The sequence below is a fragment of the Accumulibacter sp. genome, assembly GCF_032229525.1.
In the GTDB taxonomy this organism is placed as follows: domain Bacteria; phylum Pseudomonadota; class Gammaproteobacteria; order Burkholderiales; family Rhodocyclaceae; genus Accumulibacter.
The window spans coordinates 1-43,706 of the sequence record NZ_JAVTWB010000144.1 but is presented as its reverse complement, the minus strand read 5'-3'; the positions used below and the strand labels follow the sequence as shown (position 1 = coordinate 43,706).

The following is a 43,706-nucleotide window of genomic DNA, read 5'->3' as shown; positions in this document are numbered from 1 at the left end:
CAGTTCAACCCGAAATTTCTCGGCGGTGGTATCGGGCTGCTGCTGGTCCTGGTGGTGGTCGTCTGGCTGGCCAGTGGGTTCTACATTGTGGACGCGGGCCAACGAGGCCTGGTGCTTCAGTTCGGCCGCTACAGCGAGAGTACTGATCCGGGTCTGCGCTGGCGGCTGCCGTATCCGATCCAGTCGCATGAACTGGTCAATCTTTCCGGCGTGCGCACGCTCGAGGTCGGCTATCGCGGTACCGAGAGGAACAAGGTCCTCAAGGAGTCTCTGATGCTGACCGACGATGAGAACATCATCAACATCCAGTTTGCCGTGCAATACATCCTCAAGGATCCGGTGGACTACGTGTTCGCCAACCGGAATCCGGACGAAGCGGTGATGCAGGTGGCCGAGACCGCCATTCGTCAGGTCGTCGGCAAGAACAAGATGGATTTCGTCCTCTACGAAGGTCGCGAGCAGGTCGCGGTCAATGCCTCGCAGCTGATGCAGGAGATTCTCGATCGCTACAAGACCGGCATTCTGATCTCGAAGGTGACGATGCAGAACGCGCAGCCGCCGGAGCAGGTGCAGGCCGCTTTTGATGACGCCGTCAAGGCTTCGCAAGATCGCGCGCGCCAGAAGAACGAGGGTCAAGCTTACGCCAATGACGTCATCCCGAGAGCGCGCGGTACCGCAGCGCGGCTGTTCGAGGAGGCCGAGGGTTACAAGCAGCGAGTCATTGCCAACGCCGAGGGTGATGCCAGCCGTTTCACGCAGATCAACACGGAATACGCCAAGGCGCCGGAAGTGACGCGTACTCGGATGTACCTGGACACCATGCAGCAGGTTTACTCCAATACCAGCAAGGTGATGATTGACACCAAGGGGCAAGGCAACTTGCTCTACCTGCCCCTCGACCAGCTGATCAAGGCTGCCGGAGCGGCCGTAGCGTCGCCTGGGGGCGTCGCCGGCAGCGCGGAGGCGCCGGGCGTCGTTCGTTCGTCGCCACCGATTTCCAACGAGGTGCCGCCACAAATGAGTGAGTCGCGTTCGCGCGACACCTTGCGAGAGCGTGCACGGGAGTCCCGCTGATGAGATCTGGCATGAATATTTTTGCCGCGGTGTTGGTGACCGTATTGGTGGTGCTCGGGGCGACCATTTTTACGGTTGATCAGCGCCAGCACGCCATCGTCTTCCAGCTTGGCGAAGTGCGCAGCGTGATCGAGGAGCCAGGGCTGTATTTCAAGTGGCCGATGATCCAGAACGTGCGCTATTTCGATAAGCGCATTCTCACCCTGGATAGCGCCGACCCCGAACGCTTCATTACCTCCGAGAAGACCAACGTCCTGGTAGATTCCTTTACCAAGTGGCGGATCGTCGATCCCAAGCTGTACTACATTTCAGTCGCCGGTGACGAGTCGCGTGCCAAGACGCGGCTCTCGCAGACCGTCAACGCCGGTCTACGCGAGGAGTTTGGCAAACGGACGGTGCATGACGTGGTGTCGGGCGAGCGCGATCAACTGATGGAGTTTATGCGCGAAAAGGCCGACCTCGATGCGCGCAAGATCGGCGTGCAGATCGTCGACGTTCGCGTCAAGCGCGTCGAGTTGCCGAACGACGTCAGCGAATCGGTCTATCGCCGGATGGATGCGGAACGCAAACGCGTTGCCAACGAGCTGCGTTCGCAGGGCGCTGCCGAGGCCGAGAAGATCCGTGCCGACGCCGACAAGCAACGCGAGGTAATCGTTGCCGAGGCCTATCGCGACGCACAAAAGATGAAGGGTGAGGGAGATGCCAAGGCGGCTTCAACCTACGCCCTGGCGTTCCAGAAGAATCCGGAGTTCTACGCTTTCTATCGCAGTCTGGAAGCCTATCGCAACAGCTTCAACGGCAAGAGCGACGTCATTGTCGTCGAGCCCAATTCGGATTTCTTCAAGTACATGAAGAGCGTCGGCCGAGGCGGCGACAAAGCCGCAAAATGACCGACCCGTTGTGACCGACAACCTGTTGCTGGCGTTGGCCCTGATGCTGGTGCTTGAAGGCGTGATTCCATTCATCGCGCCGAGCACCTGGCGCGAGACATTCCGTCGTTTGATCCAATTTTCCGATGGGCAGATCCGTTTCGTCGGTCTGACTTCCATGTTGATCGGTCTGGTACTGCTGATGCTTTTCAAATGAACTGGCTGCTACCCGAACATATTGCCGATGCTCTGCCGGCAGAAGCGGCCCAAATCGAGCGCTTGCGCCGTAGCTTGCTGGACCTGTTCCGCGTCCATGGCTATGAGTTGGTCATGCCGCCGTTGCTTGAGCACCTCGATTCCTTGCTTACCGGGTCGGGGCATGACCTGAAGTTGCGTACCTTCAAGCTCGTCGATCAGTTGTCCGGACGCACGCTCGGCGTACGCGCCGATATGACGCCGCAGGTCGCGCGTATCGATGCGCATCTGCTCAATCGCCAGGGCGTGACGCGACTCTGCTATTGCGACAGCGTGCTGCATACCCTGCCGGCGTCGCTGGCGGCGAGTCGCGAACCGATCCAGTTAGGCGCCGAGGTGTATGGGCATGCCGGTCCGGCGGCAGATCGCGAGGTGATCCGATTGATGGCCGACGCGCTCTCGGCTGCCGGTGTGCCGGCAGCACGTATCGATCTCGGTCATGTCGGGGTTTTTCGCGCCCTGGCGAATGCTGCCGGCCTCGATGCAGACCTCGAGGCAATGCTGCTGCAACTGCTGCAAGCGAAGGATGTCACCAGTCTGCGTGAGCGTTGCAGCGGCCTCGACGAGCCTTTTCGCTCGGCACTGCTTTGCTTGCCGGACCTCTACGGTGGCGTGGAAACGCTTGCGGCAGCTGCCAGAACCCTGCCGCAACTGCCGGCAATCAATGCCGCGCTGGATGACTTGCGCGCCTTGCAGCTGGCGCTGCCAGAGCTGCCACTGTCCTTCGATCTGGCGGACCTGCGTGGCTATCGTTATCACAATGGCGTCGTCTTCGCTGCCTATCACGGTACTTTCTCGAGCGCTGTCGCGCTTGGCGGACGCTATGACGGTGTCGGCAGGGCGTTCGGCCGCGAGCGACCGGCTACCGGCTTCTCGATGGATCTGCGCGAGCTGGCGCGGCATGCTGCACGTGACCAACCGGCGGGGGCGATTTTGGCGCCGTATTCGGCTGCCTGCGCACCGCTGGCGAAGGCGATTGCCGCGCTGCGCGAGCAGGGCGAAATCGTCGTTGAACTCCTGCCGGCCGAGACCGCAATTGATGGTCCGCGGTGCGACCGCCGCTTGGTCGAGTGCGACGGACAATGGGTAATCGAGGCAATCAACAGGGACGGATGACAGGTATGGCCAAGAACGTCGTAGTCGTGGGCAGCCAATGGGGAGACGAAGGCAAGGGCAAGATCGTCGACTGGCTCACCGATCATGCCAAGGGCGTCGTCCGTTTCCAGGGCGGCCATAATGCGGGTCACACACTGGTTGTCGGCGACAAGGTTTACAAGCTGAATCTGGTCCCTTCCGGGATCGTTCGGGAGGGTGTCGATTGCTTTATCGGCAACGGTGTGGTGCTGGATATCCATCACCTGCTCAGCGAAATGCGGGTGCTCGAGTCGGGCGGCATCGACGTGCGTTCGCGGCTCAAGATCAGTCCGGGTTGTCCAATCATCCTCGGCTACCACACGGCGCTGGATCACGCACGCGAAGCGGCGAAGTGTGCCGATCTGAAGATCGGGACCACCGGCAAGGGGATTGGCCCGGCCTACGAAGACAAGGTCGCTCGCCGCGCGTTGCGGGTCTACGATCTGTTCTATCCGGCGCGTTTTGCCGAGCGGTTGCGGGAAAATGTCGACTACCACAACTTCGTTCTCACCCGCTATCTGGGGGCTGAGGCGGTCGATTTCGAGGCCGTTCTGGCGCAGGCGATGGCCGATGCCGAAGAGATCAAGCCGTTGGTGACCGACGTTTCAGCCGCGTTGCACGCGCTCAACAAGGCCGGTCACAACCTGTTGTTCGAAGGCGCACAGGGCGCACTGCTGGATATCGATCACGGTACTTACCCTTTCGTGACCTCATCCAATTGCGTCGCCGGTCAGGCGGCGGCCGGTTCGGGTGTCGGTCCGGGGATGCTGCATTACGTTCTGGGGATCACCAAGGCGTATTGCACGCGTGTCGGCGGAGGGCCTTTCCCGAGTGAGCTGGATATCGAACAAGAAGGCCTGCCGGGCTATCAGATGTCGCAAAAAGGGCGTGAATTCGGCACCGTGACCGGTCGCAAGCGTCGCTGCGGCTGGCTCGATATCGCTGCCCTCAGGCGGTCGATCCAGATCAACGGCGTCACCGGTCTGTGCATTACCAAGCTTGACGTCCTCGATGGATTGCCAGAGCTGAAGATCTGCACCGGTTATCTGCTTGACGGCAAGACCATCGATCTGTTGCCGATGGGTGCCGACGAAGTTGCGGCTTGTGAGCCAGTGCTCGAAACGCTGCCCGGCTGGTCCGGGTCGACGGTGGGCTCCGCGACGATGGAGGCACTGCCGGCGGCGGCACGTGGCTATCTCGCGCGCATCGAAGCGCTTTGCGATGTTCCGATCGATATCGTTTCGACCGGCCCGGAGCGGGATGAGACCATTGTCCGTCGTCATCCGTTGGGGTAGGTAGTCCCGGGCGCGTCCGCTTCCCGAATTACGCTTCGTGGGCCAGGCCGGGCAAGGTCTGGCGCGGTCCTCGTTGCCTGATATGATGCCGCCAGATTTTGCCATCTCAGGAGACGTGCATGGGGATTCTCGACTGGTTCAAGAACCGGCCGGCGCAGTTCGATACCGATCGAGTGTCCGACACAATGATCCGCGGGGCGACCGAAAAGGCGATCACCTTGACCAACCCCCGGCTGAGTGTGTTGCCCTCCTGCCATGCCCGCCTGGCACCTGCCGTAGATACGACGATCAGGTATCTGCGGGCAATGGTGGAGGCGCTTCCCGCTGCCAGGAAGCTTTCGTCGACGGTCTGGTCTTCAGACCGTGCTTTGCGGGCATTTTTTGTCGCGCCGGCAGATATCCCCGCCGCCATGGGCCGCTCGGACAATCTGCGCACGCTGTTCGAAAAGGCGCCGGCGCTTGACGAGGTCTGCGTGCTCCTGGGCATGGCTTTCGCTGAACAGCAGGTCCTGGGGACCAAGCTGCATGGGACGATCGTTCGCCGCGATGTCCTGCAGACTCGCGCCAGCTTCTCGCGTCACCGGGTGGATATCTGCGGCCGGGACGAGACCGAACTGCGTCGCCTGGTGGGCGTCCAGGCCTTCGAATATCTGCTTGCCCAGGCCTTGGCCGCGATTGGCGAGGATCGGCTCGAAAGGCAGGAACTGGAAGGTGATCGCGCGCTGATCCGGGCACGCCTGCGCTTGCTTCGCCAGCAGGGACCGGGGTTGGGAGCCATGTTCAGCGCCGGGCCGGCAGCCACCTCGGAGCAAGGCGAACTGCAGGCCAAGCTGCTCGAAAACGAGCGGCAGCTGGAAGCGATCGGTGACAGCATGTCAGCCTTGGAAGTGGAACTGGCGTGCCTGAAGGAGGTGCTCGAGAATCCCGAGCGCTATTTGCGGATGGAGCAGAAACGAATGCGGCTGACCACGATCAACGTGGTGTCGGATGGGGCGAGTGATGATTCAGCCGCTGACGTCGATTTCTCCCTCGCCGAATTGACCGGCTCGCCGCCGCTGCGAAGGGCGTTCGTACTGGCGCGCTTTGCGCGAGCGGAAATGCCGGTGCCAACGATCAATTTCGACGCTGCGGCACGTTTTCTCTAGGGCCTGGAGCAGCGCTCGTGAGGAGGCAGATGTGATCGAATACGCTTTCCGGTGTAGCGGAGTCGAGTACAATCGCCATTCCACCGACCGGCGTCCACAGAGATGTCCACCATACGTTCAGGAGAAGCTGCCATGAATCGGGAAGAACTTCGTGATCAATTACTTGCGCCGGTTCTGAAGTGGACGCGGCTCGGGCGGCAGACCAACCAGTTGATGACCGCCAGCAGCGCCGTGATCAGTTACCGCAGCCGTCGCCTGCTGCGAGCGCTAGTGCGCCCGCGACAAGCAGACTGGACCGAACTGACCCTGATGACCCGGGAAAAGATGGAGGTGCCGCTCGAGTCCGCAGCGGTGATGGTCTCCATCATGGCGCCTGCGGCGCAACGATGCTGGACTCACGCCGGGCAATCGATGCTGGCGTGCACCAGCGACACCCTGTCGCTGGCTGGTAGTCGCAGCCCCGCAGAGTTCAGCGAACGGCAGGCGGCGCTGTGTACGACCCTGATCAACGCGACCGTCGGCTGGCTGCAGCTCTGGGGTACAGCCGCCGAGATCGCGGGGCAGGGGCTGGCGCCGGTTCTTCGCCAGGTGCAGTCAAACGCGGAGCGGCTTGGCAAGCGATAAGCCGGCGTGCCAGCAGGCCACGTCTTTCCCTCGGCGCCGCTCGAGCGGCGGTCCGGCGGTGGTCTGAAATGAGCCAGGCGCCCAAGCAGGCTGGGGTCGCCTTGCGCTCGCTGCCGAGACCCCTCATTTAAAGCGCTGGCGGCCTGTCGGCGCGATCGTTTGGGCGGTGTTGGCGACCGTCGACTCCTTGCTCCCGATGACCTTCCTGAACTCGGCCAGGTCTGGTCGACCGGGCGCGCTCTGGCACCCGCAAGACATTTAGAAATGCCGGGCCTGGCGCGCCTGAGGGGGGTGGCGGCGTGCTAGAATAACGGGCTTGATCAAGACGATGACATCATTCCGGAAGTCACGTCGTCAGCGGGAAAAATGATGGAAGCCTTCGCCAAAGAAACCCTGCCCATCAGTCTCGAAGACGAGATGCGTCGATCGTATCTCGATTACGCCATGAGCGTGATTGTCGGCCGCGCCTTGCCGGACGCTCGCGATGGCCTCAAACCGGTGCATCGCCGTGTCCTGTTCGCCATGCACGAGCTGTCGAACGACTGGAACAAGCCCTACAAGAAGTCGGCGCGCATCGTTGGCGATGTGATCGGTAAGTACCATCCGCATGGTGATACGGCGGTCTACGACACCATCGTGCGCATGGCGCAGAACTTCTCGCTGCGCTACATGCTGGTCGATGGTCAGGGTAACTTCGGTTCGGTTGACGGCGACAATGCCGCTGCGATGCGCTACACCGAAGTGCGCATGGCGCGCATCGGCCACGAGTTGCTGGCCGACCTCGACAAGGAGACGGTCGACTTCGGACCCAACTACGACGGGTCGGAGCAAGAGCCGCTGGTCATGCCGGCGCGGATTCCGAACCTGCTGATCAACGGTTCGTCGGGAATTGCCGTCGGGATGGCGACCAACATTCCGCCGCACAACCTTGGCGAAGTCGTGGATGCCTGCCTGGCGCTGTTGGGCAACCCGGAAACGACGATCGACGAGCTGATCGAATTGGTGCCGGGTCCCGATTTTCCAACGGCTGGGATCATCTACGGCATTGCAGGCGTTCAAGAGGGTCATCGGACCGGGCGCGGGCGGGTGGTGATGCGCGGCCGGACGCACTTCGAGGATCTCGATCGCGGTAATCGCCAGGCGATCATCATCGACGAACTGCCGTACCAGGTGAACAAGCGAACGCTGCTCGAAAAGATCGGCGAACTGGTCAACGACAAGCGCATCGAAGGTATTTCCGACCTCCGCGACGAGTCCGACAAGTCGGGCATGCGGGTGGTGATCGAGCTCAAGCGTGGCGAAGTCGCCGAGGTGGTGCTCAACTGCCTGTACAAGCAAACGCAGCTGCAGGACACCTTCGGCATGAACATGGTGGCCCTGGTCGATGGCCAGCCACGGCTGCTGAATCTGAAACAGATGCTCGAGTGTTTCCTGCGTCACCGGCGCGAAGTCCTCACCCGACGTACCGTTTTCGAATTACGCAAGGCGCGTGAACGGGCGCACATCCAGGAAGGTCTGGCGGTGGCGCTGGACAACGTTGATGAGATCATCGCCCTGATCAAGGCATCACCCACCCCGGCCGACGCGCGTCGGGGCTTGATGGCGAGGTCGTGGACCTCGCCGACGGTTGCCGAGATGCTGCAGCGGGCCAAGCTCGACGCTACCCGACCCGAAGGCCTTGATCTCGAGTACGGCTTGTCGGCGAGTGGGTATCTGCTTTCGGAGGCGCAGGCCCAGGCGATCCTGGAGCTGCGCCTGCAGCGCCTGACCGGGCTCGAGCGAGACAAGATCGTCACCGACTACGGCGAACTGCTGGCCCGTATTGCCGACCTGATGGATATCCTGGCGCGACCCGAGCGGATCACCGAGATGATTGTCGAGGAATTGACGGGCATCCGTGCCCAGTTCGGTGATCCGCGGCGCTCGGAAATCGTCATCAGTACGCAGGATCTGGGCATTGCCGATTTCATCACCCCGGTTGACATGGTGGTAACGCTCTCGCACACCGGCTACATCAAGTCGCAGCCGCTCGCCGATTATCGCGCGCAGCGACGGGGTGGGCGGGGCAAGCAGGCGGCGGCGATGAAGACCGACGATTTCGTCGATCACCTGTTCGTCGCCAATACCCACGATTTCATCCTCTGCTTCACCAATCGCGGCCGGGTCTATTGGCTCAAAGTCTATGAAGTACCGCAAGGAACGCGGACCAGCCGCGGCAAGCCGGTAGTCAACGTGTTCCCCTTCCAGGATGGCGAAAAGATCAGCGCCATCTTGCCGATCAAGGAATTCACTGACGACCGCTACATCTTCATGGGCACCGCGCAGGGCACGGTGAAAAAAACGCCCTTGTCCGATTTCTCGAACCCGCGCAAGAACGGAATCATCGCTGTCGCTCTCGACGACGACGACGTCCTGATCGGTGCCGAGATCACCAATGGCAGCCAGGACGTCATTCTCGTCTCCGACGCCGGCAAGGCCGCCTGGTTCGACGAGGAAGACGTCCGCCCGATGGGCCGCACGGCGCGCGGTGTGCGCGGCATGCGGCTGGGCGACAAACAGCAGGTGTTGTCGCTGCTGATCGCCGATAACGACCAGCAAACGGTTCTGGTGGCCACCGAGAACGGTTTCGGCAAACGAACGGCGCTGGCCGACTTCCGCCATTCCGGCCGTGGTACGCAAGGCGTCATCGCCATTGCCGCCAGCGAACGGAACGGCAAGGTGGTCGCCGCCCGCCTCGTCGGCGACGATGACGAAATCATGTTGATCACCACCGGTGGCGTGCTGATCCGCACCCGCGTGCGGGAAATCCGCGAGCTGGGCCGGGCGACCCAGGGTGTCACCTTGATTGCCCTTGATGCCGGTGAGAAGCTCGCGGGTCTGGAGAAGGTCGTCGAGTCGGAAGACGACTCCGATCTGCCCGAACTAGTCGAGCCTGGCGCAACCGACGAAGCTGGCGCAACTGACGAAGCTGGCGAAGCTGATGGACCGGCGGCTGAGCCTTCGGCAGGGGAGCCGCCTGTCGATCCGGATCAGGAGTAATACGCATGTCGGGTGTTCTGCGATGCGCCGAATTTCCGCTACCGACCCTGCTGCTGTTGCTCGGGGTGACGCCATGCGCTGATGGGCGGCCAGGCGGTAAGCGCTGCGCGCCAGTGAGCTCCCGGGCTCGGCGCTCGCAACGTCAGCTGGCGTTCGCTGGATGAATGACGACCTGCAGAGCGAACTGGCAGTCGTCCGTGAGGAGATCGACCGGCTCGATGGGCAACTGCTGGAGCTGCTGAACCAGCGTGCACGGTTCGCCCAGCAGGTCGGTGAGATCAAGGCGCGGCACGGCGAGGCGGGCTTCATCTACCGGCCGGAGCGCGAGGCGCAGGTGCTGCACCGGATCCAGGAAATGAACCCGGGGCCACTTTCTGGCGAGACCGTCACCTGGTTCTTCCGCGAAGTGATGTCGGCCTGCCTGTCGCTCGAGCAACCTCTGGGCATTGCTTTCCTCGGCCCGCTCGGAACCTTTTCGGAGAGTGCCGCAACCAAGCACTTTGGCCATGCGGCGCGCCTGATGCCGCAGCTCTCGATCGACGATGTCTTCCGCGAAGTCGAGGCTAGTCATGCCGACTACGCTGTCGTGCCGATCGAGAATTCGACCGAGGGCGCGATTGGCAGGACGCTCGACCTGCTGTTGACCACGCCGCTCAAGATCTGTGGCGAGGTCGCCCTGCGCATTCACCAGCATCTGCTGTCGAACGAGGGCTCATTGGGCGACGTGACCAGGGTCTACTCGCATGCCCAGTCGCTGGCGCAATGTCACGAGTGGCTGAACCGTTCCTTGCCGCACGCGCAGCGTATTTCGGTCGGCAGCAATGCGCAGGCGGCACAGCTTGCGGCGGACGAAGCGGGGGCGGCGGCCCTGGCCGGCCAGGCTGCCGCCGAGCGTTATCAGCTGCCACAGCTGGCGAGCAACGTCGAGGATGAGCCGAACAATACGACGCGTTTCGTCGTTCTCGGTCGCCAGGAAGCCGGGCGGTCGGGACGCGACCGGACTTCGCTGATCATGTCGGCGCACAATCAGACCGGCGCGCTCAGCCAGTTGCTGGCGCCCTTCTCCGATGCCGGGGTGTCGATGACCCGGCTCGAGTCGCGCCCGGCGCGTCACACCTTGTGGGAGTATGTTTTCTTCGTCGATCTGGACGGGCACCGCGACGACGAGTCAGTCGGCGCAGCGCTGGCCGAACTGGGCCGTCGCGCGCCTTATCTCAAGATTCTCGGTTCCTACCCGATGGCCGCCTACTGAGCGGGTTGACTTCTTTTCGAGGAACGCCGATGGCACCGCAGACGCAATCTTTGCCGTATATCCGGGCCATTTCGCCCTACCAGCCGGGCAAGCCGATTACCCAGCTGGCGCGCGAACTGGGTCTTGCCGTCGAGCAGATCGTCAAGCTGGCTTCGAACGAAAATCCGCTGGGCATGAGCCCCAAGGCGCAGGCGGCGGCGATCGAGGCCATGTCAACGCTGTCGCGTTATCCGGACGACTTCGCGCTGAAGCAGGCGCTCGCCGAGCGTAGTGGCCTGGGAATGGAGCGCATCGTGCTCGGTAACGGCTCGAATGACGTCCTCGACTTGATCGCTCGCGTCTTCCTGGCGCCCGGTCGCTCGGCAATCTTCGCGCAATACGCGTTCGCCGTTTATCCGCTGGCCACGCTGTCGACCGGCGCCGAGCCGATTGCCGTGCCGGCCAGCGACTACGGCCACGACCTCGATGCCATGCGCGCGGCGATCCGGCCCGACACCCGGCTGATCTGGATTGCCAACCCGAACAACCCGACCGGCACTTTTCTGCCGTACCCTCAGCTCAAGGCTTTTCTGCAGTCAGTGCCAGCCGATGTGGTGGTGGTGCTCGACGAAGCCTATAACGAGTACCTGCCGCCCGCCGAGCGCGTCGACACCACGGCCTGGCTGGCCGAGATGCCCAATCTGGTGATTACCCGTACGTTCTCGAAAATCTACGGTCTGGCGGGTCTGCGGATCGGCTATGGGCTGAGTTCCGCGGAGATTGCCGACCTGATGAATCGTGTTCGGCAGCCGTTCAACTGCAACAACCTGGCCCTGGCTGCAGGCACAGCTGCGCTCGACGATCACGAATTCGTCGCCAGAAGCTACGCTCTGAATCGTGCGGGCATGGAGCAGGTCGTTGCCGGAATCAAACGACTGGGCTGCAGCCATATTCCCTCGCACGGCAACTTCGTGACCTTCAGGGCTCCCGAAGCGGCGAAAGTGAACCAGAGCCTGCTCAGGAATGGGGTCATCGTGCGTCCGATCGCCGCTTACGGGATGCCGGATTGGCTGCGCGTGACGATTGGCACCGAAAGCGAAAACAAGCGTTTCCTCGCAGCCCTGGAGGTGTCGCTATGATCGTTTGCGTGGTGGAGGCCTGGTCGTGAACAACGCCACCCCGTTCGGCAAGGTTGTGGTGTTCGGCGTTGGCCTGATCGGTGGATCCTTTGCGCTGGCGCTCAAGGCCGCCGGGCAAGCCGGAGAGATCGTCGGCTTCGGGCGTACGCTGGGCTCGCTGACGCAGGCGCTCGAGTTGGGTATCGTCGATCGCGCCGGTTTCAACGCCGGCCAGGAGGTGTCGAACGCCGACCTCGTGCTGATTGCCACGCCGGTTGGGACGATCCCGGAAATCATGGCGCGCATTGCCCCTTGTCTGGGACCACAAACGGTGGTTACCGACGCCGGCAGTACCAAGGACGACGTCGTTGCCGCAGCCCGCGCCTGCTTCGGCGACCGGCTGGCGCAGTTCGTTCCCGCCCATCCGATTGCTGGCGCCGAAAATAGCGGTGCGCTGGCCGCACGGGCGGATCTCTACCAGGGGAAGCTGGTAGTGCTGACGCCTCTTCCGGAAAGCAGCGCGTCGAGTGTCGCCCGCGTACGTGCGGCGTGGGCATGCTGTGGCGGCCTGATCAAGGAGTTGGCACCGGCCGAGCATGATCGTGTTTTTGCCGCGGTCAGCCATCTGCCGCATCTGTTGTCATTTGCGCTGGTGCATGAGCTGGCACGACGCGAAAATCGCGAGCTGCTGTTCGCTTTCGCGGCCAGCGGATTTCGCGATTTCACGCGCATTGCCGCCAGTCATCCGGAGATGTGGCGTGACATCTGCCTGGCTAACCGGACCGCGCTGCTTGACGAGCTCGATTGTTACCGGGTGCAACTTGATGAACTGCGCGATGCCCTGCAGCGTGGCGACGGTGCCAGGCTGGAAGCAACTTTCGAATCGGCCCGGACCGCTCGGCGCGCGTGGGCCGAGCGCAAGGCGCGAGAGTGAGCGTGGACTACATTGATCTGCCGCAGCTGCTCGCTGCGCGGGGCACGGTGCGCTTGCCCGGCTCGAAGAGCATCTCCAACCGGGTGCTACTGCTGGCGGCGCTGGCCGAGGGGGAAACCGAAGTCCACCACCTGCTGCAGTCGGACGACACGGCGCGCATGCTCGATGCATTGAAGACGCTTGGCGTCAGTGTCGAGCCGGCGGCCGACGGCGTCGTTCGTGTGAGGGGGGTCGGCGGCGTTTTCCCGGTTCGCCGGGCCGAACTTTTTCTCGGCAACGCCGGCACTGCCTTCCGCTCGCTAACCGCAGTGCTGGCCTTGGCCGGTGGCGATTACCGACTCTCCGGCGTGCCGCGGATGCACCAACGCCCGATCGCTGATCTCGTCGACGGCTTGCGTCAGCTGGGTGCCGTGATCAGCTACCTCGATGACGATGGCTTTCCCCCGCTGGCGATTGCTCCACCGGGGCGGCGTCAGTCCGCCGTGGTCAGCTTGCGCGGCGATGTGTCGAGCCAGTTCCTGACCGGGCTGTTGATGGCCTTGCCCTTGCGCGGCGTGGAGACGACCATCGAAGTGATCGGTGAACTGATCTCCCGCCCCTACGTCGACATGACGCTGGCCACCATGGCCCGCTTTGGCGTGCAGGTGCGGCGTGATGGCGGACAGCGCTTCATCGTGCCGGCCGCCAGCATCTATCGCTCACCGGGTGCCGTAGAGGTCGAGGGAGACGCCTCGTCGGCGTCCTATTTCCTTGCCCTCGGCGCTATCGGTGGCGGCCCGGTGCGCGTCGAAGGCGTTGGCCGCGACTCGATCCAGGGCGACGTACGCTTTGCCGACGCGCTGACGCTAATGGGGGCAAGAATCACCACCGGAGCCAACTGGATAGAAGCATCGACAGCCGCCGATGGCAAGCTTCAGGGTATCGAGCTCGACTGCAATCACATCCCGGACGCGGCGATGACCCTGGCTACCACCGCCCTGTTTGCGGAAGGGCCGAGTACCTTGAGCAATATCGCCAGTTGGCGGGTCAAGGAAACCGACCGCATCGCGGCCATGGCCACGGAGTTGCGCAAGCTCGGCGCCACCGTCGTTGAGGGCGACGACTTCATCCGCGTCGTCCCGCCAGCCAAAACACAGTCTCTGCGCCCGGCGGCAATCGACACCTATGATGACCATCGCATCGCGATGTGTTTCTCGCTGGCGACTCTTGGCGCACCGCTGCGAATCAATGATCCGACGACAGTGGCCAAGACCTTCCCGGACTATTTCGAACGCTTCACGCAGCTCACCCAGGCGGTGCCCGTGATCGCCATCGATGGCACGTCGGCGTCGGGCAAGGGGACGGTCGCGTCGCGGGTCGCGGAGGCGCTTGGCTGGCATTACCTCGACTCCGGCGCGCTGTACCGCCTGACCGCCCTGGCTGCCCGCCGGGCCGGCGTCGGCTGGAACGATGAGGTGGGCGTCGCGGCGATCGCAGCCAGCCTGGACGCCAGCTTTTCTGGCAGTGCAATCAGCCTGTCGGGAGAGGATGTCGGCGACGCCATCCGCCGCGAAGAAATCTCGGCTGGCGCTTCGTTGGTCGCTGCGCTGCCCGCGGTGCGGGCAGCATTGCTGTTCCGGCAGCGCGCCTTCCGCCGGCCGCCGGGGCTGGTCGCCGACGGGCGTGACATGGGTTCGGTCGTCTTCCCCGATTCGATGACCAAAGTCTTCCTTACTGCAAGCGTGGAGATGCGCGCCGAAAGACGTCATAAGCAGTTGATCGAAAAAGGAATCGCTGCTAGTATTGCAGCCCTCTCGCTGGATCTGCGCGAACGCGACGAACGGGATAGCCAACGTAGCGTCGCCCCGATGCAGCAGAGTACGGATGCTGAATTGCTCGACACGACAAACCTGACCATTGCCACCGCGGTGGCGCAGGTACTGGACTGGGTCAACAAGGTTTCCGAAATAAGGTGAACGGCAAGTGCCGTTGGCCATGGTTGTCACCAGATCCACGCGTCGGTCCGGCGGCTCGGCGGCAGTTCCCTCAAGGTCTGCCGGTGTAGTGTCCGTGCTCCCCGCTTTGGCGAGCTGTCCGGAGTGTCCGGCTCTGGTGATTGTTTTCAACTCACCCCGCAGCTCTGCGGTTAGGTAACTCAATCCATATGTCAGACAATCCCACAATGCAAGAAAGCTTTGCCGAACTTTTCGAAGAGAGCCTTGGGCGCCAGGAAATGCGTCCAGGCGAGGTCATCACCGCGGAAGTGGTGCGCATGGACCAGAATTTTGTCGTGGTCAATGCCGGCCTCAAGTCCGAGAGCTACATCGATATTGAAGAATTCCTGAATGATCAGGGCGAACTGGAAGTCGGGGTCGGTGATTTCGTCCAGGTGGCCATCGAGCAGCTGGAAAACGGCTTCGGTGAAACCCGCCTGTCGCGCGACCGTGCCAAGCGCGTCGCCGCGTGGAACGCGCTTGAGCTGGCGCTGAACGACGGTACGCTCGTCGAGGGCACCATCACGGGCAAGGTCAAGGGCGGGCTGACGGTCATGACCAACGGCGTCCGCGCTTTCCTGCCGGGTTCGCTGGTGGATATGCGCCCGGTCAAGGACACCACGCCGTACGAAGGCAAGACCTACGAATTCAAGGTGATCAAGCTCGATCGCAAGCGTAACAACGTCGTCGTCTCGCGGCGTGCCGTGCTCGAAGCGAGCGTTGGCGAAGAGCGCGATGCGCTGCTGGCTGCCCTCAAGGAAGGTAGCATCGTCAAGGGCGTGGTCAAGAACATCACGGATTACGGCGCCTTTGTCGATCTCGGTGGCATCGATGGCTTGCTGCATATCACGGATCTGGCATGGCGCCGCGTTCGTCACCCCTCGGAAGTGCTGGCGGTCGGCGACGAATTGCAGGCGAAGATCCTCAAGTTCGACCAGGAGAAGAACCGCGTTTCGCTGGGCCTCAAGCAATTGGGCGAAGATCCGTGGGTCGGCATTTCCCGTCGCTACCCGTCGACCACCCGTCTTTTCGGCAAGGTTACCAACCTCACCGACTACGGTGCATTCGTGGAGATCGAGCAGGGCATCGAGGGTCTGGTGCACGTCTCCGAGATGGATTGGACCAACAAGAACGTTCACCCGTCCAAGGTTGTTCAACTGGGTGACGAGGTCGAAGTGATGATCCTCGAGATCGATGAGGATCGGCGCCGTATCTCCCTGGGCATGAAGCAGTGTGCTGCCAACCCGTGGGACGACTTCTCGATGAACTACAAGAAGGGTGACCGCGTTCATGGCGCGATCAAGTCGATTACCGACTTCGGCGTCTTCATCGGCCTGCCCGGCGGGATCGACGGCCTGGTTCACCTCTCTGACCTTTCGTGGTCGCTCTCCGGTGAAGAGGCAATCCGCAACTTCAAGAAAGGCGACGAGGTTGATGCGGTGGTGTTGGCCATCGATACCGACAAGGAGCGCATTTCCCTGGGTATCAAGCAGCTTGATGGTGATCCCTACACCAGCTACATCGCGACCCATGAAAAGAACAGCGTCGTTCGTGGAATCGTCAAGTCGGTCGATGCGCGCGGTGCCGTGGTGATGCTTGACGGCGACATGGAAGCTTATCTGCGCGCTTCCGAAGTATCGCGCGATCGAATCGACGATTTGACCAAGGTGTACAAAGAAGGGGACTCGCTCGAAGCGATGATCATCAACGTCGATCGCAAGACGCGTTCGATCAGCTTGTCGATCAAAGCCAAGGACCAGGCGGAGCAGCAAGAGGCGATGCAGAAGTTTTCTGCGGACAACAGTGCCAGTTCCGGAACCACGAACCTGGGCGCCTTGCTAAAGGCCAAGTTGAACAATCCCCAGTAGGGTTAGATGAATGACCAAGTCGGACCTTATCGGCCACCTGGCCGGGCGCTTCCCGCAGCTGGTTGCAAAGGACGCGGACTTGTCGGTGAAGATGATTCTCGATGCGATGTCGGAGGCCTTGGCCAAGGGCGATCGCATCGAAATCCGCGGCTTCGGGAGCTTTGCGCTGAACTACCGGCCGCCACGTGTTGGCCGGAATCCCAAGTCTGGTGACAAGGTTGACGTTCCCGAGAAATGGGTGCCGCATTTCAAGGCAGGTAAGGAATTGCGGGAGCGCGTCGACGGCTCGCTGGAATTGATCTGAGTGGTCAGGCTATGTTTTTTGCGGGCGGCAACGCGAGTTGCCGCCCGTTTCCTGTGGGAAGGTGATTGATGCGTTTGTTCTTGTGGGTTGTTCGGGGCGCCGTTTTTCTTTTTCTTTTTGCGTTTGCCATCAGGAACACCGATCCGGTCGGCGTTCACCTGTTTTTTGACAACGTCTGGCACGCACCCCTGGTGATCGTCCTGCTGGCCTGCTTCGCCGGCGGTGCGCTGCTCGCCTTGCTCTCTTTGCTGGGTACCTTGTTCGGCCAGCGTCGTGAAGTGGCCAGATTGAAGCGCGCGCTGAAGGAGGCGCAGGCGCGCATCCTCCGCAATCGAGAGCACCCGGTGTGACGCTGACCGGGAGACCATTGGCGGCTGCCCGGACGGTGCGACAAAGTTGCGCGCATGATTGAATTCGAGTACTGGCAGCTGCTGCTTTTTCCGCTGTTTTTCGGGCTGGGTTGGGCCGCGGCTCGCGTCGATATCCGGCATCTGGTCAAGGAGTCACGGACGTTGCCCCGCTCATATTTCCAGGGGCTCAACTTCTTGCTCAACGAGCAGCCCGATCGTGCGATTGAGGCTTTTGTCGAAGCCGTCAAGGTTGATCCCCAGACCGTCGAGATTCACTTCGCACTCGGTAGTCTGTTCCGTCGTCGCGGTGAAACCGAGCGCGCCATCAGGATGCACCAGAATCTCGCCGAGCGTGAGGATTTGCCGCATGATCTGAAACTTCAGGCGCTGGCAGAACTTGGCCAGGATTATCTCAAGGCCGGCTTGCTCGATGGCGCGGAGGCGGTATTCGAGAAACTGCGTGATTCGCCGGTGCGGGAAGACGCCCAACGCAAGCTGCTCGAAATCTATCAGCTTGAGAAGGACTGGGAGAAGGCAATTGCCATCGCCTCGGAGCTGCCGGACCTCGCGTCGCAAAAGGAAATCGCCGAGTACTATTGCGAGCTGGCTGCCGCCGAGATGATCCGCTCGCGTCGGGATCTGGCGGCAGATTATTTGCGGACGGCGCTTGAGCGCAATCGCAAGTGCGTGCGCGCCAGTCTTCTTCAGGGTGACCTGCAGTTCCAACAGGATCAGTTTGCTGCGGCGATCGAGTCGTGGCAGCGGATTGAACAGCAGAATCCGACCTACCTGGCACTGGTTGCGAAACGCTTGCTCGACGCTTTCCGCAAGCTCGATCGGCGCGAGGCGGGGCTGCAGCTCTTGCGTGGTTATCTCGACCATTACCCCTCACTCGATCTGCTGGACGTGGTCTTTCAACTGGTGCTCGAGAGCGATGGCCCCGAGGCCGCTTACCGGCTGGTTCGCGACGAGCTGAAACGCAATCCGACCCTGATCGGCTTCGACAAACTGCTCGAGGCGAGACTGCTGTTTGCCTCGCCTGACATTCGTCCCGACCTGGATCTGGCCAAAGGGATTGTCCAGAGCTACACCCATCGCCTCGCCCGCTATCGATGCGATAATTGTGGCTTCAAGGCGCGCCAGTTCTATTGGCGGTGCCCAGCGTGCGGCGGTTGGGAGACCTACTCGCCAAAGCGTAGCGAAGAATTCGACCTGACGCCTTAGGAGTTCCATGTTGCCGTTCACCGTGTCTGGTACCGGGCGAGCCAGCCCGGTGAGCAGCGTTTTCCTTGTCGAGGTGCTCAGCGATGGAACTCGGTAGTCTCTCGACCGCTCGGCTGCTGATCGTTGGCGACGTAATGCTTGATCGCTACTGGTTCGGGGATGTGGCCCGCATCTCGCCCGAGGCGCCGGTGCCGATAGTCAAAGTGGCGCGCTGCGAAGAGCGCCCGGGAGGAGCCGCCAATGTGGCGCGCAATGTTGCGGCCCTTGGCGCGCAGGTCGCGCTGCTTTCGGTTGTCGGGGACGACGAAGCCGGACGGCAGCTACAGCAACTGCTCCAAGCGAGCGGGATCGATGTCAGCCTGCATGTCGACGCGGCGATCAGCACGACTGTCAAGCTGCGAGTGATTGGCCGGCAGCAACAGCTCTTGCGCATCGATTTTGAAACTTCGCCCTCGCATGAGGTGTTGCGCGCCAAACTGGTCGAGTTCGAGGCGCGCTTGTCCGCTTGCGACGCCGTGATTCTCTCCGACTACGGCAAGGGGGGTTTGGCGCATATTGGCGAGATGATCCGATTGGCCCGGAACGCCGGCAAGAAAGTGCTGGTTGACCCCAAGGGCGACGATTTCTCGAAGTATTCCGGGGCGACCATCGTTACCCCGAATCGTGCCGAACTACGCGAAGTGATTGGTCGCTGGCAGGACGACGAAGGGCTTGCTCGCAAGGCGGAAGCGCTGCGCAGCGCACTCGGCCTGGAGGCTCTGCTGGTGACGCGCAGCGAAGAAGGAATGTCGCTCTTCCATGCCGCCGGGGTGGTGCACGAACAGGCCGTGGCGAGGGAGGTTTTTGATGTTTCGGGTGCTGGCGATACGGTCATCGCGACCTTGGGGGTGATGCTGGCGTGTAATGCCGGTTGGCCGGATGCGGTGCACGCGGCGAACGTCGCTGCCGGCGTCGTGGTCGGCAAGCTGGGAACCGCGGTAGTCGGTCGCGACGAGCTTGTTGCGGCACTGAAGTGAGGTAAGCCCATGTACACCATCGTTACCGGTGCTGCCGGTTTTATCGGTTCCAATCTTGTCAAGGCGTTGAACGAGCGCGGCGTGCGCAAGATCATTGCGGTCGACAATTTGACCAGAGCGGACAAGTTCAGGAACCTCGTCGATTGTGACATTGCGGATTACATCGACAAGCTGGACTTCCTGGACCGGCTGCTCGCTGGCGACTTCGATGGTGACGTCGATGCCATTCTTCACCAGGGGGCCTGCTCCGACACCATGGAGAGCGATGGCCGCTACATGATGAACAACAACTACCGCTACTCGCTGGCCTTGCTCGACTGGTGCCTTGATCAGGAAGTGCAATTCCTCTACGCATCGAGTGCGGCGACCTACGGCAGTAGCAGCGTTTTCAGCGAAGGGCGGCAGCACGAGGCCCCGTTGAACGTTTACGGCTACTCGAAATTTCTCTTCGATCAGATCGTTCGTCATCGCCTTTCGGTAGCCGGGTCGCTCAATTCGCAGGTGGTCGGCTTCCGCTATTTCAATGTCTACGGTCCGCGGGAGTCGCACAAAGCGCGCATGGCGTCGGTCGCCTTCCACCACTATCACCAGTTCCTTCAGGCTGGCAAGGTCAAGCTCTTTGAAGGCTGCGATGGCTATGGCGATGGCGGGCAGCAGCGTGATTTCGTCTATGTCGACGACGTCGCCCGGGTCAATCTCCATTTCCTCGACCATCCCGAAAAATCAGGGATCTTCAACGTCGGTACCGGACGTGCGCAGAGCTTCAATGAGCTGGCGGCGGCGAACGTCAATGCTTGTCGTGCCGTCAACGGCGAGGACGCGCTGCCGCTTGCCGAACTGGTGAAGCGGGGTTTGATCGAGTACATCCCGTTTCCGGAAGACCTCAGGGGAAAATACCAGAGCTACACCCAGGCTGATCTCGCGAAGCTGCACAAGGCCGGCTACGATCAGTCCTTCGCCAGTGTCGAGGAGGCTGTCCCGCAGTACGTCAAGTGGTTGAGCGGCAATGGATGAAACGCTCGAAGGCTACGTGGGCGGGACACCGCTGGTGCGTCTCAAGCGTCTACCGGGTGCTGCCAGCGATGCGCGTGGCAACGTCATCATGGCCAAGCTGGAGGGCAACAACCCTGCCGGTTCGGTGAAGGATCGCCCGGCGCTGTCGATGATTTCGCGTGCCGAGGCGCGTGGCGACATCAAACCTGGCGACACACTGATCGAAGCCACGTCTGGCAATACCGGCATCGCTCTGGGAATGGCCGCTGCCTTGCGCGGCTACCGGATGATTCTGGTGATGCCGGAGAACCAGAGTGTCGAACGCCGGCAGACCATGCGTGCCTTCGGTGCTGAACTGGTATTGACGCCCAGGGATGGGGGCATGGAACTGGCGCGCGACGTCGCCGAAGGCATGCGCAAGGATGGACGCGGCATCATCCTCGATCAGTTCGCCAATCCGGACAACCCCCTGGCACACTATGAAGGGACCGGGCCCGAACTCTGGCAGCAGACCGCGGGGCGAATCACCCATTTCGTCAGCAGCATGGGTACCACCGGCACGATCATGGGCGTCTCACGCTATCTCAAGGAGCAAGACCCCAGCATTTGTATCGTTGGTTGCCAGCCCGAAGACGGGTCGCAGATTCCGGGCATTCGCAAGTGGCCGGAGGCCTATCTGCCGAAGATCTTCGACCGGGCGCGGGTCGATCGTATCGAATCGGTCTCCCAGGGTGAGGCTGAAGAGATGACTCGTCGCCTGGCTCGCGAAGAGGGTATCTTCGCCGGCATTTCATCCGGGGGGTCGCTGGCGGTTGCCTTGCGGCTGGCGGGCGAGCTCGAGGGGGCGACGATCGTCACCGTCGTCTGTGATCGCGGTGACCGCTACCTGTCGACGGGTGTCTTTCCGGCTTGAGGGTGGCAGATGAAGCCGGTCCTCGCGTTTGACATTGAAACCATCCCCGACGTGGAGGGGGTGCGTCGGCTGCACGACCTTGATCCGGAGCTTTCCGACGCCGAGGTCGCCGAACTGGCTTTCCAGCAGCGGCGTGCCACCAACGGCAACGATTTCCTGCCGCACCACCTGCAGCGGGTGGTGGTCATCTCGTGCGCGCTCCGCGTCGGCAAGGATTTCCGCATCTGGTCACTGGCCGAGCCAGAGCAGGGCGAAGGTGAGATCATCCAGCGTTTCTTCGACGGCGTTGAAAAGTTCACGCCCCAGATCGTGTCCTGGAATGGTGGTGGATTCGACCTGCCTGTGCTGCACTACCGCGGGCTGATCCACGGCGCCATTGCGCCGCGCTACTGGGATCTCGGTGATGGTGACTACGCCGACAGCCGTGAGTTCAAGTGGAACAACTACATCAGCCGCTATCACACGCGCCATCTCGATCTCATGGACCTGCTGGCGATGTATCAGCCACGTGCCAGCGTGCGGCTTGACGAACTCGCCAAGCTGATCGGTTTTCCCGGCAAGCTGGGGATGGACGGCAGCAAGGTCTGGCAGGCCTGGCTGGCGGGTGGCATGGCGGATGTGCGTGACTACTGCGAAACGGATGTCCTGAATACTTATCTCGTTTCAGTCCGCTTTCGCCTGCTACGGGGCGAGCTTTCGCGCGCCGAATACGACGCCGAGATGGCCTTTGTCCGCGGCGAATTGGAGAAAATCGGCAAGCGACACTGGCAGGAGTTTCTTTCGGCCTGGCAGTAGGAGGCTTGGCGTCGGGCGAGCGCTTTTCGCTCGCTCAGGCCCCGCTGTTGTCGGCAGCTTCTTGCTGCCCCGGTTGTCAATGCGGCGAGATGAGCGCTGTCGCCTGGCGCTTCTCGCCGCCGCGAGGCCGTCGTCAGCGCCGGGGACGCCAATCATTTTCCACGTCGCCAGTGGCCGGACCTGGCCCGTCGGCCCCCGGCTGCTGGCCGCTGCTGGTGGAAGTGCCAACGGGGCTGCAGAAATCCCTTAGAATTAGACCTCTAGCGCCTGGGCTTGGTGGGTGGTTCGCAGACCAACCGTCGACAGGTTGCGAACTGGCGTCGACACTGTCAGTTTACGGATGAATGGTGTAACCCAGGAGGAGATCAGGTGGAGAAGATCTGGCTGAAGAGCTATCAGGAGGGCGTGCCCGCCGAGATCACGTTGAACGATTTCCAGTCGCTTGGCGAGCTCTTTGAGAAAAGCGTTGCGCAGTATCGCGATCGCGTCGCGTATATCAACATGGGGGTCGAACTCAAGTACGGGGAGCTTGACAAGTTGTCACGGGATTTTGCCGCGTACCTGCAAACGGTCCTCAAGCTACCGCAAGGAGCACGTGTGGCCTTGATGATGCCGAATGTTCTGCAGTATCCGGTTTGCATTTTTGGCGCCTTGCGCGCAGGTTACGTGGTGGTCAATGTCAACCCGCTGTACACGCCACGAGAGCTCGAGCATCAACTCAAGGATTCGGGCGCTGAAGTCATCGTCATCCTCGAGAATTTTGCCGTCACCCTCGAGCAGGTGCTGGCCAGGACGCCGGTCAAGCATGTGGTGTTGGCTCGTCTTGGCGACATGCTTGGCTTTCCGAAAGGCACCGTCGTCAACTTCGTCGTCAAGTACGTCAAGAAGATGATCCCCGCGTGGAGCCTGCCGCGGGCAGTCAACTTCCGGGCAGCGCTCGCCAAGGGCGCCTCAGCCGAGTTGAAGGCGGTGACCGTCGGCCAGGAAGACGTCGCGTTCCTCCAGTACACCGGTGGCACGACCGGTGTCTCGAAAGGAGCGATGTTGCTTCATCGCAACATTCTGGCGAATCTCTCACAGGCACATGCCTGGATCAAGCCGGCGCTCGGGAAAGAGCAGCACCTGATCGTCACGGCACTGCCGCTGTATCACATCTTCGCTTTGACCGCGAACTGCTTCACCTTTTTCAAGGTTGGTGCCAGTAACCTGCTGATCACCAATCCACGCGACATTCCAGGATTTGTCGTCGAGCTGAGCAAGTATCCTTTTACGGTGATAACCGGTGTCAATACCTTGTTCAATGCCATGCTCAACAATGACGCTTTTTGTAAACTCAATTTCAGCCAACTGAAAGTCACGCTCGGTGGCGGGATGGCGGTGCAGAAAGCCGTTGCGGAGCGGTGGAAAGAGGTGACGGGCAAGCCTCTGATCGAGGCTTACGGCCTTACCGAAACCTCGCCGGCAGCGACCATCAATCCGCTCGATATTCCCGAGTACAACGGCTCGATCGGCTTGCCGGTCTCTTCCACCGAAGTGGCGATCCGCGACGACTCGGGGGCCGACGTTCCTCTGGGAGAGCGTGGCGAGCTTTGCGTGCGCGGCCCGCAGGTGATGGCCGGCTACTACAATCGTCCCGAGGAGACGGCCAAGGTCATCATGGCGGATGGTTTTCTGCTCACCGGCGACGTTGCCGTGATGGACGAAAAGGGCTTCGTGCGCATCGTCGACCGCAAGAAAGACATGATTCTCGTCTCCGGTTTCAATGTCTACCCGAACGAGGTCGAGGACGTCGTCGCGCAGCATCCGGGCGTTCTGGAAGTGGCGGCGGTCGGCGTCCCGCATGACAAGTCAGGCGAAGCGGTCAAGATATTCGTCGTCAAGAAGGACCAGGCGCTCACTGCCGAGGCACTGATCGCCCATTGTCGGGAGCATCTGACTGGCTACAAGGTGCCGAGTCAGGTCGAGTTTCGAGCCGAACTGCCGAAGACCAACGTTGGCAAGATCCTGCGCCGCGAACTACGCGACGAGGCCCTGAAGAAAGGCTGATTTGTCCGGTGCCGCGCATTGAGGCGGCTGCGGGCCTGCCACTGACCAGCGTAGGCTCGGATGCTCCGAGAGGTGAGCGGGTTGTCGCACGAGCGCGTGCCACTCATCAATCCTGGCCGCGGGTGAACTGCTGCAGGACTCCGGTGGTGATCGGATGCCCGTTCCTCGAGGCGTAGAAGAGAGGGGTCTTGCCGTTATTGTCCTTGCTCTGCGGATCGGCGCCTTGCGCGATGAGATAGCGCGACAGCTTCGGCTGGCCCGTCGCCGCGGAAAGATGGAGTGGCGTTTGCCCTGCCTCAGTGGTCGCGTGAACGTCGGCGTTCCTCTCGATCAGCGCTTCCACCTCCTGCCTGCCGCCTGAAATCACCGCTGCGTGCAGTGGCGTCATGCCGATTCGGTCCTTGGCTTCGAGGTCTGCGCCGCGGCTGATGAGGAGGGCCGTTGTCTTCGGGTTGCCGTAGAAGGCAGCCATGTGCAGGGGTGTCCGTCCGAGCGCGTCGGCAGCATTGATTTCTGCTCCGGCGTCGAGCAGCGTCCTGACCTCGCCGAGATCGCCGCGGCTGGCGGCGCTTGCCAGTGGCGAGACAACGGTCGGGCTGTCCGTTGCCGCAGCCGGCGCTTGCTTTGGCGGGGCGGGATCCTTCCCCGACTGTTCGCTGCATCCGGTCAGCGCCAGCGCCAGCAAGGCAATGGCAACTATCGCGTTGCGCGGTGCGGCTGTTTTCATCTGAGAAACTCTCCTGCCAGGATGAAACTGCTGTTCACGTGCTCCCAACTCCAGTTTGATCGCCTTGGTGCCTACCTGTCGACCCCAGGATGGGTCGGACGGGACGGTGATAGGCAAGCTCATTCGGAGCTGCGTCTCGTCCCCGTCCTGCGCGGCGCGTCAGGTGAAGGAGCGACTGTCATTTCACCCTTGCTTGGCGCCTAGCGTCGCGCATATTACCATTGCTGCCAATGACCAAGTTCTCTTGCCAGCAGACCGTTGCTGATGGCGCAGCTTGCTGGGTTCGCACATTCGGCCGCTTGACGGTCTTGCTTGTTGCTTGCTGTGTCCCTGGCGGCCTGGCGCCTGCCGGCGCGCAGGCACTGGCGGAGTCAGCAACTCGGCAGGCTGTGGTCGTGCAACTTTCATCGAAGCTTCAGTTCGAGTTTGCTTCCTTCATCGCCGCACTGGAGCAGGGCTATTTCCGCGAGGCCGGGCTTGATGTGTCCCTCAAGGAGTGGTTTCCGGGCGTCAATGTCGCCAAGGAAGTGGCGGAAGGAAGGGCTGATTTTGGCACTCTCGACTCGTCACTCATCGTCGAGCGGGCGAACGGCCGGCCGGTAGTCGCCCTCGCCGCGCTGATGCAACATTCGGCGGTTGGACTGCTGCTGCGTCGGCAAGCGGAAACCCTTTCGGCAAGCGATCTTGCCGGCAAACGTGTGGGCACCAGCAAGGACACCGAAAGTGAGGTTCTTGCCTACCTGCAAGCCAGCGGTGTGTCGTCAGGCGAGTTCCGACATCTCCCTCAAATCGGTGATGCGCGTCGCGCTGTCCTCGAAGACAAGGTCGATGCGGTGGGCGTCTTCATCGGCGACGACGCAGTTCGGGAACTCGGGGGTCGTAGCGATTTCCTGCTCCTGTCACCGCGCAGCGCTGGGGTCGACTTGTATGGTACGGTGCTGTTGACCTCGGAAAGCCTGCTCGAAGCGCAGCCCGCCATGGTGCGGGCGTTTCGCTCGGCAACCCTCAAGGGGCTCGATTACGCGCTCGATCATCCGCAAGAGCTGGTCAATCTTATCCTGGCGAGATACAACACGCAGCACAAGAGCCGTGAGCAATTGCTCTTCGAGGCGAGGCAGATTGGCGAGCTGTCGCGACCGGCAAACGTGGCGCTGGGAGCAATGAGTATCGCTCGCTGGCGGCATGTGCTGGAGGTCTACAGCGCGCAGGGCAGCGTCAAGCCGGGGGCTGACTTACTGGGTTTCGTTTACGATCCCGACGCCGGCCGCCTGGGCCCTTTGTTACCCTGGATGCTCGGTGGTGCGATACTGGGACTGTTGGCGGTGGGCTGGGGGCTGCGCAGGTTTCTCGCCCGGGAAAATTGATCTTCTGGAGGAACAGACATGTTGATCCATCCTGACCGCTCCACCCTGTTGCTGATCGATCTGCAGGAGCGACTGGCACCGGCAATCCACCAGGTAGGGCAGGTGCTTGAAGCCAGCGTGTGGCTGACCAGAGTAGCGCAGCGCCTGGCCGTTCCGGTGATCTGCACCGAGCAGTATCCGCAAGGCCTGGGGCCGACTTCGCCCGCACTACGGGGCCTGCTGCCGGATGAGTGTATCGTCGAGAAGATGCATTTCTCGGCGCTTGCCGAGGGCAAGCTTTTCCGTGCGGCTGGGGGAGACCGTGCGCAGTTTGTCGTCGCCGGTACGGAAGCGCATGTCTGTGTGCAGCAGACCGTACTCGACCTGATCGCCGCCGGTCGCCGGGTTTTCGTCGTCGAGGAGGCGGTTGGGTCGCGGCGAAGTACCGACAAGGCTTTGGCACTGGAGCGAATGCGTCGTCACGGTGCCGATATCGTTTCGCGCGAGATGGTCGCTTTTGAATGGTTGCAGCAGGCGGGGACAGCGCTTTTTCGCGAGATCAGCCGCGAGTTCATCCGCTGAGGCGCGCCGGTGGCACGTGCGGACCCCTCTTCACAGCCGTGCCGTTGAGGTTTGAGAGCGGCTGCGATTTCCGCTACAATCTGGCTTTCCCGCTGCAGCCCTCCCCATGATCAAATACGTTTTCGTTACCGGCGGCGTGGTGTCATCCCTCGGCAAGGGCATCGCGGCCGCGTCCCTGGGAGCGATTCTCGAGTCACGCGGCATCCGAGTCACCAATCTCAAGCTCGACCCCTACATCAACGTCGATCCCGGAACGATGAGTCCGTTCCAGCATGGTGAGGTGTTCGTCACCGAGGATGGTGCCGAGACCGATCTCGACCTCGGGCATTACGAACGTTTCACCAACGCCAAGATGGAGCGGCGAAACAACTTCACCACCGGCCAGATCTACGAATCGGTGATCAAGAAGGAGCGGCGAGGGGAGTACCTGGGCAAGACAGTACAGGTGATTCCGCACATCACCGACGAGATCAAGGCACACATCCGGCGTGGCGCCGAGGGTGCCGAACTGGCGATCATCGAGGTTGGCGGTACGGTTGGTGATATCGAGTCGCTGCCCTTCCTCGAAGCGATCCGCCAGATGGGCCTGCAGGAAGGGCGCAACAACGCCTGCTACATGCACCTGACGCTGGTGCCCTACATCCCGACGGCGGGCGAACTGAAGACCAAGCCGACGCAGCACTCGGTCAAGGAATTGCGCGAGATTGGCATTCAGCCGGACATCCTGCTCTGTCGCACCGATCGACCGATCCCCGAGGACGACAAGCAGAAAATGGCGCTGTTCTGCAATGTCCAGCGTGAGGCGGTCATCGAGGCACGCGATGCCGACTCGATCTACAAGATCCCGGCCATGCTGCACGACCAGATGCTCGACGAGATCGTTTGCCACAAGCTCGGCATTCTCGCCAAGGCTGCCGATCTGACGGTGTGGAAGACGATCGTGCACGCCCTCGAGCACCCGGAGCGGGTGCTCAATGTTGCCTTCGTGGGCAAGTATGTCGACCTCACCGAATCGTACAAGTCGCTCACGGAAGCCATGGTGCATGCCGGCATCGCCACGCGCAGCAAAGTCAAGATCAGCTATATCGATTCCGAAGAAATCGAGCGTCAGGGCTGTGGCGCTTTGCAGGGTATGGACGCGATTCTCATCCCGGGGGGCTTCGGACGCCGCGGGACCGAAGGCAAGATTGCCGCGATTCGCCACGCGCGCGAAGGAAGGATTCCGTTTCTCGGCATCTGCCTTGGCATGCAACTCGCCGTCGTCGAGTTCGCGCGCCACGTCTCCGGCTTGAACGGCGCGCACAGCACCGAGTTCGACAAGGACTGTCCCTATCCGGTGGTGGGCCTGATCACTGAGTGGCAGGACGCCTCTGGCCGGCTCGAAAAGCGCGACGAGAACTCGGATCTTGGTGGCACGATGCGTCTTGGTGGCCAGTTGTGCAAGCTCCGCGACGGTACTCTGGCACGTTCGGTCTACGGGCAGGCGGAGATCATCGAACGCCACCGCCATCGCTACGAGGTCAACAACCTGCTGCTTGGCCAACTGGAGGAGGCCGGCCTGGTGGTCTCGGGTCGGGCACCGGTGACGGATCTGTGCGAAATCATCGAACTGCCGACTGACGGGGCGAATGCCCACCCGTGGTTCCTCGGTTGCCAGTTTCACCCCGAATTCACCTCGTCGCCGCGCAAGGGCCACCCGCTGTTCACGTCTTTTGTTCTCGCCGCCGCGGCCTACCAGGCGCGAACATGAAGCTCTGCGGCTTCGAAGCGGGCATCGACCAGCCGTTATTCCTGATCGCCGGCCCGTGCACGGCCGAATCGCTGGCGCTGTGCGTGGACATCGCCGGGCAGTTGAAAGAGACCTGTTCACGTCTTGGGCTGCCCTACATCTTCAAGGCTTCCTATGACAAGGCCAACCGTAGCTCGGGTCGCTCGGCGCGTGGGCCGGGCGTCGACGCTGGTCTGCAGATACTCTCGGAAGTGCGGCGCCAGATTGGCGTCCCGGTTCTCACTGACGTTCACCGTGAACAGGACATCAACGCCGTTGCCACGGTTGTCGACGTGCTGCAGACGCCAGCTTTCCTCTGTCGTCAGACCGACTTCATCCAGGCTGTTGCGGCGACCGGCAAGCCGGTGAATATCAAGAAGGGGCAGTTTCTCGCGCCGGGCGACATGCGCAACGTGGTCATCAAAGCAAGGGATGCCGCCGCCGGCGCCGACACGATCATGGTTTGTGAGCGTGGCGCTTCCTTTGGTTACAACAATCTGGTTTCTGACATGCGCAGCCTGGCGATCATGCGCGAGACTGCGTGCCCGGTGGTTTTCGATGCCACCCATTCGGTGCAACTGCCGGGTGGGCAGGGCATCGTTTCCGGCGGGCAGCGCGAGTTCGTCCCGGTGCTGGCACGGGCGGCGGTCGCGGTGGGGATCGCCGGCCTGTTCATGGAAACGCATCCGCATCCGGAAGCGGCATTGTCCGACGGGCCGAACAGCTGGCCGCTCGATCGGATGGAGAGTCTGCTGACGACGCTGGTGGCGCTCGATCGGGCAGTAAAAACCGGTGGCTTCGAGGAGCTTCGCTAGTGGCTGCCTACTTGTTGGTCGAAGTGAAGGTCACCGATCAGCAGGCCTACGAGATTTACAAGCAGCTGGCACAAGCAGCGATCGCGCAGTACGGCGGCCGCTATTGCGCGCGTGGCGGGCGTATCGAAGTGCTTGAAGGTGGCTGGTCCACGCCGGAGCGGTTGGTGATTGTCGAGTTCGATTCGCTGGAACAGGCAAAGAAGTTCTATCATTCCCCCGAGTACCAGGCAGCGAGAGCCTCGCGCCAGGATGCGGCAGAAATGAACATGCTGGTCGTTGAGGGATTACCAATCTAGTATTTTTGAAGACAAGGGAAAGATCATGAGCTCTGTCGTTGATGTTGTCGCCCGCGAGATTCTCGACTCGCGCGGCAACCCTACCGTCGAATGTGACGTTCTGCTCGAATCCGGCGTCATGGGGCGCGCGGCGGTTCCTTCGGGCGCCTCGACCGGATCGCGTGAAGCGATCGAACTGCGCGATGAGGATCCCACACGCTATCTGGGCAAAGGCGTCCTGCAGGCTGTCGAGAACGTGAACACCGAGATTTCGGAAGCGATCATCGGCCTCGACGCGCAGGAACAGGCGTTCATCGATCAAACACTGATCCATCTCGATGGCTCCGAGAACAAGGCGCGTCTCGGGGCCAACGCCATGCTTGCGGTGTCGATGGCGGTGGCCAAGGCGGCTGCCGAGGAATCAGGGCTGCCGCTGTACCGCTATTTTGGTGGTTCCGGGCCGATGCAGATGCCGGTGCCGATGATGAACATCATCAACGGTGGCGAACACGCCAACAACAGTCTCGATTTCCAGGAGTTCATGATTCTGCCGGTGAGTCAGAACTCGTTTCGCGAAGCGCTGCGTTGTGGTGCCGAGGTATTTCATGCACTGAAGAAGGTGTTGCATCAGAAGGGCTTTTCGACTGCCGTCGGTGACGAGGGTGGCTTTGCCCCAAACCTGGGCAGTCACGCTGAAGCACTGGACCTGATCGTCAAGTCGATCGAGAACGCTGGTTATTGTCCCGGCGATGACGTGCTGATCGGCCTCGACTGCGCTGCCTCGGAGTTTTACCGAGATGGCCGCTATCATCTGGCTGGCGAGAATCTGCAGTTGAACTCGCACGAACTGACCGATTATCTGGCCAATCTCGCCGACCGCTTTCCGATCGTCTCGATCGAGGATGGCATGGCCGAAGGCGACTGGGATGGCTGGAAAGTGCTTACCAGCCGGCTCGGTAAAGGCATCCAGATCGTCGGCGACGACGTCTTCGTGACCAATACCCGGATTTTCAAGGAAGGGATAAAGCAGGGTATTGCCAACTCGATCCTGATCAAGATCAATCAGATCGGCACGCTCTCCGAGACCTTTGCCGCCATCGAAATGGCCAAGCGAGCGGCTTACACCGCGGTCATTTCACATCGCTCCGGCGAGACCGAAGACAGCACCATCGCCGACATCGCGGTCGGCATGAACGCGCTGCAGATCAAGACCGGGTCCTTGTCGCGCTCAGACCGTATCGCCAAGTACAACCAACTGCTGCGTATCGAGGAGGACCTCGGCGACACGGCAGGCTATCCCGGGCGTGACGCCTTCTACAATCTGTCCTGATCCAGCGCTCGTCCGCATCCCTCGCCGTGCGTTGGCTTGCTGTCGCGCTAGTGGTGGTAACCGTCCTGCTGCAGCATCCGTTGTGGCTCGGCAAGGGGGGCTGGTTGCGCGTATGGGATGTCGATCGGCAGTTGCAGGAGCAGAAGGAAAACAACAAGACCCTGGAGATGCGTAATGCTGGGCTCGATGCCGAAGCGCGTGACCTGAAGCAAGGTTACGAGGCGATCGAGGAGCGTGCGCGCTTCGAGTTGGGGATGGTCAAGCGGGACGAGGTTTTCGTCCAGATTCCCGACCGGCCTCGGGTCGAGCAAGCGACCGCACCGATGGCCGAAGAAGCTGCTGGTGGGATGGTCGCCGTCCCGCCAAAGCCTGCCACGCGCTAGCCGCTACCCGCAGCCCGGCCGACCGACCGACGTACTTGCCGCATCGCCGCCGCGATTTTTGGCCCTGCGCCTATTCCAGCAGCTCGATCTGGCCCGAGACCGTCACGTTGACCTGCGTCTCACCGGCATCGATCGGCATCGGTACCGGTTCGGCCGAGGCCAGCGCCGCCGCGCGCATCAATGGTGCTGCTGGCGGTCGGCCACTGCTGTTGATGGCCAGGTGCTTGATCCGGTAAGGTTTCCCCAAGGCGTCGGCGATCACCTTGGCGCGTGCCTTGAAGGCGGCGATGGCATCGATCATGGCCTCGCTTTCGGCCTGCTTTCGTGTCTCGGGCGCCGGCAGCATCACCAGGCTGGCGACACCCATCGATTCCTGGAGCTTGCCCAGCAACTCGGAGAGCGTGGCGGTATCGCCGGACTCCAGCGTCAGCTCCGAGCGCATGCGCCAACCCTCGATCTTGCTGCCCTTCGTGTATACGGGATAGGTGTGGGTCGCACCGCTCTGGATCTTTATGCTGCGGTAAGCTTTGGCGGTCTTCAAGGCATCGGTGACCAGGCTGTTGACCCGTTTGGCCAACTCGCCCGGCGTTGCGCCGGTGGCCTCGGCGAACACCGTCGCGCGTGCCAGGTCGTTGACTGCCGGTTGGGTAGCTTCAGCGGAGAGGTCGATGGTGGTCGTGCTGATGGTTGGTGCGGCCGCTGTCGGTGTGGCGAGCAGGACGGCCAGCAGGACGGCCAGCAGGGGCGCCACGCGCAGTAGAGGCCTGAAGGAAGTCAGCATGTCTGTCTCCGGGTTTGCAGGGTTCGCAGGGAGCGAGTATCCTTCGGCGCCCTGCGCAAATGGGTTGTGCAGGTCCGGAATGGGCCCGGTGATCCTCGTGAAAGCACATTCTAGCCTGATCCTGGGTTCGCTTTCTTGTGGTCAGTTGCCGGAAGCTTGGTTAGAATCCGCTTCAGCCGTTCGCTTCCGTGCGAGCGGGACGGGTCTTTGAGGTGTCCCCATGCTGAAAGCAGGACAGGCTGCACCGATGTTCGTCCTCCCCGATGCGGACATGGAACTCATCGATATTGCCCAGTTTCAGGGCAAAAAGAATGTCATTCTCTTCTTCTATCCGAGAGATGACGCACCGTGCTGCACCTTGCAGGCGACCGATTTCTCGGATCATGAGGATCAGTTCGCGCGCCATGACTGCACGATCATCGGCATCAGCCGTGACGACTGCATCAGGCACGCCGAGTTCCGGGACAAGCATGGTATTTCCGTGTCTCTGCTTTCGGATGCCGACGGGGCGGTGTGCAAGCGGTACGGTGTCTGGCAGGCGAAAGAAGTGAATGGTGCCAAGAAGTACGGCATCGTACGCTCGACTTTTGTCATCGACAAACAAGGCGGTCTTCGTCTCGTACTTTACGGGGTGACCGCCAAAGGCCACGCGCTGGAAATGCTGCGCGCGGTGAAGGAAATCAATTCATGAACATGCAAGTTGCCAAGAATACCGTCGTCACGCTCGACTACAGCGTCGCCGATTTTGAAGGTGAGCTGGTCGATGCCGGTCAGGAGCCGCTGGTCTACCTGCACGGCGGTTACGATGACATCTTTCCATTGATCGAAGAAGCCGTGCACGGGAAAGGGATTGGCGAGTCGGTGATAGTGAAAATGCAGCCCGACGATGCCTTCGGGGAATACGATGCGGCACTGGTCCAGGTCGAACCACGGAGTCAGTTTCCGCAGGAACTGCAGGTCGGCATGCAATTTGAAGGTTTGCCGGAGGACGCTGCCGACGACGATGAAGACGAAGAGGTGCTGATCTATCGGGTGACCGAAATGGCTGATGACAAGGTGGTCCTCGATGGCAACCACCCTCTGGCGGGAATGGCGCTGGTCTTTACCTGTACGGTGACCAATGTGCGCCCCGCCACTAGCGAGGAAATCAGTCACGGACACACCCACGACGGCGACTTCGACGACGAGGACTGACCGGCGTTTGCGGTGCTTTCCGCCGGGACTTTCTGCTAACCGTGCTGGCGGCAGAGAGTCCCGGATAGTCCCCGGCAGCGGCAGTATCCGGGGCTCTCCACGAAGGCCAGAGTTGTCGCCGGCTTGACCGCGTTGGTGGCGCGCTGGAACAAGTGCGCAGGACTGAAGTGGCGCCAGGAGTATCGACCATTGCCGTGCCGCGGCAACTGCTTCGTGGCCAGCGGCGGCCGCGCGTGGCGCTGGTCGGTCGCGTGCGCACAGGCAAAAGCAGCTTGTTTCTTGCCGCATCGAGCAGCTCGCCGCAGCAGGAGAAACTGCTGCATGACGGCGAGACCTGTGAGGAATGTGTGGTCGAGGTCGGGCTGGAGCAGATCTCGCTGGTCGATCTGCCGTCGCTCGGGTCGCTGTACGCGCTCAGCCCGCGCGATCGGGTGCTGGTCAAATATCTGCTTTGGGGTAACCGCTGGCCGCCAGTGGCCGCGCACGAAACGGAACAGCCCGTGGCCATTGTGGTCCGCCCGGGTTTTTTGGCAAAAAGAGGAGAAGAACACCGCCCTTGCCGGGGTCAGCAGCATGCGTCAACGGTGCGGCGGCGGGTCCGCCTAGCGCAGAAGCTTGCCAGCGCGATTGAGGATGGTGATGTCGACGTAGCGCGAGCCAGCGTGCCGGTTTGCCGAGAAGCTGATGAAGACCTCGCCCGCGTCGTAGTTCTTCATCGTTTCCAGAGCATCGCGCAGTTTCTGGCGTGTCGGGTTCGGGCCCGCCCGGCGTAGCGCTTCGACCAGAACCTTGGCACCAAGGTAGCCTTCGACGAGGGTGTGATTGGCCGTCACGTCCTTTGGCTTGAACTTCGCGAAGTTATCCTGCATCTCGCGAATCAATGGAACCGTCCGGCTGTCCGGATCGGGAACGACCTGGGTGAGCACCAGTCCCTGTGCGTTGTCCACACCGATTCGCTGCACGATCTGCGCCCCGTCCGTCACCGAGAGAGCGACGTACTGCGCGAGATTCCCTGCTTCGCGCGACTGCTTGAGGAACTCGGCGCTGGCCGCCGTATTGGCAATCATGATCACCACGTGCGGCTTGGCGGCCGCAATGGTCTTGACGGCGGCGGCTACCTCGGTGGTGTTTTTCGCGTAGGAGCCAGTGGCGACCAGAGTGCCGCCGGCTTTTGCGATTACCTGCTCGGCGCTGCCCAGCACGTCGCGCCCGAAGGCGTCATCCTGATAGACAATCGCAAAACTGGTGTAGCCGGTGGTGGCGTACTGATCGACAATTTTCTCCACTTCTTCGGCGTAGCTGGCGCGGGTCATGAATACCAGTGGATCGTTCCGTCTCACCAGAGAAGCCGCACCGGTTCGTACGGCGAGCAGCGGAATCCCCGTTTCACTGAGGATCTTGCTTTCGACGATCGCCTCGACGTTGCCGGTACCGACAAAGGCGATGAACGCCAGCGGTTGCGAAACCTTGGCCATTTCGCGCGCCAGACGAACGGTCTCGCTGGACTTGTAACCGTCATCCTTGGAAATCAGCCGAAGCTTGGCGCCGTGGACTCCCCCCTCGGCATTGACCGCGTCGAAGTACAACTGCACTCCTGCTCGCATGTGCGTGCCGGTGGGCGCCAGCGGGCCGCTGAAAGCTGCCACCTGGCCGATGACGAGGTCGGCGGCAGTGGCCGTCAATGGCGACAGACCGACGAGAACGGTGGCCAAGGCGGCGGCCAGAAAAGAAAACGGCTTCATGGTCCACTTCTCCGGAGACGGGATTCCTTGTCCAGTCTAGGGCTTTGCACTATGCCTGTCGATGGACTTTTCCGGATCATCACCTTGAAAGGCAAAGGAAGTTGTCTGGGATGCTCGGAGATGTTCGTTCAGGCCAGATGACTGACCAAGTGGGTTGTGTTCACCGCCCGGAATTCTTCCGGTTGGCTGACTTCTCGAGGCGACGGAACCACGCCGCGTGGCTGGTACGCCATTGTCGCTGGCTGGTGACTGATTCGCGAACGTTGCCGATTGGCGGATACTGGATTGCAGCCAGCCGCTAATGAATCGATCGTGTGTTGGCGCCATAGTCCGGTTGGTCGGCGGTGGCCATGGATAGCAACGCCCGTCGGCGCAGTCTATCCTGCGGCGAGCGCGCTATGCTCCGCGCCCGCGCGCGGCGTAGTTCGCCAGCGGCCACGCCGTTGGTTGAGGCCATGATTGGCAGCGCAGTTGGCGGGACACCCGCAGCGCGTGCGGGTGATTGCGGCGGGGCGCTCGATACTTCGCGAACCGCCGCGTCCTCCATCTAATTGATCCTTCGGATAAGGACCAGTCCCTGCGTTTCAGGTCCGTTGGGTACGGCTCTGTCTCAGGAGTTCTGGAGGAGAATCTCTTCGACCGTCTGGGCCGATTTCTTGCTGGCCCGCAGAACCTTCTCCTGCAGCGCATAGAATTGCCGCATCCGCATTGCCCGCAGGGCGGCTACTTCGTCCCCCTCGGTCTCGAACAAGCGGTGGATGGCCCGGTAAATGACGGCGACAGACTTCTCTTCAATGCGCTCGATTTCGACGCACAGGTTGACAGTCTCCTGGCTGCGTTCCCTGTCCTTCAGCGAGCTGATCGCGCGCGTGAGGCGGGTGCAGGCGTCGACAGTCATCGATGCCAGTGCGTGCGACTCGCTATTCGATTCGGTGATGTTGTACATGCTGACTGCCTGAGCGACATCTTGCACGGCATTCATCACGTTATCGATGTCCAGGGTCAATGCGTAGACCTGGTCACGGTTGAGTGGCGTGACGAAGGACTTGTGCAGCATCGTCAGCAGGGCGGCCTTGATCTGGTCCGCACTCGCCTCGTTCATGTTGATTTCCTCGGTCAGTGCCGCAACGTCCTGCTTGCTGACCCCGAGACTGGTAACCAGACGCAGCATGGCGTTGGCACCGGCCAGAACGCGCTCGCTGTGTGCCGCGAGAAGCTCAAAAAATTCGGTCCGCTTGGGTAACATAGAAACTCCCTCAATGTTCGGTTGCAACTTTTGAAACGACGGGTGACGGGCCGCACTGGACGCCCCTTCGTGGGGCGTCCATTGCCGCCAACGGCTCGCACCGGACTTACAGGAACCTACTCCCGATGTACCAGAAGATCGCCGCAATCAGTCCCGCAGCGGGAATCGTCAACACCCACGCGACCAGCAGGTTGGCGGTGATTGCCCAACGCACCGCCTTGACGTCGGTCGCCGCGCCGACACCGATGATGGCGCCGGTAATGGTGTGCGTCGTCGACACCGGAATGCCGCCCAAAGTCGCCATCGCCAGGGTGAGCGCGCCCCCCATCGAAGCACACGAACCGCTGACCGCGTTGAGCTTGGTGATCTTGGTGCCCATCGTCTTGACGATCCGCCAACCGCCGAGATAGGTGCCCCAGGCGATCATGAAATAGCAGCCGTAGATCACCCAGGTCGGCAGCGTCGCCACGTCCTTGGTTGCCACTCCGGCGGTGATCATCAGCAGCCAGATGATGCCGATCGTCTTCTGCGCATCGTTACCGCCATGCGCCAGGCTATAGGCGCCGGCGGCGAACAACTGCGCTCCCTTGAACCACTTCCCGGCCTGATACGGCGACTGGTTTCGGAAGACCCAGGCCACCAGCACCATCAGCAGGCCGCCGATGATCACCCCCACCAGCGGCGAAATGATGATGAAAGCGAGGATCTTGCCGAAACCCTCCCAGACGATCGGCGCGCCAGAACCCGCCTTGGCCACCGTTGCCCCGACCAGACCACCTACCAGCGCGTGTGATGATGACGAAGGAATGCCGTAGTACCAGGTGATGATGTTCCAGGCCAGGGCACCCACCAGGGCCCCGAAAATCACGTAATAATCGACAAAGCTCGGATCGACCGTACCCTTGCCGATGGTTGCCGCCACCTTGAGTTGGAAAACCCACAGGGCGGCAAAGTTGAAGAATGCGGCAAACAACACCGCTTGTTTCGGGGTCAGGGCACCGGTCGCGACGATCGTCGAGATGGAGTTCGCGCCATCGTGAAACCCGTTCATGAAGTCGAACGCAAACGCGATTGCGATTAGCAATCCGAGCGTCCAGATACTCATATTTAGGCCTTCCATTTTGCGCGACCTCTCAGGAGTTTTCGATCAGGATCTCTTCGATCATCTTGGCCGCTTCCTGGCAAGAGTCGAGAACGGCTTCCTGAAGCGAGTAGAACTCCTTCATCTTCATCGTTTGCCAGACGTTGGCCCCTTCCTGGAACAAGGCGGTGATCGCCTTGTGCTGGACCTTGTCGGCTTTTGATTCGATGTCCTCGATCTCCTTGCACAGGTTGAGCGTTTGCGCCCCGCGATTCTTGTCGCCCAGCGCAGCCACCGCGCGGTCCAGGCGCATGCACGCGTCGGCGCTCAAGGACGCCATTTCGCGCGCTTCAACCGTCGACTGCGTGATGCTGTACATGCCGACCGCGTTGGCAACGCTCTGCAGGACATTCAGTGTGGTGTCGAGATCGGTGATCAGCGCGTGGATCTGGTCACGGTTGATCGGCGTGGTGAACGACTGGTGCAAGCGCCCGATCACCTTGGCCTTGATCTGGTCGCCCTGTTGCTCATGCTGATTGACTTCCGCCACCAGGGCTGAAAGGTCCGCACCCGCATCACCGAGACCATTGATCAAACGCAAGGTCGCGTTTGCCCCCGCGACGACCTGTTCGGAGTGTGCAGCGAGGAGTTCAAAGAATTCCCTGCGCTGCGGCATCAGACTACTAAACATACGACTACCCCCTCTTGCTATCTGCCCTTTCGAGCACCTACCGGTAAGAACCTCAACGCCGAGCGAATCCCGGCACCCTTTCAACGACCACCAAAAACAATGTAGGAGCGACGGACAGCGCTTGGTCTATCCGCTGGCGGAGGGCCGCCACCTCCTGGACGGGACGAAGCCCGGTCATTCCGTGTTCCGCTAGCGGATCTTTTTTGCTCAGACTCTTTGTGTTGTCCCTTCGAGGTAACGGCCAGCGAAGCGAGCGACGCGTGCGCCTCTTCCAGCTCCTGCTCGGTAATGACGCCGACGGCAACGCGCAGGAACTCGGGCGTGCTCGCGGCGTCGCCGGGTGCTCTAGACAGCTCACAGCGTCCCATGTATCGGATCGGCTGGGCGTTCGTCTGCCAGGCAAGGGGCAGCGCCTTTGAAAGTGACAAGGGCATCAATGTTTGCAGAAAAATAGTTTTGTAAGCGAGAGTGCAATGGAGGCGAATTATGGGCCAACAAAAGAAAACAAGCACAAAAATATTTTGTGTGCAAGCAGAAAAACTTGTTCTTCGCAAATCATTGCGGGGAGGGGTGGCCGGGGGTGTTATGGCAAGCCTGCAGGCGGTGAGCGGCGGCGCGGACGCAGCGCCGTTCACGGCACCTCTTTTTGGCGAAACCTGCCTGTCTGGTCAGGTGGCTACTGCTGCCGAAAGACCTTTCGAGCGTGCGCCGGTGGCTCTTCTCTTGCGGCCGAACCCGCGCTCGATCGCCAAGCTCCGGTCGGCATGTCGGAGGCTGACAACTGCCTTCGGGGCGGAAGCGGAGACGAGTGAGCCGGGCGCGGCTGACTGAAGCCACGGGATCGCTGCGCCGACGTTGATGTGCAACGTCTGGCCGTCAATTACGGCTACCGGGAGCGACTGCACAGCGATGCCTTCCGCCCTGGCAATGCACCCGGACTCCTGGCCGTGAGGCAGCGCTTCGACCTGGTAGCGGCTCGGATCAAGGGCTGGCGCGACCTGCTGCCCGGCGGCACCACAGAGCGGGCAGCCAGCGTGGAAAGACCGAGCATTGCTCATGGCATATTCCTCTGAATGCATCGCACTGGCGCGCGCAAAAGGTGCTTGTCAAGAGATTCGTCGAGGCGATACATTGTTGTCATGACCCAGACCGTGTTCGTTCTCCAACGCCTGGCCGCGTTCATCCACCGACGGATCGGCAAGGATGCTGCTCGCCAGCTGGCGGCACCGGCTCGATGACGCGCTGGCTGCGTCGGGCGGCGACACGCAGGCGTTCAGTGGCGATCTGCGCCGGCTAGTGAGCACCTTGCAAGGGCTCAGCGACCGCCAGGCTTTTGCTCAATGCCGGCACTGTGGCCATTTTTTCGGCGAGGACGTCGGTTACCGCTGTGGCCTGAGCAGTGAGCCGCTGGCCGTCGAGCAAACGATCAAGCTCTGCCGCGAGTGGACGGCGACGGGCGCCACCAGCTGACCGGCATGACGTCGGCAGACTCGGTCGACGCGGCAGCAGCAGCGATCAGCGCGGCTGCGCCGCTCAGCGAGTGGTCGGGGCCTGCGCGCGCGGTGCTTGCCTTGCGATCGACGCAGGCTGGCAGGCGGGCGCCGAAGTACGCCGTTCCCGCCTCATGCCGCGGTTGCCGCCGTCGCTTCTGGTGTGGCGCCCTCTGCCTGGCGTTCGTGCTTGGCGGCAACTTCGACGCTGCGGCGCAGGAAGCGGTCGCTTCGCGGGTCGACGTCGTGCTCAACGGTGAGACCTACGTGATTCATGCCAGTGCCCGATTGGCCGCCGACCAACGGCTGGCCTGGGAAACCTTGACCGACTACGAGCGGCTGCGCGACTTCGTTCCCGGAGTGACTCGCGCGCGCGTGCTGCAGCGCAGCGACACGCGGCTGATCATCGAACAGTCCGGTGTGTTTACGGTCTTGTTTGTCGAGTTGCCCGTGCAACTTCAACTGGCGGTCGAACACAGACCCTATTCGATGGTCCTCGCACGCCTGCTGCCCGATCCGGTCGGCGCTACCGAATCGACGCTGCGCAGCTTCACCGCCAGCTACCGCTTGCGCGCGTTGGTTCGGCAGCAACCGCCCGGCGTACAGCTCGACTACGACGCCAGCTTTGAGCTGGCACAGCCGCTGCCCCCCGTGCTGGGCCGGCTATTCGGCGTTGGCGCTGTTCGTCGTGCGATGCGTGAGCAGTTCGAGGCGATGCTGCGCGAAATCGAGCGCCGTCAGGCTGCGTTGACCGCCCGCGAGCTGGTCGACTGATGCGTGCCCTGGGCATCGCGCTGAGCTGCTCCATTCTGGTAGGTTGCGCCAGCCTCGACCCCTACAGCCAGCGACCGGCGCAGCAGCACCTGCACGCCGACGACGCACGCGGCGAATGCCTGCGGTTGTTTCAGGCCAGCGATGCACGGATCGATGCCGCCGCCACGCGCGATGCGCAGGCGCGGCGCGTTCCTGGCTTCCCCTACCTGCGCGTCGACCGTACCCTGGCGAGGCTTGCCGAGGCGGTCGCGGCCGAGCCGCAGCACGCCGACCAATGGACCGCCGCGCTGGCCGCGCTCGACGATGCCGGCCGACGCTTCGAGATGCGCAACGCCGGCGACGCGGTCGCCGCCGACGCGCTCGCCGCGTGCCGCCAGCAACTGCTGCTCGCCGACCGGCAACAGCTGCCGGCACTGCTTGACGCGGCGCAGGTTCCCGACGACTACTCGAATGTCGAGCGCGCCCTCGGCCTGTACCTGCTGACACGCTATGCCTTCGCCGCCGGCATTCGTGGCTGGCAACGCGACACCTTCGCCGAGTTCGCCGCTGCCAACGCCGGCGGTGCGAGCAATGCTGCACGCCGTCGCTATCTTCCCGCCACGCGAGTCGACGCTGTGCCGAGTCTGCCGCGCGCGCCACAGCTTGGCCTGCCAGAGATTTCGCCCCCGACGCTGAGCGAGCTGATCCTGCGCCATGCGCCGCGCCTGGAGATCGAGACCGTCGACGACAATGATCGCCCCGGCGCGCTGCTCTGGCAGCAGGGCGCCGGCGATCTGCGCATCGCTGTCGCGGTCGACGATCCGGTGCTCTATGTGCGCGCCGCATACACCCAGATGGGCGGGCGCTGGTTGCTGCAACTGATCTACAGCGCGTGGTTTCCCGCCCGTCCATCGGAGCGCGCTTTCGACGTCCTCGCCGGACGCCTCGACGGCCTGCTCTGGCGAGTCACCCTGGCCGAGGACGGGTCGCCGCTGGTCTATGACACCATCCACCCCTGCGGCTGCTATCACCTGTTCATTGCCACCGAGCGGGTGCGCTCCCGGCCACAACCCGAGAGCATCGACGAAGGCCTGTTCGTGCCGCAGCGCGTGCGCTCCCCGGCCGCCAACCAACGCGTCGTGTTACGACTGGCGGCCCGCACGCATTACCTCCAGGGGGTCGCCCTCGAGCCGACCGGGCGCGTCGACGGCCTGGTCATGGCGCTGCGTGACGACGACCAGTTACGTGCGCTGCCGCTGCCCGGCGGCGGCACGCGCAGCGCCTTTGATGCGGACGGGCTGATCGAAGGCAGCGAGCGGCTCGAGCGCTTCTACTTCTGGCCGATGGGTATCGCCAGCCCCGGGCAGATGCGACAATGGGGGCGCCACGCGACGGCCTTCGTCGGACGGCGGCATTTCGACGATCCGACACTGATCGACCGCTACTTCGAGCGTCTGCCGTGACGCACGATCAGGGCGGTCTCTACCAGGCCCAGTCATGAAGCTGAGGGTTGCCACCTATAACATTCATAAAGGCGTCACCGGCATCCGCGGGCGGCCGCGGATCCACGATGTACGGCTGGCGCTACGGGCGATTGATGCCGACATCGTCTTCCTGCAGGAAGTGCAGGACCGCAACGAGCGGCTGGAACGTCACCCCGATCAACCGCTGGGAACGCAGCTCGAGTTTCTCACCTCGGGGGCCTACGCGCATCACGCCTATGGCATGAACGCGGTCTATCCGCATGGCCATCACGGCAATGCCATCCTCTCGCGCCACCCGATAGTGAACTTCGTCAACCACGATATCTCGGACCATGTGCTCGAAAAGCGCGGCCTGTTGCACGCCGTGCTGCGCATCGGCCGTGGCGAGGGCACCGAGGTGCACCTGATCTGCCTGCACTTCGGCCTGATCAAGCGCAGCCGCGTTCGCCAGGCAACCTTCCTGGCTGACCTGGTGCAGCGCGAAGTGCCGGCTGATGCGCCGCTGATCATTGCCGGCGATTTCAACGACTGGCAGCAGCGCGTCGATGGTTTGTTGCGCACCCGTCTCGGCGTCGAGGAAGTGGCGGTCGCGGCCAGGGCCGCGTCACCGGCCAAGTCCATGCTCAACTGGCTGCTCACCTGGCGCAGCGGTAACCCTCCGGGCGCCGGCGTGTCGCGTACCTTTCCCAGTTTCGCGCCCTGGCTGACGCTCGACCGCATCTACGTGCGCGGCTTCGAGGTGCTCGACATGCACGTTCCCAACGGTCTGGCCTGGGCGCGCTGCTCCGACCATGCGCCGCTGATTGCCGAGCTGAAGCTGTGAATCCCCTGGTGGCGCCGTCTCCGGGGCCTTGATCTCGGCCGTGATCGCTGATCCTGCCGTACGCGTCCGCCTGATCGGCGTCGCCTGCATCGTCGCTTCGGCGACGGGTTTCGGGGCGATGCCGATTTTCGCCAAGCTGGCCTATGCCGAGGGCGTCGATCTGCCGAGCATGCTGTTTCTCCGTTTCGCGCTGGCCGGCGGAGCGATGGCGCTGCTGATGCAGCTTCGCGGCATCCCCTGGCCGCGCGGCCGGAACCTGGTGTGGCTGGTGGGGATGGGGGCGATCGGCTATGTCGGCGAGTCGTTCTGCTATTTCGCCGCACTGCAGTACGCGTCTGCCGGGCTGACCGCGCTGCTGCTCTATCTTTATCCGGCGATCGTCACCGTGCTGTCGGCGCTGCTGGCGCGACAACGACTTTCCCCGTTGCGCACGCTGGCGGTAGTTGCCGCTCTCTTCGGCACCGGCCTGGCGGTCGGCGGCAGCCTGGCCGGCAGTCTCCCCGGCATTCTGCTCGGCGTCGGCGCGGCGCTGATCTACTCGGTGTACATCCTGGTCGGCGAGCGGGTGACGCCGGTCAGCGGTGCGATACCCTCGGCGACGGTGATCATGCTCGCCGCGGCGCTGGTCTTCGGCTTGATCGTCCTCTGGCGGGGGCCGGCCTTTCCGGCATCGCCGGGGCCCTGGGTGGCCGTCGGCAGCATCGCGCTGTTATCGACCGCGGTGGCGATCATTACTTTCTTCGCCGGCATGGCGCGGCTGGGGGCTGCCGACGCGGCGACCTTGTCGACACTCGAGCCGGTGGTGACCGTCGTCCTTGCGGCGCTTTTTCTCGGCGAGGCGATCGGTCCCTGGCAGAGCGTTGGCGGCGCCATCATCCTCGCCGCGGTGATCGTCCTGGCCCGTTCCGGGGCGGGCAAGCGGCAGCCCGCTACGCTGGCGCCGCCGGCGTAGGTGCCAGAGCGATGAACTTCAGAAGCTGCTCGATAACAGCCTGTGG

The 43,706-nt window shown here is 62.2% G+C and carries 43 protein-coding genes; 36 read left to right on the top strand and 7 right to left on the bottom strand.

Translation table 11 applies throughout. The features are described 5' to 3' along the window. The 21 genes from hflK to fadD all read left to right on the top strand — a co-directional run. Positions 1–1,074: FtsH protease activity modulator HflK (gene hflK, locus RUW20_RS10775; protein ID WP_313952212.1), on the top strand; the 1,074-nt coding region annotated here is incomplete at its 5' end. 11 nt (positions 1,075–1,085) lie between these two features. Continuing rightward, a complete protein-coding gene (gene hflC / locus RUW20_RS10770; protein WP_409559345.1) occupies positions 1,086–1,964 on the top strand; it encodes a protease modulator HflC in 879 nt (292 codons plus the stop codon). Between the two features lie 10 nt (positions 1,965–1,974). After that, on the top strand, positions 1,975–2,160 hold the full coding sequence (locus RUW20_RS10765) for a DUF2065 domain-containing protein (protein WP_313952210.1): 186 nt from the start codon (positions 1,975–1,977) through the stop codon (positions 2,158–2,160). Then, positions 2,157–3,314: an ATP phosphoribosyltransferase regulatory subunit gene (locus RUW20_RS10760; protein ID WP_313952209.1), complete on the top strand. Its 1,158-nt coding sequence runs from the start codon at positions 2,157–2,159 to the stop codon at positions 3,312–3,314. The genes RUW20_RS10765 and RUW20_RS10760 overlap by 4 nt, the downstream gene beginning before the upstream one ends. A gap of 5 nt (positions 3,315–3,319) precedes the next feature. Further along, the gene (locus RUW20_RS10755; protein WP_313952208.1) at positions 3,320–4,627 is read left to right on the top strand and encodes an adenylosuccinate synthase; all 1,308 of its coding nucleotides are present in this window, start codon (positions 3,320–3,322) and stop codon (positions 4,625–4,627) included. Positions 4,628–4,746: 119 nt separating this feature from the next. Next, positions 4,747–5,772 carry a hypothetical protein gene (locus RUW20_RS10750; RefSeq protein ID WP_313952207.1) on the top strand — a complete coding sequence of 342 codons (1,026 nt, stop codon included), beginning with the start codon at positions 4,747–4,749 and terminating at the stop codon, positions 5,770–5,772. Positions 5,773–5,904: 132 nt separating this feature from the next. Then, positions 5,905–6,396, top strand: coding sequence for a hypothetical protein (locus RUW20_RS10745; RefSeq protein WP_313952206.1), 492 nt, complete (start codon positions 5,905–5,907; stop codon positions 6,394–6,396). 369 nt (positions 6,397–6,765) lie between these two features. Then, a complete protein-coding gene (gene gyrA, locus RUW20_RS10740; RefSeq protein WP_313952205.1) occupies positions 6,766–9,435 on the top strand; it encodes a DNA gyrase subunit A in 2,670 nt (889 codons plus the stop codon). Between the two features lie 160 nt (positions 9,436–9,595). Next, complete coding sequence (gene pheA, locus RUW20_RS10735) at positions 9,596–10,687, top strand: prephenate dehydratase (protein ID WP_313952204.1); 1,092 nt, start codon at positions 9,596–9,598, stop codon at positions 10,685–10,687. A 29-nt stretch (positions 10,688–10,716) separates the two neighbouring features. After that, positions 10,717–11,805, top strand: coding sequence for a histidinol-phosphate transaminase (hisC, locus tag RUW20_RS10730; protein WP_313952203.1), 1,089 nt, complete (start codon positions 10,717–10,719; stop codon positions 11,803–11,805). 19 nt (positions 11,806–11,824) lie between these two features. Then, positions 11,825–12,718, top strand: a complete 894-nt coding sequence (locus RUW20_RS10725; protein ID WP_409559346.1) for a prephenate dehydrogenase — start codon at positions 11,825–11,827, stop codon at positions 12,716–12,718. Positions 12,719–12,720: 2 nt separating this feature from the next. Beyond that, positions 12,721–14,673, top strand: coding sequence for a bifunctional 3-phosphoshikimate 1-carboxyvinyltransferase/cytidylate kinase (locus RUW20_RS10720; RefSeq protein ID WP_313952201.1), 1,953 nt, complete (start codon positions 12,721–12,723; stop codon positions 14,671–14,673). 188 nt (positions 14,674–14,861) lie between these two features. Next, the gene (gene rpsA, locus RUW20_RS10715; protein WP_313952200.1) at positions 14,862–16,559 is read left to right on the top strand and encodes a 30S ribosomal protein S1; all 1,698 of its coding nucleotides are present in this window, start codon (positions 14,862–14,864) and stop codon (positions 16,557–16,559) included. Positions 16,560–16,569: 10 nt separating this feature from the next. Then, the gene (locus RUW20_RS10710) at positions 16,570–16,863 is read left to right on the top strand and encodes an integration host factor subunit beta (RefSeq protein WP_313952199.1); all 294 of its coding nucleotides are present in this window, start codon (positions 16,570–16,572) and stop codon (positions 16,861–16,863) included. A gap of 68 nt (positions 16,864–16,931) precedes the next feature. Further along, on the top strand, positions 16,932–17,213 hold the full coding sequence (locus RUW20_RS10705; protein ID WP_313952197.1) for a LapA family protein: 282 nt from the start codon (positions 16,932–16,934) through the stop codon (positions 17,211–17,213). A gap of 54 nt (positions 17,214–17,267) precedes the next feature. Then, positions 17,268–18,437 carry a lipopolysaccharide assembly protein LapB gene (gene lapB / locus RUW20_RS10700; protein ID WP_313952196.1) on the top strand — a complete coding sequence of 390 codons (1,170 nt, stop codon included), beginning with the start codon at positions 17,268–17,270 and terminating at the stop codon, positions 18,435–18,437. Between the two features lie 83 nt (positions 18,438–18,520). Next, positions 18,521–19,453 carry a D-glycero-beta-D-manno-heptose-7-phosphate kinase gene (rfaE1, locus tag RUW20_RS10695; RefSeq protein WP_313952195.1) on the top strand — a complete coding sequence of 311 codons (933 nt, stop codon included), beginning with the start codon at positions 18,521–18,523 and terminating at the stop codon, positions 19,451–19,453. Between the two features lie 9 nt (positions 19,454–19,462). After that, complete coding sequence (gene rfaD / locus RUW20_RS10690; RefSeq protein WP_313952194.1) at positions 19,463–20,467, top strand: ADP-glyceromanno-heptose 6-epimerase; 1,005 nt, start codon at positions 19,463–19,465, stop codon at positions 20,465–20,467. Next, entirely contained in the window at positions 20,460–21,359 is a 900-nt protein-coding gene (cysM, locus tag RUW20_RS10685; RefSeq protein ID WP_313952193.1) for a cysteine synthase CysM, read from the top strand. Before rfaD ends, cysM begins: the two co-directional genes overlap by 8 nt. A 9-nt stretch (positions 21,360–21,368) precedes the next feature. Further along, the gene (locus RUW20_RS10680; RefSeq protein ID WP_313952192.1) at positions 21,369–22,154 is read left to right on the top strand and encodes a 3'-5' exonuclease; all 786 of its coding nucleotides are present in this window, start codon (positions 21,369–21,371) and stop codon (positions 22,152–22,154) included. Positions 22,155–22,523: 369 nt separating this feature from the next. After that, positions 22,524–24,200, top strand: coding sequence for a long-chain-fatty-acid--CoA ligase FadD (gene fadD / locus RUW20_RS10675; protein ID WP_313952191.1), 1,677 nt, complete (start codon positions 22,524–22,526; stop codon positions 24,198–24,200). A gap of 106 nt (positions 24,201–24,306) precedes the next feature. On the opposite strand, the gene RUW20_RS10670 is transcribed toward fadD, so the two are convergent. Beyond that, on the bottom strand, positions 24,307–24,927 hold the full coding sequence (locus tag RUW20_RS10670; RefSeq protein WP_313952190.1) for an ankyrin repeat domain-containing protein: 621 nt from the start codon (positions 24,925–24,927) through the stop codon (positions 24,307–24,309). Positions 24,928–25,322: 395 nt separating this feature from the next. Between RUW20_RS10670 and RUW20_RS10665 the strand changes: the two genes are divergently transcribed. The 7 genes from RUW20_RS10665 (at position 25,323) to ftsB (ending at position 31,423) form a co-directional block, all read left to right on the top strand. After that, complete coding sequence (locus tag RUW20_RS10665) at positions 25,323–26,291, top strand: ABC transporter substrate-binding protein (protein WP_313952189.1); 969 nt, start codon at positions 25,323–25,325, stop codon at positions 26,289–26,291. An 18-nt stretch (positions 26,292–26,309) separates the two neighbouring features. Continuing rightward, the gene (locus RUW20_RS10660) at positions 26,310–26,852 is read left to right on the top strand and encodes a hydrolase (protein WP_313952188.1); all 543 of its coding nucleotides are present in this window, start codon (positions 26,310–26,312) and stop codon (positions 26,850–26,852) included. A 106-nt stretch (positions 26,853–26,958) separates the two neighbouring features. Then, positions 26,959–28,602, top strand: a complete 1,644-nt coding sequence (locus RUW20_RS10655) for a CTP synthase (protein WP_313952187.1) — start codon at positions 26,959–26,961, stop codon at positions 28,600–28,602. After that, entirely contained in the window at positions 28,599–29,435 is an 837-nt protein-coding gene (gene kdsA, locus RUW20_RS10650; protein ID WP_313952186.1) for a 3-deoxy-8-phosphooctulonate synthase, read from the top strand. Before RUW20_RS10655 ends, kdsA begins: the two co-directional genes overlap by 4 nt. Beyond that, entirely contained in the window at positions 29,435–29,731 is a 297-nt protein-coding gene (locus tag RUW20_RS10645; protein WP_313952185.1) for a DUF1330 domain-containing protein, read from the top strand. The genes kdsA and RUW20_RS10645 overlap by 1 nt, the downstream gene beginning before the upstream one ends. 25 nt (positions 29,732–29,756) lie before the next feature. After that, positions 29,757–31,040 carry a phosphopyruvate hydratase gene (gene eno / locus RUW20_RS10640; protein WP_313952184.1) on the top strand — a complete coding sequence of 428 codons (1,284 nt, stop codon included), beginning with the start codon at positions 29,757–29,759 and terminating at the stop codon, positions 31,038–31,040. A gap of 26 nt (positions 31,041–31,066) precedes the next feature. Further along, positions 31,067–31,423 carry a cell division protein FtsB gene (gene ftsB, locus RUW20_RS10635; RefSeq protein ID WP_313952183.1) on the top strand — a complete coding sequence of 119 codons (357 nt, stop codon included), beginning with the start codon at positions 31,067–31,069 and terminating at the stop codon, positions 31,421–31,423. A 70-nt stretch (positions 31,424–31,493) separates the two neighbouring features. Here the strand turns inward: ftsB and RUW20_RS10630 are convergent, their stop codons facing one another. Continuing rightward, positions 31,494–32,204 (bottom strand): SIMPL domain-containing protein, encoded by a 711-nt coding sequence (locus RUW20_RS10630; RefSeq protein ID WP_313952182.1) that lies wholly within the window; start codon positions 32,202–32,204, stop codon positions 31,494–31,496. Between the two features lie 220 nt (positions 32,205–32,424). Here RUW20_RS10630 and RUW20_RS10625 point away from each other — a divergent pair, with 220 nt between their 5' ends. Then, entirely contained in the window at positions 32,425–32,895 is a 471-nt protein-coding gene (locus RUW20_RS10625; protein ID WP_313952181.1) for a peroxiredoxin, read from the top strand. Between the two features lie 2 nt (positions 32,896–32,897). Next, entirely contained in the window at positions 32,898–33,398 is a 501-nt protein-coding gene (locus tag RUW20_RS10620) for a peptidylprolyl isomerase (RefSeq protein ID WP_313952221.1), read from the top strand. Positions 33,399–33,433: 35 nt separating this feature from the next. Here RUW20_RS10620 and RUW20_RS10615 read toward each other — a convergent pair whose 3' ends face one another. The 5 genes from RUW20_RS10615 to RUW20_RS10595 all read right to left on the bottom strand — a co-directional run bounded on the left by RUW20_RS10615 (position 33,434) and on the right by RUW20_RS10595 (position 38,158). Then, positions 33,434–33,973 (bottom strand): hypothetical protein, encoded by a 540-nt coding sequence (locus RUW20_RS10615; protein WP_313952180.1) that lies wholly within the window; start codon positions 33,971–33,973, stop codon positions 33,434–33,436. Between the two features lie 27 nt (positions 33,974–34,000). After that, complete coding sequence (locus tag RUW20_RS10610; protein ID WP_313952179.1) at positions 34,001–35,140, bottom strand: ABC transporter substrate-binding protein; 1,140 nt, start codon at positions 35,138–35,140, stop codon at positions 34,001–34,003. Between the two features lie 610 nt (positions 35,141–35,750). After that, entirely contained in the window at positions 35,751–36,386 is a 636-nt protein-coding gene (locus RUW20_RS10605) for a DUF47 domain-containing protein (protein WP_313952178.1), read from the bottom strand. Between the two features lie 106 nt (positions 36,387–36,492). Beyond that, positions 36,493–37,506 (bottom strand): anion permease, encoded by a 1,014-nt coding sequence (locus RUW20_RS10600; RefSeq protein WP_313952177.1) that lies wholly within the window; start codon positions 37,504–37,506, stop codon positions 36,493–36,495. 13 nt (positions 37,507–37,519) lie between these two features. Further along, on the bottom strand, positions 37,520–38,158 hold the full coding sequence (locus tag RUW20_RS10595; RefSeq protein ID WP_313952176.1) for a DUF47 domain-containing protein: 639 nt from the start codon (positions 38,156–38,158) through the stop codon (positions 37,520–37,522). 486 nt (positions 38,159–38,644) lie between these two features. Between RUW20_RS10595 and RUW20_RS10590 the strand changes: the two genes are divergently transcribed. The 6 genes from RUW20_RS10590 (at position 38,645) to RUW20_RS10565 (ending at position 43,660) form a co-directional block, all read left to right on the top strand. Next, positions 38,645–38,989: a hypothetical protein gene (locus tag RUW20_RS10590; protein WP_313952175.1), complete on the top strand. Its 345-nt coding sequence runs from the start codon at positions 38,645–38,647 to the stop codon at positions 38,987–38,989. A 372-nt stretch (positions 38,990–39,361) separates the two neighbouring features. Further along, on the top strand, positions 39,362–39,628 hold the full coding sequence (locus tag RUW20_RS10585; protein WP_313952174.1) for a hypothetical protein: 267 nt from the start codon (positions 39,362–39,364) through the stop codon (positions 39,626–39,628). Positions 39,629–39,633: 5 nt separating this feature from the next. After that, entirely contained in the window at positions 39,634–40,422 is a 789-nt protein-coding gene (locus RUW20_RS10580) for an SRPBCC family protein (protein WP_313952173.1), read from the top strand. Further along, on the top strand, positions 40,422–41,864 hold the full coding sequence (locus tag RUW20_RS10575) for a hypothetical protein (protein ID WP_313952172.1): 1,443 nt from the start codon (positions 40,422–40,424) through the stop codon (positions 41,862–41,864). Before RUW20_RS10580 ends, RUW20_RS10575 begins: the two co-directional genes overlap by 1 nt. Before the next feature lie 34 nt (positions 41,865–41,898). Further along, positions 41,899–42,708: an endonuclease/exonuclease/phosphatase family protein gene (locus RUW20_RS10570; RefSeq protein WP_313952171.1), complete on the top strand. Its 810-nt coding sequence runs from the start codon at positions 41,899–41,901 to the stop codon at positions 42,706–42,708. A 40-nt stretch (positions 42,709–42,748) separates the two neighbouring features. Beyond that, entirely contained in the window at positions 42,749–43,660 is a 912-nt protein-coding gene (locus RUW20_RS10565) for a DMT family transporter (protein WP_313952170.1), read from the top strand. The last annotated feature ends 46 nt before the right edge of the window (positions 43,661–43,706 follow it).

Excerpts from the sequence above, each read along its gene's own strand:
- eno (WP_313952184.1), top strand. The coding sequence starts at position 29,757 with ATGAGCTCTGTCGTTGATGTTGTCGCCCGCGAGATTCTCGACTCGCGC.
- RUW20_RS10680 (WP_313952192.1), top strand. The coding sequence starts at position 21,369 with ATGAAGCCGGTCCTCGCGTTTGACATTGAAACCATCCCCGACGTGGAG.
- RUW20_RS10630 (WP_313952182.1), bottom strand. The coding sequence starts at position 32,204 with ATGCTGACTTCCTTCAGGCCTCTACTGCGCGTGGCGCCCCTGCTGGCC.
- lapB (WP_313952196.1), top strand. The coding sequence starts at position 17,268 with ATGATTGAATTCGAGTACTGGCAGCTGCTGCTTTTTCCGCTGTTTTTC.
- RUW20_RS10570 (WP_313952171.1), top strand. The coding sequence starts at position 41,899 with ATGAAGCTGAGGGTTGCCACCTATAACATTCATAAAGGCGTCACCGGC.
- kdsA (WP_313952186.1), top strand. The coding sequence starts at position 28,599 with ATGAAGCTCTGCGGCTTCGAAGCGGGCATCGACCAGCCGTTATTCCTG.
- RUW20_RS10585 (WP_313952174.1), top strand. The coding sequence starts at position 39,362 with ATGCTGCTCGCCAGCTGGCGGCACCGGCTCGATGACGCGCTGGCTGCG.
- gyrA (WP_313952205.1), top strand. The coding sequence starts at position 6,766 with ATGGAAGCCTTCGCCAAAGAAACCCTGCCCATCAGTCTCGAAGACGAG.
- RUW20_RS10760 (WP_313952209.1), top strand. The coding sequence starts at position 2,157 with ATGAACTGGCTGCTACCCGAACATATTGCCGATGCTCTGCCGGCAGAA.
- RUW20_RS10660 (WP_313952188.1), top strand. The coding sequence starts at position 26,310 with ATGTTGATCCATCCTGACCGCTCCACCCTGTTGCTGATCGATCTGCAG.
- RUW20_RS10575 (WP_313952172.1), top strand. The coding sequence starts at position 40,422 with ATGCGTGCCCTGGGCATCGCGCTGAGCTGCTCCATTCTGGTAGGTTGC.
- RUW20_RS10710 (WP_313952199.1), top strand. The coding sequence starts at position 16,570 with ATGACCAAGTCGGACCTTATCGGCCACCTGGCCGGGCGCTTCCCGCAG.
- pheA (WP_313952204.1), top strand. The coding sequence starts at position 9,596 with ATGAATGACGACCTGCAGAGCGAACTGGCAGTCGTCCGTGAGGAGATC.
- cysM (WP_313952193.1), top strand. The coding sequence starts at position 20,460 with ATGGATGAAACGCTCGAAGGCTACGTGGGCGGGACACCGCTGGTGCGT.
- RUW20_RS10620 (WP_313952221.1), top strand. The coding sequence starts at position 32,898 with ATGCAAGTTGCCAAGAATACCGTCGTCACGCTCGACTACAGCGTCGCC.
- RUW20_RS10590 (WP_313952175.1), top strand. The coding sequence starts at position 38,645 with ATGGGCCAACAAAAGAAAACAAGCACAAAAATATTTTGTGTGCAAGCA.
- RUW20_RS10595 (WP_313952176.1), bottom strand. The coding sequence starts at position 38,158 with ATGTTTAGTAGTCTGATGCCGCAGCGCAGGGAATTCTTTGAACTCCTC.
- RUW20_RS10755 (WP_313952208.1), top strand. The coding sequence starts at position 3,320 with ATGGCCAAGAACGTCGTAGTCGTGGGCAGCCAATGGGGAGACGAAGGC.
- RUW20_RS10670 (WP_313952190.1), bottom strand. The coding sequence starts at position 24,927 with ATGAAAACAGCCGCACCGCGCAACGCGATAGTTGCCATTGCCTTGCTG.
- hisC (WP_313952203.1), top strand. The coding sequence starts at position 10,717 with ATGGCACCGCAGACGCAATCTTTGCCGTATATCCGGGCCATTTCGCCC.
- rfaD (WP_313952194.1), top strand. The coding sequence starts at position 19,463 with ATGTACACCATCGTTACCGGTGCTGCCGGTTTTATCGGTTCCAATCTT.
- rfaE1 (WP_313952195.1), top strand. The coding sequence starts at position 18,521 with ATGGAACTCGGTAGTCTCTCGACCGCTCGGCTGCTGATCGTTGGCGAC.
- RUW20_RS10615 (WP_313952180.1), bottom strand. The coding sequence starts at position 33,973 with ATGCTGCTGACCCCGGCAAGGGCGGTGTTCTTCTCCTCTTTTTGCCAA.
- RUW20_RS10625 (WP_313952181.1), top strand. The coding sequence starts at position 32,425 with ATGCTGAAAGCAGGACAGGCTGCACCGATGTTCGTCCTCCCCGATGCG.
- RUW20_RS10705 (WP_313952197.1), top strand. The coding sequence starts at position 16,932 with ATGCGTTTGTTCTTGTGGGTTGTTCGGGGCGCCGTTTTTCTTTTTCTT.
- hflC (WP_409559345.1), top strand. The coding sequence starts at position 1,086 with ATGAATATTTTTGCCGCGGTGTTGGTGACCGTATTGGTGGTGCTCGGG.
- RUW20_RS10745 (WP_313952206.1), top strand. The coding sequence starts at position 5,905 with ATGAATCGGGAAGAACTTCGTGATCAATTACTTGCGCCGGTTCTGAAG.
- RUW20_RS10750 (WP_313952207.1), top strand. The coding sequence starts at position 4,747 with ATGGGGATTCTCGACTGGTTCAAGAACCGGCCGGCGCAGTTCGATACC.
- RUW20_RS10610 (WP_313952179.1), bottom strand. The coding sequence starts at position 35,140 with ATGAAGCCGTTTTCTTTTCTGGCCGCCGCCTTGGCCACCGTTCTCGTC.
- RUW20_RS10600 (WP_313952177.1), bottom strand. The coding sequence starts at position 37,506 with ATGGAAGGCCTAAATATGAGTATCTGGACGCTCGGATTGCTAATCGCA.
- rpsA (WP_313952200.1), top strand. The coding sequence starts at position 14,862 with ATGTCAGACAATCCCACAATGCAAGAAAGCTTTGCCGAACTTTTCGAA.
- RUW20_RS10580 (WP_313952173.1), top strand. The coding sequence starts at position 39,634 with ATGACGTCGGCAGACTCGGTCGACGCGGCAGCAGCAGCGATCAGCGCG.
- RUW20_RS10655 (WP_313952187.1), top strand. The coding sequence starts at position 26,959 with ATGATCAAATACGTTTTCGTTACCGGCGGCGTGGTGTCATCCCTCGGC.
- RUW20_RS10605 (WP_313952178.1), bottom strand. The coding sequence starts at position 36,386 with ATGTTACCCAAGCGGACCGAATTTTTTGAGCTTCTCGCGGCACACAGC.